The 43,758-nt window shown below is 72.2% G+C and carries 45 protein-coding genes and 3 pseudogenes; 17 read left to right on the top strand and 31 right to left on the bottom strand.

What is annotated here, in order from left to right:
* The first annotated feature begins 110 nt into the window (after window positions 1–110).
* Entirely contained in the window at window positions 111–920 is an 810-nt protein-coding gene (locus FRZ03_RS22780; protein ID WP_261399303.1) for a hypothetical protein, read from the top strand.
* A gap of 6 nt (window positions 921–926) precedes the next feature.
* On the opposite strand, the gene FRZ03_RS22775 is transcribed toward FRZ03_RS22780, so the two are convergent.
* The 10 genes and pseudogenes from FRZ03_RS22775 to FRZ03_RS22730 all read right to left on the bottom strand — a co-directional run bounded on the left by FRZ03_RS22775 (window position 927) and on the right by FRZ03_RS22730 (window position 8,498).
* Window positions 927–1,574 carry a TetR/AcrR family transcriptional regulator gene (locus FRZ03_RS22775; protein WP_146466994.1) on the bottom strand — a complete coding sequence of 216 codons (648 nt, stop codon included), beginning with the start codon at window positions 1,572–1,574 and terminating at the stop codon, window positions 927–929.
* A 93-nt stretch (window positions 1,575–1,667) separates the two neighbouring features.
* Window positions 1,668–1,967, bottom strand: coding sequence for a DUF4229 domain-containing protein (locus tag FRZ03_RS22770; protein WP_146466993.1), 300 nt, complete (start codon window positions 1,965–1,967; stop codon window positions 1,668–1,670).
* A 75-nt stretch (window positions 1,968–2,042) separates the two neighbouring features.
* On the bottom strand, window positions 2,043–2,567 hold the full coding sequence (locus tag FRZ03_RS22765; protein ID WP_146466992.1) for a GNAT family N-acetyltransferase: 525 nt from the start codon (window positions 2,565–2,567) through the stop codon (window positions 2,043–2,045).
* A gap of 16 nt (window positions 2,568–2,583) precedes the next feature.
* Window positions 2,584–3,147: pseudogene (locus tag FRZ03_RS22760) on the bottom strand (UdgX family uracil-DNA binding protein); the annotation flags it as partial.
* 38 nt (window positions 3,148–3,185) lie between these two features.
* Window positions 3,186–4,325 (bottom strand): annotated as a pseudogene (gene mqnE, locus FRZ03_RS22755) (aminofutalosine synthase MqnE); the annotation flags it as partial.
* A 38-nt stretch (window positions 4,326–4,363) separates the two neighbouring features.
* Window positions 4,364–4,819, bottom strand: a complete 456-nt coding sequence (locus tag FRZ03_RS22750; RefSeq protein WP_070025304.1) for an Lrp/AsnC family transcriptional regulator — start codon at window positions 4,817–4,819, stop codon at window positions 4,364–4,366.
* A gap of 50 nt (window positions 4,820–4,869) precedes the next feature.
* Window positions 4,870–5,520: a UbiX family flavin prenyltransferase gene (locus tag FRZ03_RS22745; RefSeq protein WP_146466990.1), complete on the bottom strand. Its 651-nt coding sequence runs from the start codon at window positions 5,518–5,520 to the stop codon at window positions 4,870–4,872.
* Window positions 5,521–5,616: 96 nt separating this feature from the next.
* Window positions 5,617–6,498, bottom strand: coding sequence for a menaquinone biosynthesis prenyltransferase MqnP (gene mqnP, locus FRZ03_RS22740; RefSeq protein ID WP_146467012.1), 882 nt, complete (start codon window positions 6,496–6,498; stop codon window positions 5,617–5,619).
* A 14-nt stretch (window positions 6,499–6,512) separates the two neighbouring features.
* The gene (locus FRZ03_RS22735; protein WP_146466989.1) at window positions 6,513–7,964 is read right to left on the bottom strand and encodes a menaquinone biosynthesis decarboxylase; all 1,452 of its coding nucleotides are present in this window, start codon (window positions 7,962–7,964) and stop codon (window positions 6,513–6,515) included.
* Window positions 7,965–8,072: 108 nt separating this feature from the next.
* The gene (locus FRZ03_RS22730) at window positions 8,073–8,498 is read right to left on the bottom strand and encodes a ricin-type beta-trefoil lectin domain protein (protein ID WP_146466988.1); all 426 of its coding nucleotides are present in this window, start codon (window positions 8,496–8,498) and stop codon (window positions 8,073–8,075) included.
* On the opposite strand from FRZ03_RS22730, the gene FRZ03_RS22725 reads away from it, so the two are divergent.
* From FRZ03_RS22725 to FRZ03_RS22710, 4 genes are all read left to right on the top strand, one after another.
* Entirely contained in the window at window positions 8,424–8,684 is a 261-nt protein-coding gene (locus tag FRZ03_RS22725) for a hypothetical protein (protein WP_398660917.1), read from the top strand. The two genes, FRZ03_RS22730 and FRZ03_RS22725, sit on opposite strands and share 75 nt — an antisense overlap.
* A gap of 164 nt (window positions 8,685–8,848) precedes the next feature.
* Window positions 8,849–10,255 (top strand): condensation domain-containing protein, encoded by a 1,407-nt coding sequence (locus tag FRZ03_RS22720; protein WP_146466987.1) that lies wholly within the window; start codon window positions 8,849–8,851, stop codon window positions 10,253–10,255.
* An 86-nt stretch (window positions 10,256–10,341) separates the two neighbouring features.
* Window positions 10,342–12,426 carry a hypothetical protein gene (locus FRZ03_RS22715; protein ID WP_146466986.1) on the top strand — a complete coding sequence of 695 codons (2,085 nt, stop codon included), beginning with the start codon at window positions 10,342–10,344 and terminating at the stop codon, window positions 12,424–12,426.
* Complete coding sequence (locus tag FRZ03_RS22710; RefSeq protein ID WP_146466985.1) at window positions 12,426–13,973, top strand: ABC transporter substrate-binding protein; 1,548 nt, start codon at window positions 12,426–12,428, stop codon at window positions 13,971–13,973. The genes FRZ03_RS22715 and FRZ03_RS22710 overlap by 1 nt, the downstream gene beginning before the upstream one ends.
* A gap of 1 nt (window position 13,974) precedes the next feature.
* Here FRZ03_RS22710 and FRZ03_RS22705 read toward each other — a convergent pair whose 3' ends face one another.
* The 10 genes from FRZ03_RS22705 to hemL all read right to left on the bottom strand — a co-directional run bounded on the left by FRZ03_RS22705 (window position 13,975) and on the right by hemL (window position 24,069).
* The gene (locus tag FRZ03_RS22705) at window positions 13,975–15,033 is read right to left on the bottom strand and encodes a CU044_5270 family protein (RefSeq protein WP_146466984.1); all 1,059 of its coding nucleotides are present in this window, start codon (window positions 15,031–15,033) and stop codon (window positions 13,975–13,977) included.
* Window positions 15,030–15,680 carry an RNA polymerase sigma factor gene (locus FRZ03_RS22700; protein ID WP_146466983.1) on the bottom strand — a complete coding sequence of 217 codons (651 nt, stop codon included), beginning with the start codon at window positions 15,678–15,680 and terminating at the stop codon, window positions 15,030–15,032. The genes FRZ03_RS22705 and FRZ03_RS22700 overlap by 4 nt, the downstream gene beginning before the upstream one ends.
* Before the next feature lie 67 nt (window positions 15,681–15,747).
* The gene (locus tag FRZ03_RS22695; RefSeq protein ID WP_146466982.1) at window positions 15,748–16,155 is read right to left on the bottom strand and encodes an SRPBCC family protein; all 408 of its coding nucleotides are present in this window, start codon (window positions 16,153–16,155) and stop codon (window positions 15,748–15,750) included.
* A gap of 25 nt (window positions 16,156–16,180) precedes the next feature.
* Window positions 16,181–17,281, bottom strand: a complete 1,101-nt coding sequence (gene ccsB / locus FRZ03_RS22690; RefSeq protein ID WP_146466981.1) for a c-type cytochrome biogenesis protein CcsB — start codon at window positions 17,279–17,281, stop codon at window positions 16,181–16,183.
* Window positions 17,278–18,984: a cytochrome c biogenesis protein ResB gene (gene resB, locus FRZ03_RS22685; protein WP_146466980.1), complete on the bottom strand. Its 1,707-nt coding sequence runs from the start codon at window positions 18,982–18,984 to the stop codon at window positions 17,278–17,280. The genes ccsB and resB overlap by 4 nt, the downstream gene beginning before the upstream one ends.
* A gap of 3 nt (window positions 18,985–18,987) precedes the next feature.
* Window positions 18,988–19,752 carry a cytochrome c biogenesis CcdA family protein gene (locus FRZ03_RS22680; protein WP_146467011.1) on the bottom strand — a complete coding sequence of 255 codons (765 nt, stop codon included), beginning with the start codon at window positions 19,750–19,752 and terminating at the stop codon, window positions 18,988–18,990.
* Between the two features lie 19 nt (window positions 19,753–19,771).
* Entirely contained in the window at window positions 19,772–20,362 is a 591-nt protein-coding gene (locus FRZ03_RS22675; RefSeq protein WP_186785565.1) for a TlpA family protein disulfide reductase, read from the bottom strand.
* A gap of 141 nt (window positions 20,363–20,503) precedes the next feature.
* Window positions 20,504–21,754 carry a polysaccharide deacetylase family protein gene (locus tag FRZ03_RS22670; RefSeq protein ID WP_146466979.1) on the bottom strand — a complete coding sequence of 417 codons (1,251 nt, stop codon included), beginning with the start codon at window positions 21,752–21,754 and terminating at the stop codon, window positions 20,504–20,506.
* 285 nt (window positions 21,755–22,039) lie between these two features.
* Complete coding sequence (locus tag FRZ03_RS22665; RefSeq protein WP_146467009.1) at window positions 22,040–22,699, bottom strand: histidine phosphatase family protein; 660 nt, start codon at window positions 22,697–22,699, stop codon at window positions 22,040–22,042.
* A gap of 53 nt (window positions 22,700–22,752) precedes the next feature.
* Window positions 22,753–24,069: a glutamate-1-semialdehyde 2,1-aminomutase gene (gene hemL / locus FRZ03_RS22660; RefSeq protein WP_146467008.1), complete on the bottom strand. Its 1,317-nt coding sequence runs from the start codon at window positions 24,067–24,069 to the stop codon at window positions 22,753–22,755.
* Window positions 24,070–25,060: 991 nt separating this feature from the next.
* On the opposite strand from hemL, the gene FRZ03_RS22650 reads away from it, so the two are divergent.
* Window positions 25,061–25,498, top strand: a complete 438-nt coding sequence (locus FRZ03_RS22650; protein WP_146466978.1) for a hypothetical protein — start codon at window positions 25,061–25,063, stop codon at window positions 25,496–25,498.
* 129 nt (window positions 25,499–25,627) lie between these two features.
* Window positions 25,628–26,242, top strand: a complete 615-nt coding sequence (locus FRZ03_RS22645) for a hypothetical protein (protein ID WP_146466977.1) — start codon at window positions 25,628–25,630, stop codon at window positions 26,240–26,242.
* A 35-nt stretch (window positions 26,243–26,277) separates the two neighbouring features.
* Here FRZ03_RS22645 and FRZ03_RS22640 read toward each other — a convergent pair whose 3' ends face one another.
* On the bottom strand, window positions 26,278–26,502 hold the full coding sequence (locus FRZ03_RS22640) for a tautomerase family protein (RefSeq protein ID WP_070025290.1): 225 nt from the start codon (window positions 26,500–26,502) through the stop codon (window positions 26,278–26,280).
* A 40-nt stretch (window positions 26,503–26,542) separates the two neighbouring features.
* Window positions 26,543–27,325: an SDR family oxidoreductase gene (locus tag FRZ03_RS22635; RefSeq protein ID WP_146466976.1), complete on the bottom strand. Its 783-nt coding sequence runs from the start codon at window positions 27,323–27,325 to the stop codon at window positions 26,543–26,545.
* A gap of 158 nt (window positions 27,326–27,483) precedes the next feature.
* Between FRZ03_RS22635 and FRZ03_RS22630 the strand changes: the two genes are divergently transcribed.
* From FRZ03_RS22630 to FRZ03_RS22620, 3 genes are all read left to right on the top strand, one after another.
* Window positions 27,484–28,389: an MmyB family transcriptional regulator gene (locus FRZ03_RS22630; RefSeq protein ID WP_146466975.1), complete on the top strand. Its 906-nt coding sequence runs from the start codon at window positions 27,484–27,486 to the stop codon at window positions 28,387–28,389.
* 481 nt (window positions 28,390–28,870) lie between these two features.
* Window positions 28,871–29,533, top strand: a complete 663-nt coding sequence (locus FRZ03_RS22625; RefSeq protein ID WP_146466974.1) for a response regulator transcription factor — start codon at window positions 28,871–28,873, stop codon at window positions 29,531–29,533.
* Window positions 29,530–30,915: a sensor histidine kinase gene (locus FRZ03_RS22620; protein WP_146466973.1), complete on the top strand. Its 1,386-nt coding sequence runs from the start codon at window positions 29,530–29,532 to the stop codon at window positions 30,913–30,915. The genes FRZ03_RS22625 and FRZ03_RS22620 overlap by 4 nt, the downstream gene beginning before the upstream one ends.
* 230 nt (window positions 30,916–31,145) lie before the next feature.
* Here the strand turns inward: FRZ03_RS22620 and FRZ03_RS22615 are convergent, their stop codons facing one another.
* Window positions 31,146–31,679 (bottom strand): AhpC/TSA family protein, encoded by a 534-nt coding sequence (locus FRZ03_RS22615; RefSeq protein ID WP_398660907.1) that lies wholly within the window; start codon window positions 31,677–31,679, stop codon window positions 31,146–31,148.
* Here FRZ03_RS22615 and FRZ03_RS22610 point away from each other — a divergent pair.
* Window positions 31,678–32,289, top strand: coding sequence for a TetR/AcrR family transcriptional regulator (locus tag FRZ03_RS22610; RefSeq protein WP_146466972.1), 612 nt, complete (start codon window positions 31,678–31,680; stop codon window positions 32,287–32,289). The two genes, FRZ03_RS22615 and FRZ03_RS22610, sit on opposite strands and share 2 nt — an antisense overlap.
* A gap of 182 nt (window positions 32,290–32,471) precedes the next feature.
* Here the strand turns inward: FRZ03_RS22610 and FRZ03_RS22605 are convergent, their stop codons facing one another.
* On the bottom strand, window positions 32,472–33,302 hold the full coding sequence (locus FRZ03_RS22605) for a M55 family metallopeptidase (RefSeq protein WP_146466971.1): 831 nt from the start codon (window positions 33,300–33,302) through the stop codon (window positions 32,472–32,474).
* A 99-nt stretch (window positions 33,303–33,401) separates the two neighbouring features.
* Between FRZ03_RS22605 and FRZ03_RS22600 the strand changes: the two genes are divergently transcribed.
* Both FRZ03_RS22600 and FRZ03_RS22595 read left to right on the top strand, forming a co-directional pair.
* A complete protein-coding gene (locus FRZ03_RS22600) occupies window positions 33,402–33,677 on the top strand; it encodes a hypothetical protein (protein ID WP_146466970.1) in 276 nt (91 codons plus the stop codon).
* 142 nt (window positions 33,678–33,819) lie between these two features.
* Window positions 33,820–35,634 (top strand): phosphatidylglycerol lysyltransferase domain-containing protein, encoded by a 1,815-nt coding sequence (locus FRZ03_RS22595; protein WP_146466969.1) that lies wholly within the window; start codon window positions 33,820–33,822, stop codon window positions 35,632–35,634.
* Window positions 35,635–35,676: 42 nt separating this feature from the next.
* Here the strand turns inward: FRZ03_RS22595 and FRZ03_RS22590 are convergent, their stop codons facing one another.
* From FRZ03_RS22590 to FRZ03_RS22575, 4 genes are all read right to left on the bottom strand, one after another.
* Complete coding sequence (locus FRZ03_RS22590; protein ID WP_146467007.1) at window positions 35,677–37,071, bottom strand: sensor histidine kinase; 1,395 nt, start codon at window positions 37,069–37,071, stop codon at window positions 35,677–35,679.
* Window positions 37,072–37,089: 18 nt separating this feature from the next.
* Window positions 37,090–37,806, bottom strand: coding sequence for a response regulator transcription factor (locus FRZ03_RS22585; protein ID WP_146467006.1), 717 nt, complete (start codon window positions 37,804–37,806; stop codon window positions 37,090–37,092).
* Between the two features lie 256 nt (window positions 37,807–38,062).
* Window positions 38,063–38,641: an FMN reductase gene (locus FRZ03_RS22580; RefSeq protein WP_146466968.1), complete on the bottom strand. Its 579-nt coding sequence runs from the start codon at window positions 38,639–38,641 to the stop codon at window positions 38,063–38,065.
* A complete protein-coding gene (locus tag FRZ03_RS22575; protein ID WP_146466967.1) occupies window positions 38,638–39,756 on the bottom strand; it encodes an LLM class flavin-dependent oxidoreductase in 1,119 nt (372 codons plus the stop codon). Before FRZ03_RS22575 ends, FRZ03_RS22580 begins: the two co-directional genes overlap by 4 nt.
* A gap of 100 nt (window positions 39,757–39,856) precedes the next feature.
* Between FRZ03_RS22575 and FRZ03_RS22570 the strand changes: the two genes are divergently transcribed.
* Genes FRZ03_RS22570 through FRZ03_RS22560 form a run of 3 tightly spaced genes read left to right on the top strand, consistent with a single transcriptional unit; the run spans window position 39,857 to window position 41,210 of the window.
* Complete coding sequence (locus FRZ03_RS22570; RefSeq protein ID WP_070025277.1) at window positions 39,857–40,195, top strand: YnfA family protein; 339 nt, start codon at window positions 39,857–39,859, stop codon at window positions 40,193–40,195.
* Window positions 40,196–40,245: 50 nt separating this feature from the next.
* Window positions 40,246–41,022: an SDR family NAD(P)-dependent oxidoreductase gene (locus FRZ03_RS22565; protein ID WP_146466966.1), complete on the top strand. Its 777-nt coding sequence runs from the start codon at window positions 40,246–40,248 to the stop codon at window positions 41,020–41,022.
* A complete protein-coding gene (locus FRZ03_RS22560; RefSeq protein ID WP_146466965.1) occupies window positions 41,022–41,210 on the top strand; it encodes a hypothetical protein in 189 nt (62 codons plus the stop codon). Before FRZ03_RS22565 ends, FRZ03_RS22560 begins: the two co-directional genes overlap by 1 nt.
* Here the strand turns inward: FRZ03_RS22560 and FRZ03_RS22555 are convergent, their stop codons facing one another.
* The 3 genes from FRZ03_RS22555 to FRZ03_RS22545 all read right to left on the bottom strand — a co-directional run bounded on the left by FRZ03_RS22555 (window position 41,211) and on the right by FRZ03_RS22545 (window position 43,093).
* Window positions 41,211–41,531, bottom strand: a complete 321-nt coding sequence (locus FRZ03_RS22555; protein ID WP_222443401.1) for a hypothetical protein — start codon at window positions 41,529–41,531, stop codon at window positions 41,211–41,213. It abuts the gene before it with no gap.
* Window positions 41,519–41,809: a hypothetical protein gene (locus FRZ03_RS22550; RefSeq protein WP_222443400.1), complete on the bottom strand. Its 291-nt coding sequence runs from the start codon at window positions 41,807–41,809 to the stop codon at window positions 41,519–41,521. Before FRZ03_RS22550 ends, FRZ03_RS22555 begins: the two co-directional genes overlap by 13 nt.
* A gap of 90 nt (window positions 41,810–41,899) precedes the next feature.
* Window positions 41,900–43,093 carry an RtcB family protein gene (locus tag FRZ03_RS22545; protein ID WP_146466964.1) on the bottom strand — a complete coding sequence of 398 codons (1,194 nt, stop codon included), beginning with the start codon at window positions 43,091–43,093 and terminating at the stop codon, window positions 41,900–41,902.
* Between the two features lie 228 nt (window positions 43,094–43,321).
* Between FRZ03_RS22545 and FRZ03_RS22540 the strand changes: the two are divergent.
* Window positions 43,322–43,758: pseudogene (locus tag FRZ03_RS22540) on the top strand (DUF3558 domain-containing protein); the annotation flags it as partial.

Below are 43,758 nucleotides of genomic sequence, written 5' to 3'. Positions count from 1 at the left end.
GGTCTTTCGCGGGGCCGCTCCCGGCCCGCAGCCCTGTATCGCCCTCGCGACACAGGCGCGTACCGGGGGGGCGAGCGCTCTTGGCGACAGGTGGGAGACGTCGAGCGGCCGTGGCCGCGTTGTTCTGTGCCGTGGGCATGCTGCTGCTCGGCGCGTGCGGGACACGGGTGGCCGGGCAGCCGCCCTCACCGGGGACGGCCACCCCGATCCCGTGGACCACGATGCAGCCCTCCGCGGTCACCGGGGTCCGGGTCGGTGCGGACGGCCGCACACTGCTCCTGGACACACGGGTGCCCAGCGGCGCGGACGCGTGCGTGCGCGGGCTGAAGGCGGTGCTCACCGACCCGATGACGGATCTCGTGCGGGTGCAGCTCACCTTCGTCTCGCCGTCCGGGGACCGGGCGTCCGGGTGCACCGAGGAACGCGGGAGCACGGCGAAGGTCAGGCTGCCCGAACCGCTGGGCGACCGGGACGTGATCGTCGACAACTCCACGCGCTTCACCGCGCGGGGCGCCCGGCCGCCCGCGCTGCGGCAGTGCGGGGAACTGGGCTGCACACCGCCGGCCACCGGCTGCACCGCCGCCTCCTACGACCAGGCGTCGCGGGCGGCCGACGTGCCCCTGCACACGTACCGGGAGGCACAGAGGTGCGACGGAAAATGGCTGGTACTCGACCTCTCCTGGCGCACCGGACCGATCTGCGGCGACCCGGACGACCCCGCCTGCACCTCCCGGCAGGGCGACCGCTGGTTCTTCCGGGCGCGGAAGGCCGGCTGGCAGCCGATCACCCGGACCGCGGCCGGCGGCTGCCGGGACGTCAGGCGCGCGGAGCCCGCCTTCCCGGCCGCCCTGTGCGCGTCACTGGAACCGCTGTCCCCCGCGCTGCTCCCGTCGCACTCCCCGGCGCCCGGGGCGCGTTGACCCGGCTCAGGCGGGGTCCGGCGCGGTCCAGTGGTTGCCGGTCATGAGGTTGCCCAGGCCCGACCAGGCGAAGTTCATCAGGGTGGTGGCGGCGTGGGCGGCGGTGACGCCGTCGGTGGTGTTGGCCCAGTCGGCCAGGGTCTCCGCGGAGCCGATCAGGGCCGTGGCGAGGCCGGCGACCTCATGGGCGGGCAGGTCGCAGGCGGGGTGGGACTCGCGTGCGGCGGACGCGATCAGACGGGTGACGAAGGCGGCCATCTCCGCGCGCATCGCGTCGGCCTCGGCGGCGAACTTCGGGCCGTGGGTGCGGGCCTGGAGGTGGAGGACGGTCCAGCCGTCGGGGTGCTCGGCGGTGTAGGTGAAGAACGCCTGGACGCCGTCCCAGAGTTGGCGTTCCGCGGGCAGGTCCGGACGCACGGCCGCGCGTACCGCACGGGTGAGGGCGGCGGCCTCGCGGCGGATGCAGGCGGTGAAGAGGTCGTCCTTGGAGTTGAGGTACAGATAGACCAACGGCTTGGAGACGCCCGCCAGTTCGGCGATGTCGTCCATCGACGCGGCCGTGTAGCCGTGCCGGCCGATGATCTCCACCGCGGCGTCGAGCATCTGCCGCTCGCGCTCCGCCCTCGGCATCCGTTTGCTCTTGACGGCACCCATGAGGGCAAGCGTAAGGGGCCCGTGACGAGCCCAGGTGATCTTCTGCGATCCCGGTCCGGGCGGACCGGTCGCCGCGGCCGGCCGGGACCGGCGCTACGACACCTGGCTCTGGGCGCGCGCGGCGTCGTCGGCGATGTCCTCCTGGGTGCGGCTCGCCTCCAGGTTCGCCTTCATCCGGTCGACCCGGCCCACGATGTGCAGCGAGGCCCGGTCCCGCTCCCTTCGCAGCGCCACCCAGCTGATCGGCGCCGAGACGACCAGGGCGAGCAGCAGGATCCACAGGCCGTTGGAGCTGCCGAGGCCGCGCGGGAAGATGCCGGCGTAGACGGCTCCCCAGACGACCAGGAGGCAGCCCACGAAGATACCGAGGCGCATCAGCGTGTAGCGGAGCATCTCAATCCACTCGTCCGAATCCAAAAGGGGTCATCGCCCAGTGAAGCACGTCTCGCGGGCGATCATGCAGCGGGGTCAGCCGAGCGGCAGCACCATGATGATCTCGTCGCGGTCGTCGCCCGGCGCGACCCGTACGGCGCCGGGAATCCGGCCGGCCTCCCGGTAGCCGAGACCGGCGTAGAACCGCTCCAGTCCGTGGCCGCCGCGGCAGGACAGCCGGATCACCTCGATGCCGTCCGTGGCGCGGGCCGCGGCTTCGGCGGCGGCCATCAGGGCGCGGCCGTGGCCCTTGCCCTGGTGCTTGGGGTGCACCATCACCGAGTACAGCCCCAGCGTGTGGGCCGACAGGGGGTCGGCGGAGCGGGCGAGGAAGGCGACGGCGGCCAGGTCGCCGTGCGCGTCGTGGCCCGCGAGGAGGCGGGTGCGGCCCTCGGTCATCTGCACGAAGTGGCGCACCAGCTCCGGGCGGACCTGCTCCCGGGCGACCGGCGGGACGAAGCCGACGGCGCCGCCCGCGTTGGAGACGTCCGTCCACAGGTCGAGGACCTGGTCACGGAGGGCGGGGGTGATGGGGGGTTCCAGCGTGAAGGTAAGGGCCACGGGAGGATCGTATCCCTTACCCGAGGGCGCGCGCGGCCACTTTCAGATCGGCGAGGAAGCCCTGGTACGCCGTGTCACGGTCCTCGGCGCGCAGCACGGAGGAGGGATGGACGGTGGGGACCAGCCGCTCGCGGTGGCCGTGGATCTCCTCCTCCATGACGGTGCCGCGGACCTGGCCGACCCGGAAGGAGGAGCCGAGGAGGGCCTTGCCGGCGGTCGCGCCCAGCACGACGATCAGCTCGGGCTCGACCAGCGCCAGCTCCCTTTCCAGCCAAGGGGAGCAGGCCGTCATCTCCCTGAGGGTGGGGGCACGGTGGATCCTGCGCTTGCGGGGCTCGGTCCGCGTGAACTTGAAGTGCTTGACCGCGTTGGTGACGTACGCGTCCGCGGGGTCCAGACCGGCCTCCTTGAGCGCCCGGTCCAGGAGGTGGCCCGCGGGGCCGACGAACGGCTTGCCCTTGCGGTCCTCCTGGTCGCCGGGCTGCTCCCCGACGAGCATCAGCCGGGCGTCCGCGTTCCCCTCGCCGAACACCGTCCGGGTCGCGTGCAGGTGCAGCGGGCAACCACGGCAGTCGGCCGCCCCCGAAGACGCCTACACCGCCGTCCCCTTCCTGCCCGATCGCGGCGGGACGGGTCCGCGGGGTCGTACTCGCGGATGATCTCGTAGCGCGTGTTGCGTTCCACGGGGCGGAAGCCCGCGTCGCGGATCAGGTCCAGGAGGTCCTCGCGGGTCAGCTTGTTCGGCGTGCCGTAGTTGTCCGCGTCGTGGGTGATCTTGTACTCGACGACCGAGCCGTCCATGTCGTCCGCGCCGTGCTGGAGGGCCAGCTGCGCGGTCTGGACGCCGTGCATGACCCAGAAGACCTTGACGTGCGGGACGTTGTCGAACAGCAGCCGGGAGACCGCGAAGGTCTTCAGCGCCTCCGCGCCCGTCGCCATCGTCGTCCGCGCCTGGAGGCGGTTGCGGACCTTGCCGTCCTTCATGTCCACGAAGTCGTGCTGGTAGCGCAGCGGGATGAAGACCTGGAAGCCACCCGTCTCGTCCTGGAGCTCACGCAGCCGCAGGACGTGGTCGACGCGGTGGCGCGGCTCCTCGATGTGGCCGTAGAGCATGGTGGCCGGGGTCTTCAGACCCTTCTCGTGCGCCAGCCGGTGGATGCGGGACCAGTCCTCCCAGTGGGTCTTGTGGTCCACGATGTGCTGACGGACCTCCCAGTCGAAGATCTCCGCACCGCCGCCGGTGAGGGACTCCAGACCCGCGTCGATCAGCTCGTCCAGGATCTCCGACGCCGACAGACCGGAGATCGTCTCGAAGTGGTGGATCTCGGTCGCCGTGAACGCCTTCAGCGAGACGTTCGGCAGGGCCGCCTTCAGCTCGCGCAGCGACCGCGGGTAGTACCGCCACGGCAGGTTCGGGTGCAGCCCGTTGACGATGTGCAGCTCGGTGAGGTTCTCCGACTCCATCGCCTTCGCGAGCTTGACGGCCTCCTCGATGCGCATCGTGTACGCGTCCTTCTCCCCCGGCTTGCGCTGGAAGGAGCAGTACGCGCAGGAGGCCGTGCACACGTTCGTCATGTTCAGGTGCCGGTTGACGTTGAAGTGCACGACGTCGCCGTTCTTGCGCGTCCGCACCTCGTGCGCCAGGCCGCCGAGCCAGGCCAGATCGTCCGACTCGTACAGCGCGATGCCGTCCTCGCGGGTCAGCCGCTCACCGGAACGGACCTTCTCCTCCAGCTCGCGCTTGAGCCCGACGTCCATGCCAACACCTTTCTACGACAGTCCGGCCTACGGTATCCCTAGACCTCTTCCGGCAGCTCCCCGACCCGGTTCTCCCACTTGGTGGAGAGCACGATCGTGGTACGGGTCCGGGACACGCCCTTGGTGCCGCTGAGCCGGCGGATGATCCGCTCCAGGCCGTCCACGTCGGTCGCCCGCGCCTTGAGCATGAAGGAGTCGTCGCCGGCGATGAACCAGCAGTCCTCGATCTCCTTGAGGTCCCGCAGCCGCTGCGCCACGTCCTCGTGATCGGCGGCGTCGGAGAGCGAGATGCCGATCAGGGCGGTGACGCCGAGGCCGAGGGAGGCCGAGTCGACCGTGGCACGGTAACCGGTGATGACCCCGGCCGCCTCCAGCCGGTTGATGCGGTCGGTGACGCTGGGGCCCGACAGCCCGACGAGGCGTCCCAGCTCCGCGTATGAGGCCCGGCCGTTCTCCCTCAGGGCCTGGATGAGCTGCCTGTCCACCGCGTCCATGCGATCGAAGCCTTCCGCTGAAGAGTTCTCGAGTGATGAGGGATAGAGCGCTACTGCTGGGTCGTACCGCCGCCCAGCTCGCCGCGCCAGCGCCGGTACAGGCCGTGTTCGACACCCGCCGCGTCCAGCACCCGCCCGGCGACGAAGTCCACCAGATCCTGGATGTGGGTGGCGCCCGCGTAGAAGGCGGGCGAGGCGGGGACGACCGAGGCGCCGGCGTCGTCCAGGGCGACGAGGTGCCGCAGGGTCTGGCCGTTCAGCGGGGTCTCCCGAACGGCGACGACCAGGGTCCGGCGTTCCTTCAGCATGACGCTCGCGGTGCGCTGGAGCAGGTCCTTGGACAGCCCGAGCGCGACGCCGGCCACACAGGCGGTGGAGGCGGGCACGATCAGCATGCCCTTCGCCGGATACGAGCCGGAGGACGGCCCCGCCGCGAGGTCGCCCGCGTTCCAGTACCGCACCCCGGTGAGGTCCACATCGAAGGTCCCGGGCTTGCCGTCGGCGCCCCGGGCCAGCCATTCCCGCAGGTCGTCCTGCCAGTGGGCGTCCCGGAACGAGATCCCCGTCTCGTCCAGCAGCGTCAGCCGGGAGGCCCGGCTGACCACCAGGTCCACCGCCTCCCCCGCCCCCAGCAGCGCCCGCAGCACGGCAGCCGCATAGGGAGTCCCGGAAGCTCCGGACACCCCCACGATCCAAGGCACGCGCCGCGTTTCTCCTGCGTTCACACCTTGAGCGTACCGGCGCGCCCACCCGGGCTCAGGCCGGGTGGGGGCAAGACCCGGGCGCGGGCGCCGGGTTCAGACGGACAGACCCCGGACCAGCAGGTCCAGCAGAGCGCACACGAACAGGGCGATCCCGATGAAACCGTTGACGCTGAAGAACGCCCGGTTGAGGCGGGAGAGGTCGTTGGGGCGGACGATGGAGTGCTCGTAGAGGAAGGCACCGGCGACGATCACCAGGCCCAGCCAGAAGAACGGGCCGGCGTGGGTGGCGAGGGCGTACCAGACGAAGAGCGCGGTGGTGATCGTGTGGCAGACGCGGGCGCCCCGGATCGCGGCCGGGACACCGAAGCGGGCCGGCACCGACTTCACGCCGATGGCGCGGTCCGTCTCCACGTCCTGGCAGGCGTAGATCAGGTCGAAGCCGCCGATCCAGATGCCGACCGCGAGGCCGAGGACCACCGCGTCCCAGGACCAGGTGCCGGAGATGGCCAGCCAGCCGCCGATCGGGCCCATGGCCTGGGCCAGGCCCAGGATGGCCTGCGGGAAGTTGGTGAAGCGCTTCCCGTAGGGGTAGACCACCATCGGGATCACCGCGACCGGGGCGAGCGCCAGGCACAGCGGGTTCAGCAGCGCCGCCGCGCCCAGGAAGATCACCAGGGCGACCAGCGCGCCCGTCCAGGCGTGCCGCACCGACATCGCGCCCGTCACCAGCTCGCGGTGGGCGGTACGCGGATTGCGGGCGTCGATCTCGCGGTCGATGATCCGGTTGACGGCCATCGCGAACGTGCGCAGACCGACCATGCACACCGTGACCAGCAGCAACCGGCCCCAGTGGATGTTCTCGTCCCACTCGTACATCGCCGTCAGCGAGGCGATGTACGCGAAGGGCAGCGCGAAGACCGAGTGCTCGATCATCACCAGGCGCAGGAACGCCTTGGTGCGCCCCGGCCGGGGCATGGCGGCGGCCGTGCTCACAGGCCGTACTCCTTCCAGCGGCGGTCCACCAGGGCCGCCGTATCCGGGTCCGACAGGACCATGTCCGGCCACCCGCCGTCGCGCGTGTAGCCCTCCTCCGGCCACTTCCTCGTGGCGTCGATCCCGGCCTTGCCGCCCCAGAACTGCTGGTAGGAGGCGTGGTCGAGATGGTCGACGGGGCCTTCCACGACCGTGAGGTCACGGGCGTAGTCGGTGTTGCCGAGGGCGCGCCAGGCGACCTCGTGCAGATCGTGGACGTCGCAGTCGGCGTCCACGACCACGATCAGCTTGGTGAGGGACATCATGTGGGCCCCCCAGATCGCGTGCATCACCTTCTGCGCGTGCTTCGGGTACTTCTTGTCGATCGAGACGATCGCGCAGTTGTGGAAGCCGCCGGCCTCGGGCAGGTGGTAGTCCACGATGTCCGGGACGATGATCTTCAGCAGCGGCAGGAAGAAGCGTTCCGTGGCGCGGCCGAGGGGACCGTCCTCGGTCGGGGGCCGGCCGACCACGATCGACTGGAGCAGCGGGCGCCTGCGCATCGTCACGCAGTCGATCTTCAGCGCGGGGAAGGGCTCCTGCGGGGTGTAGAAGCCGGTGTGGTCGCCGAAGGGGCCCTCGGGCAGCATCTCGCCCGGCTCCAGCCAGCCCTCCAGGACGACCTCGGCCTGGGCCGGGACCTGGAGCGGCACGGTCTTGCAGTCGACCATCTCGATCCGCTTGCCCGCGAGGAACCCGGCGAACAGGTACTCGTCGATGTCGCCGGGGAGCGGGGCGGTGGAGGCGTACGTGACGGCCGGGGGGCAGCCGAAGGCGATGGCGACCGGCAGGCGCTCGCCCCGGCGCGCGGCCACCTGGTAGTGATTGCGGCTGTCCTTGTGGATCTGCCAGTGCATGCCGATGGTGCGCCGGTCGTGGCGCTGGAGGCGGTACAGGCCCAGGTTGCGGATGCCGGTCTCGGGGTCCTTGGTGTGGGTCAGGCCCAGGTTGAAGAAGGAGCCGCCGTCCTTGGGCCAGGTGAACAGGGCGGGGAGGCGGTCGAGGTCGACGTCGTCGCCGCGCAGGACGACCTCCTGCACGGGCGCTTCCTTGATCTTCCGGGGCGGCACGTGCGCCATCGCGCCGAGCTTGCCGAACGCCTCGCGGACGCCGACGAAGCCGTGCGGCAGCTCGGGCCGCAGCAGCCCGCCGATCTTCTCGGAGATCTCGCCGAAGGACTTCAGGCCCAGCGCCTTCAGCAGCCGGCGGTCGGTGCCGAAGACGTTCATGGCCAGCGGCATCGCCGAGCCCTTGACGTTCTCGAAGAGCAGCGCCGGTCCGCCGGCCTTCTGCACCCGGTCGACGATCTCCCCGACTTCCAGGTAGGGGTCGACCTCGGCCTTGATGCGCTTGAGGTCTCCCTCGCGCTCCAGGGCCCGGAGCAGGGAGCGAAGATCGTCGTAAGCCATGCGTCCCAGTATCGGCCACCCGCCCCCCGGGCCCGGCAACCGGGCCCGGCCGAGCCGTTCCGGGGCGCTCGGCGGCGCCCTTCGGCCGGTGCCGCGGGGCGGGTCTCCTCAGGTCCTCGCCCAGTTCTGCGCGGCCGTGCCCGGCCGGCAGGTCTGCGTGGAGACGTTGCCGCCGAAGGAGAGGGCGAGGCAGCCGCCGTCGAAGGCCGTGCTCAGGGTGTTGCCGGAGCCGGTGTGCCACAGGATGGCGGAGCTGATGCTGCCGCAGTCGGCGACGGCGGCGTTCTGGCCCTTCATGCTGGAGCTGAGGCAGGCGCCCGTGGAGACGTTGACGATCTTCACCGTGCCGCCGGACGCGCTGCGGAAGGTCCAGCGGGCGGCGGAGTCGGAGCAGCCGCCGAAGCCGACGGCGCCGTAGACCTGGGTGAGGCACTTGCCGCGTCCGCGGACCGGCGGGGCATGGCCGACGGACAGCGGCTGCGCGACGCCCAGGAGGCGCGGGTCTCGCCGCTCGGGCAGTGGCTCGAGGGCCATGTCGAACGGGGCGAACTCGCGCCGCTGCCCGCGCCGTTGATCGAGTCCCTGATCCTCGGACCGGTGGTCGCGGTGGCCCGGCGGTGGCTGTCGGGGGTCGGTGACGTCGATCTCGACCGGGCCGCGGTGCTGCTGCCCGAGCGGATCTGGCGGTCGGTCGCGGCGGACACCGCGGGGGACGGCTGAGAAGCGGCGGCACGAGGGTCACCGTCGGTTAATCACTTCCCCGTTCGGCCTGCCACCCGATCCGTTGAAATGCCACCGTCGGGCATGTCCCGGCCGCGTCCCGCGTCATTGCCTTGACGGGGGGCCCGCATCCAGCAGGGGCCCCCTTCTGCGATGGGAGACGCGTGCGAATCACTGACATCCAGCGCTGCGGGGTACGGCCGGGACGGCTCGTCGAGTGGACGCTGAGCCCGGCCACCGTCGCGGCGGCGACGCGGCTGCCGGAGGACTCCCGGCCGCCGGCCTACATCCAGGAGTCGCACATCCGGACCGCCAGGTGCGTCCGGGAGGACGGCCTGTTCGTGCCGACCTGGCTGGGCACCGCGTTCGACCTGCCGGGCCCGGTCGACCTCGACGCCCTGCAAGCGGCGCTGCGCTCCTGGACACTGCGCCACGAGACGCTGCGCAGCGGTTTCCGCTGGGTGGGTGAGGAGCTGCGCCGGTTCACCCTCGATCCCGCCGATGTGCGGCTGAGCCGGGCGGACGTGGGCGAGTTCACCGACGCCGACCGGCTCGTGCGCCATCTCCAGGACCGGTTCGACGCCGTCGCGGACGCCCTGCGCTGGCCGAACCTCATCTACACGGCCGTCGTGCGCGAGGACTCCGCCAGCGTGTACATGGCCTTCGACCACAGCAACGTGGACGCCTACTCGCTGACCCGGATCGCCGCCGAGGTGAGCGAGCTGTACGAAGCCGTCCGCGGCGGCCGCGCCGAGGAGCCCCGCACCCCCGCCGCCAGTTACGTGGACTTCTGCGAGCTGGAGCGGACGGACGCGGACCGGCTCGACGGCGGGCACGACATCGTGGCGCGCTGGCGGGAGTTCATCCGGCGCGGCGGCGGCACCCTGCCGGGCTTCCCGGTGGACCTCGGTCTTTCGCCCGGCGATCCGCTGCCCCGGCAGGCGATGCTCTGCGAACCGCTCGCGGACGCGGACGCGGCGGCCGCCTTCGAAACGTACTGCCGGCCGTACGGCGGGGCCCTGGTCGGGGTGCTGGCGGCGACCGCGCTGATCGTGCAGGAGCTGGGCGGGCAGTCGGTCTACCGCACGGTGGTGCCCTTCCACACCCGGGTGCGCTCGCGCTGGACCGACTCGGTGGGCTGGTACGTGGGCGGTGCCCCGATCGAGGTGCCGGTCGGCGGCGCCCGGGGCCTGCCGGACGCGCTGCGGGCCGTACGGGCGGAGCTGGGTGCCAACCGGACGCTGGCCCGGATGCCGCTGGCCCGGGTGCTGGCGCTGCTCGGCGCGGACTTCCGGCCGACCTCGCCGGACCTGTACTCGATCGTCTCCTACGTGGACACCCGGTCGGCGCCCGGCGCCGAGCGGTGGCGGGAGATGCGGGCGCACGCGCTGCTGCGGGTGTCGTACGGCGACCAGGTGTGCGTCTGGGTGAACCGGCAGCACGAGGGACTGTGGCTGGCCAGCCGCTACCCGGACACCGACGTGGCCGCGAAGAACATGCGGCTCTACGTCGAGCGGCTGCGGGACCACATCGCCTCGGCGGGCCACGGGCGCCTGTCGGCGGTGTCGTGAGCGCACATCGTTACGCAATCGGACAACACTGGCCCTGGCGTCAACCAACTGCCCCTTTTTACACTGCCGTTGAGGGGGGAGATGCTGTGCACACACGGTTGCACGGGCGGGGGGCCCTGTTCGACGCGGAGCCGGCCGGCCTCGCGCCGCGCCTGGTGGGCCTGGCCCCCGGGCACCACCGCGCCCATGCTCTGGAGCACCCGGAAGAGCCGCCCTTCGTGGTGCTCACCGGCGCCCGGGGGCTGGGCAAGAGCGCGGTGCTCGGCGAGCTGCGGGAGGCCTACCAGGGGCACACGCCGGTCGCGTTGATCGACTGCGCGGCGCGCCAGTTCGCGGAGCCGCCCGCGGGCCGGTCGCCCGAGTCCTGGTCGCCGTCGGCCCTCGCGCTGCTGGTGATCGCCGAGCAGCTGGCCGAGCCGGTGACCGGCGCCGGGCGGATCGCCTTCCCGCGGCTGATGTCGGGCCTGGTCGCGGTGGCCGCCGGCGGCTGGGGCGACGCCGACTCGGAGCGCATCCGCCGGGAGGTCGAACGCATCCTGCTGCTGAACGAGCGGGGCGGGCGGTTCGGCTCGCTCGCCGGGCGCTGGGCGGCCAAGGTCGCGGCGAAGGTGGTCGCGGCCGCCACCGGCGGGAACGCGTTCGTCTCGGGCGCGGTCGAGGCCACCCTGGAGTCGGTCGCCGAGGGGTTCACCGGCCACCGGCAGCAGAAGGCGTCCCAGTGGTACCGCTCGTACCCGAACGCGGGCGGCAGCGCCCAGCGCGGGCTGATCCTGCTGTCCCAGCACTTCCAGGACGGCGGCGGCTCGCGCGAGCACGCGGAGCGGTACCTGGTACGGGCCCTGCTCGCCGACCTCACCGAGGCGTACACGGGGTTCATGGCGAAGATGCAGCGCCTCGGCCGGCCCCTGGTGCTGCTCGACAACGCCCAGTCGTCACCGGGCCCCGAGCTGACCGCGGCCGTGCTGCGCGACCGCTCCGAGGGCATCCGCGACCGCGTCGCCTTCGTGGCCGCCCGGCGCGGCGAGGGACGCGAGGAGCTGCCCAACGCGACGCGGCGGCAGCTGGCCGAGGTCGCCCGGCGCACCGAGTGGGCGCCGGACTCGGCGCCGTCCTCGCGCGCCCTGCTGGTCGCGCTGTCCCCGCTGAGCGCCGACGACACGCTGCACATCGTCGGCGCGCTGTCCTCGGACACCGCCGTACCGTCCCACCTCCCGGCCGCCGCCCACCGGCTGACCGGCGGGAACCCGCTGGGCGTGGTGCTGCTCGCCGAGTCGGCCGCGCAGCACCTGCCGGGGGTGACCTCGCTGGGCGAGCTGCTCACCGCGGAGTTCAGGCCGGCCGAGGACCGGCGGGGGCTGCCCGCCCACCAGGCGCTGCTGGACCGGCTGGTGCCGGCCGAGTACCTGGAGGAGCTGACCGTGCTGGCCGCCGCCCACGACCACGACTCGGCGTGCGCCCTGGCCGCGGCGCTGCTGCCGGACACCTTCGGGCCCGCGGACGTCCGCGCCCTCCAGAGACTGCTCGCCGACGAGGGACTGCCCCTCGTACCGGGCCAGTTCGTCGGTGACGCATTCGTGCGGGCGCTGCTGCTGCTGCGGCTGCACCTGCGCGACGCGGACCACGCGTCCTGGCGCCGCGCGCACGAGACCCTGATCGACCACTACACGGAGCCGGAGCGGGCGCCGTACCGGCTGCACCACGAACTCGCGCTCGGGAACACCGAGTCGGCGGTGGCGCGGCTGCGGGACGACTTCGCCACCGCCGACCCCCGGGCATGGCTGCGCACCCTGCGCTTCATCGCGTCCGCGCCCTACTTCCACGCCCACGACGACGAGGGCCGGGACTTCAGCGGGCGCGGCAACCGGCGGGCCGTGGTCGCGCTCGGGGTCACGGACTCCGCGTACGCGGTGCCGCAGGACGTGGACGCCGTACTGCACTTACGGGTGCGGCGGCTGCTGCACGCGGTGTGGGAGCTGACCGACCCGCTGGTGCTGCCCGATCCGAAGGTGTGCGACCGGCTCCGCTTCGAGCTGGAGCAACTGTCCAATCTGCGCCCCGCGGCGGGCGCGCTGCTGTGGCGGGCCTCCCGGGACTGGCCGGCCGCCGCGCTGGCCGGGCGCCCGCTGGAAGGCCCGGAGGACTCTGGGGACGACGGGCGTGGGGAGGCCTGATGGCGGTCGGGGGCATGGGGAGCTGGGTACGCGAGCACGTGTGGGAGATCCCGCTGCGCCGGTATCTGTCCCTGGGGCTCGCGGTGGTGCTGGTGGCCGGCGGGGTCTTCGGGGTGCGCACCCTGATGCGGGAGGTCCGGCAGTGCGCGCCGGGGGTGTCGCGCCCGGCGGGCGGCACGGAGTGCCTGGGCGTGGCGACCGGGCCGTACGACTTCAAGCAGGACCGGTTCAGCAAGGTGGTGGAGTCGATCCGCAAGGAGAACGACTCGCTCACCGGGCAGAAGTCGGACCCCTATGTGACGGTGGCCCTGATGCTGCCGTTCAGCTCGCAGGAGACGACCGATCTGAACGACGTGGAGCACCAGCTCCAGGGCGCCTATCTCGCGCAGTACTGGGCCAACCACAATCGTGAGGACCAGTCCCCGAAGATCCGGCTGGTGCTGGCGAACTCGGGCACCGGCAAGGACACCTGGAAGACGGCGGTCCACCAGCTGGAAGGCATGACCGGGGGCAAGGACCGGCTGCGGGCGGTGGTCGGCATAGGGCAGAGCACCGACCCCAACGAGGCCGCCGTCAGGGAGCTGACCGAGCACCGGATCGCGGTGGTCGGCTCCTCCATCACCGCCGACACGCTCGCCAACGGGCAGCCCGGCAAGCCCAACCCGTTCCCCGGTCTCGCCCGGGTGGCGCCGACCAACGCCGACGAGGCCCGCGCGCTCGCCTACTACGCCAAGGCGAACCCGAACGGGAACAAGGCCATCCTGGTGTACGCCGACCCGGGCGACCCGTACACGAACTCGCTCAAGCAGTCGTTCGGGACGCTGCTGAAGGGCTCGCCGTACACATCGGTCCTGGAGCAGCCCTTCACCCCGTCCGAGTCCTCGACCGACTTCCGGGACATCAAGCACACCGTGTGCGACACGCCCCCGGACACCCACACGATCCTGTTCGCGGGCCGGCACGCCGATCTCCAGCAGTTCGTCAACGTGCTGGGCGGCCGCGGCTGCAAGGAGCACTCCTTCCAGATCCTCACCGGCGACGAGGCCTCCTACCTCACCTACGACAAGGACCTGGACCAGGAGGCCCTCCAGCAGAACCTCACCGTGCTCTACACCTCCCTCGCCCACCCCGACGCCTGGGTGGACGACCCGCCGAAGACCGGCGGGTCCACGGACGACTACTACGTCCTCAAAGGGCTGCTCAACGACGACAAGCGGGGGCCGATCGGCTCGGTCGCGCTCGACGACGGCCAGCTGATCATCGGCTACGACGCGGTGCGGCTCGCGGTGGAAGGCATCCGGCGGGCGGTGGTGCCCCAGGGCGAGGACATCCCCGCCCTCAACAGCGTCGGAAACGTCTGGCCGCGTGTCGTCGGCTCGCTGCGGGTGCCCGGCGCGAGCGGCTGGATCTGCCTGGACAGGCACGGCAACCCCTACGACAAGGCCGTCCCGATCGTGAAGCTGACCAAGGGCGGGGCCCAGTTCGTCCAGCTGGCCTGGCCGAAGGGGAAGGCGCTGGACAAGAGCGGCTGCCTGAAGCCCGCGTGAGTCAGGACGCCCTGCCGGACGCCGCGGGCCGCACCTTCTGCGCGTCCACCACCGCCCGGCCCAGGATCGCGGTGCGCTCGGTGACCGTGCCCGGCTCGGCGTCGCCGGCCGCGGTGATCTGCACGCCGCGGCTGCCGAGGTAGGCGTAGGTGTTCCGGTCGAAGATCCACTCGATGCGTTCGCCGGTCGCCGGGTCCAGGCGGGCCAGCGCGATCCCGTCGCGCCCGGCGGCGTCCTGGGAGTGCGGGACCACCACGACGCCGGGAATCCTGGCCGCGGCCCGGTAGAGGGCCGCGGCGATCCGGGCCGGCACCACCTGCTCGCCGACGATGTCGCCGATGGTGGTGAACGCCTGCTGGTTCCGGTCGCTCTCGCCGCTCGCGCGGGCGTAGATCTTCTTCAGCAGCGCGTCGGGGTCGGTGGGCAGTGCCTTGGTCTCGTCGTAGGAGTTGCGGGTGATGTCGCTGTCCAGGGTGATGCCCCCCTCGGGCTGGTAGCCGGGCTCGTCCAGCCAGCCCTTGTGCCCGTCGGGCGAGAGCCAGACCTCGCGGGTGTGCAGGGGCTGCACCAAGGTGCGGGAGGTGTCGGTGTCCGCGTTGACGTACGTGGTCGTGTACGACACCTCGCTCTTGACGTAGATGAACTGGTCCGGGCGGGGCGTCGGCAGGGCGCCGCGGCCGGCCGCGTCGGCGATGTGCTCGACCGTGGAGGCCAGCGCGACGTTCGAGCCCGGCTGGATCGCCACGACGGGGGCCGCGACCGGGGTGGGCTCCGTCGCGCCCGGACCGCCGGTGGCGCTCAGGGCGACGACGGCCACCCCGGCCAGGGCCAGTGCGGCGGGGACGCCGATCAGCAGCGGCCGGCGCAGGCGCCCGCGGGCCGGTCGGGGTTCGGCGGGCGGCTCGCCGGCGGTGGTGACCTGGGGGTGCTGGATCTGGGCCATGAAGGCGTCCTCGAGTTGGCGGTGGCGGTCGCGCGGCAGCTCCGGGTCGCCGGGCGCCGGCAGCAGGCGGGCCAGTTCCGCGGGGTCCGGTTCCCCGAACCTCGGTGTCCGCTTCATCGGTCCGTCTCCTCTCCCGACCGGGCCGCGGTGGTGCGGCCGCCCTGTTGTTGTCCGCTGCCGCCGACGGGTTCCATCCGCTCGTACGGTCCGCCGCGGCCGGTGGCCAGTTCCTCGGCGGCGAGCCTGCGCAGCCGGGTGCGGGTGCGCGACAGCCGCGAGCGCACCGTGCCCACGGGCACCCCGAGGGCCTGGGCCGCCTCGGCGTAGCTCAGCCCGGACCACACGCACAGCGTGAACACCTCACGCTCGCCCCGGCGCAGCCGGGCCAGCGCCCGGCCGGCCGCGGCCAGTTCCTCGGCGTCCGCCATGCGGCCGACCAGTTCCTCGACGAAGTCCGGCACGGTGTCCTTGGCCGGCAGCCGGGTCAGCGCGGCCGAGTGGCGCCGGGCGGCCCGCGCGGTGTTGCGCAGCACGTTGACGGCGATCCCCATCACCCAGGGCCGCGGTGTCCCGCCCTCGTCCCGCAGCTTGGCGCGCAGCCGCCAGGCCTCCAGGAACGTGAGCGACACGACGTCCTCGGCCGTCGCCCAGTCCCCGGACACCCGTACCGCGTGCCGGAAGACGAGCTGCGCATGGGCGCGGAACAGCTCCCGGAACGCCTCTGGATCGCCCGCTCGGATGCGGGCGTGAAGTGAATAGTCCACGCCGCCAGTTGTCCGCGGCAGGCACCGCGTTCCGGTGTCCTGCGTCACACCGCCGGACCGGGGGATTTCAGGCCCCGGAGCCCGCCCCCAGCACGGCGATCAGTTGTTCGAATTTACGGCGCCAGTCCATGTCCGTCGGGCCCTCGCCCTGGAACTCGTGCGTGAAGCGCAGCACGCTCTCCGCCGTCCCGTCCCGCTCCAGGTGGAACCGGAGCCGGCCGCCCTCGACCGTGTACTCCGCCACCCGGTCCACGTCCCAGGCGGTGATCCGGCCGGCGCCCAGGCCGCGCAGCGAGACCGCGCCGTCCAGACGGGGTTCGAGAACGCCGACGGCGGTGCACCACGCCCCGATCCCCTCGGGGGTGGCCACCGCCGTCCAGACGTCTTCCATGGGCCTCGGGAGCCGCACCAGGAAGTGGAGTATGTGCGTGTTCCCGTGGGTCTGACTGGTGCCCTGTGCGATGGAACCGCTCATGACTCCAGTGTGGGCGACCCCTGGCTCACACGCCCGCGTAGGAGTGCTTGCCGGTGACGAAGATGTTCACGCCGTAGAAGTTGAACAGCCAGCAGGCGAAGGCGATCATCGCCAGGTAGGCGGCCTTGCGGCCCTTCCAGCCGGCCGTGGCCCGCGCGTGCAGGTAGCAGGCGTAGGCGACCCAGGTGATGAACGACCAGGTCTCCTTGGGGTCCCAGTTCCAGTAGCGGCCCCAGGCGTCGCCCGCCCAGATCGCGCCCGCGATGATCGTGAACGTCCACAGCGGGAAGACGGCCGCGTTCACCCGGTAGGCGAACTTGTCCAGGGTGGCGGAGGCGGGCAGCCGCTCCAGCACCGAGGTGGCGAAGGAGCCGGGCTTCAGGCCGGCCTCCAGCTTGTTCTCGTACGAGTCCTTGAACAGGTACAGGATCGTGGCGACCGCGCCGACGTAGAACACGGCGCCGCAGAAGATCGCGGTGGAGACGTGGATGTACAGCCAGTACGAGTGCAGGGCCGGGACCAGCTGGTCGCTGGCCGTGTAGAGCACGGTGACGGCGAGGCCGAGGAGCAGCAGGACCGTGGTGGTCAGGAACAGGCCCAGCCAGCGCACGTTCTTCCTCAGCGCCAGCAGCACCAGGTACACGCCGACGGCGACCGCGGTGAAGGTGATGCTGAACTCGTACATGTTGCCCCACGGCGCCCGCCGCACCGAGGCGGCACGGGCCACCACGCCCGCCAGGTGCACCACGAAGGCCAGCACGGTCAGCGAGACGGCGATCCGGCCGTACAGGTCGCCCTGGACGGTTCCGCCGTGCGCGCCGGGCCCGTCCGGCACGTCCCGGGAGCCGGCCGCGGCCCGGACGACGACCTGGGGGCGCTCCAGCACGGCGGTGCCGCCGGCCTTCTTCACGGTGACCGCTGGACGGCTCGCCGTCCGGGCGTCGTCCGCGGTGAGCGCGTTGGCCGTGCGGCCCACCTTGCTGCGGCTGCCGAAGATCCATTCGGCGATGTAGGCGAGGAAGGCCAGGGTGTACACGGTCATCGCGGAGTAGATGAGCGTGTTGCTCATGCTGGCGAGATGCTCGTTGGTCCCGGCGGCCAGCTCTGTTACGGCGGCGAGAGTCACTTCTCAGCCCCTTCGGCAGGTACGACGTGAGGGTCGGGGATGGGGGAAGAGTCGTCGTCGGGGTCGGGTGCCCCCGGCGCCTGGTCGTAGAGGATTCCGGCGAGGTCGCCCAGCTCCTCCGGGAGCTTCGCGGACTCGCTGCGGCCGAGCCCGGCCATCTCGACGACCGTCACGCCGTCGGCCCCGCGCACCGTCCGGACCCAGACCCGGCGGCGCTGGATGAACAGGGACCCGGCCAGGCCGAAGATCGCGGCGATCGCGCCGCCCAGCGCCCAGCCGCTGCCCGGCTCCTGGACGATCTCGAAGCCGGCCCACTGCTTGATCTCCTTGTCGAAGGTGATCGAGCCGGCGCCGTTCGGCAGCTGCATGCTGTCGCCGGGCCGCAGCAGCTTCTTCAGCAGCTGGCCCTTGTCGTCCTTGAACGCCTTCATGTGCGTGGTGTCGAGCTGGTACACGCTCTGCGGGATGCCCGCGTCCACCCCGAGGTCGCCGTGGTAGGCGTTGACCGCGAGCAGCGGGTTCACCAGCGCCGGGAACTGGGACATCATCGTGCCTGCCTTCGGGTCGAAGGTCGGCACGAAGAACGCCTGGAAGCCGAGCTGCTCCTTCAGGCCCTTCGGGCTGGTGTAGCCGTCCATCACCTTCACCACGCCGTTGGAGGTGACGTTGCCGTCGAGCGGCAGCAGCGGCACGGCGTCGCGGTAGACGACCTTGCCCTTGCCGTCGCGGACGGTGATCACGGGGGCGTAGCCGTGGCTGACGAGGTAGACCTTGGACGCGCCGATGTGCAGCGGCTGGTTGACCTTGATGGTCTTGGCCTTGCGGGTGCCGTCCGTACCCGTGCTGTACTCGATCTTCGCCTGGTAGGTGCGCGGTGTGCCCTTGTTGGGCCCGCTGGTCTCGTAGGTGCCGGTGAACTTCTTCAGGTCGAAGCTGAACGGCACCAGTTCGTCCGGCTGGAACATGCTGCCCGACTTGAAGTCGTCGTACATCGGCAGCGCGTTGGAGAAGCCGTCGCCCTCCACCATCAGTTTGGTGCCGTCCGACTTGTACATCTGGCCCCAGGCGAAGGCGACCAGCAGCACGATCAGCGCGATGTGGAAGATCAGGTTGCCCACTTCGCGCAGATAGCCCTTCTCCGCGGCGACCGCGTCACCCTCGGCATGGGCACGGAAGCGGCGCCGCTTCAGCAGCTTCAGCGCGGCCTCGCGCACCTCCTCCGGCTCGGCCGTCGTGCGCCAGGTGGTGTACGCGGGCAGCCGGTCCAGCCGCTTGGGCGCGCCCGGCGGCCGGCCGCGCAGCTGGCCGGTGAACTGCCAGGCGCGCGGCACGATGCAGCCGATGAGGGAGATGAACAGCAGGATGTAGATCGCCGAGAACCACACCGAGCTGTAGACGTGGAACAGCCCGAGCTTGTCGTAGACCGGCGCGAGCGTCTTGTGCGCGGCCCGGAAGTCGTCGACCTTGTTGAGGTCGGCACCGGTCTGCGGGATCAGCGAGCCGGGGATCGCGGCGAGCGAGAGCAGCAGGAGCAGCAGCAGCGCGACCCGCATGGAGGTCAGCTGCCGCCAGAACCAGCGGATCCAGCCGATGACGCCCATGGCGGGCACACCGGAGAGCTGCTCCTCGCGCGGGGCGGTGGACAGCTGGGACCCGGCGGCGCCGAGCTCCTCCTGGCCCTTGTCGGTTTCGGTCTTGCTCATCGATCAGATCCCCACAGTGAAGCCGTTGGACCAGGTCTGCATCTGCTGCACCAGGCTGTCCCACGCACCGGTCAGCAGCAGCACACCGGTCACGATCATCATCGTGCCGCCGATGCGCATCACCCACACGTAGTGGCGTTTGACCCAGCCGAAGGCGCCGAGGGCCTTGCGGAAGGCCACGGCCGCCAGCACGAAGGGCACGCCGAGGCCCAGGCAGTAGGCGACCATCAGGGTCGCCCCGCGCCCGGCGCTCGACTCCTGCATCGCGAGGATGTTCACCGAGGCGAGGGTCGGGCCGATGCAGGGCGTCCAGCCGATCCCGAACAGGGCACCGACTATCGGCGCGCCCACCAGCCCGGCCGTCGGCCGCTTGTGGAGGCGGAACTCGCGCTGGGTGAACCAGGGCATCAGCCCCATGAAGAACGCGCCCATGAGGATCATGACCACGCCGAGCACCTTGGACAGCGTCTCCTTGTGCTCCTGGAGTGTCCAGCCGAAGGAGCCGAACAGCGCGCCGCCGGAGACGAACACGGCGCTGAAGCCCAGCACGAACAGGGCCGCGCCGGCCACCATGCGCCCGCGCCGGGCCTCGGCCAGGTCGGTGCCGGCGACCCCGGTGACATAGGAGAGGTAGCCGGGCACCAGCGGCAGGACACAGGGCGAGAAGAAGGAGACGAGGCCGCCGAGCAGGGCGAGCGGCAGCGCGACCAGCAGGGCCCCGTGGAGCACCGTCTGGTTCTGCGCGGCCAGCGTCACCGGGCCGGCCAGCGTCACAGTGGGACCCACGTCACTTCTCCGCGACGACCGGCTTGAGCATCTTCAGCAGCGCGGTGTCGTCCAGCGGCTCCAGCGCCCGCGCGGCGACCTTGCCGTGCCGGTCGATGACGAGCGTGGAGGGGATCATCTGCGGGTTCAGGGTGCCCTTCTTGAAGCGCAGCATGAGCCTGCCCGTGGGGTCGTACAGGCTCGGGTAGCCGATCCCGTGCGCCTGCTCGAAGGCGACCGCGGGGGTGGTGCTGGTGTCGCGGGTGTTGATCCCGACGAACTGCACGCCCTTGCCCTCGTACTGCTTCGACACCTTGGCGAAGTACTGGGCCTCCTCGCGGCACGGACCGCACCACGAACCCCAGACGTTGACGACGACGACCTTGCCCTTGTAGTCGGCGACGTTCAGGACCTTGCCGTCGATGGTCTTGCCGGAGAGGTCGGGGGCCGCGGCGCGCTTGCCCACCGGCGCGGTGTCGATGCCGTTGTTGCCGGTGACGAAGTTGGTGTTGCCGCCGCCGCCCGAGGTGCCGCCCTTGCCGCACGCGGACAGGGACAGGGCCGCGGTGACGGCCACAACGCTGAGCAGGACGGCGCGGCTACGGGTACTCATGTGAAAAGTTTCGCATGTCGTTCCCGGGGTTCTCGCGCACCCCCCTGCGGGGCGGAAAACCGCATTTCACAGCGATTTACACGGGACATTTCAGACAAGGGAGTCAGACGCGGTAGCCGGCGAGGGAGCCGGGACGGACGGTCAGGCGAGGAACGTCTTCCAGCCGCCGGCGGGCTGCTGACCCACCTCCAGCGTGCGCAGCTTGGCCAGCACCTCGGGCTTCTGCACGTCGACCCAGTCCACGAACTGCTTGAAGGAGACCAGCCGTACGTCGGCGCCCTTGTCCCGCTCGGCCGCGATGTGCTTGAACGCCTCCTCGACGGAGTCCATGTAGATGCCGCCGTTCCACTGCTCGAAGTGGTTGCCGATGAAGAACGGCGCCCGGTTCGTCTCGTACGCCCGCTGGAAGCCGGCGATGTACGCCTGCGCGGACTGCTTGCGCCAGCCCGGGTAGTTGTAGGCGGGCGCCTTGGTGGAGTTCACGGACTGGTTGGCGAGCATGTTGTAGTCCATGGACAGCACCTCGAAGGAGTGCCCGGGGAACGGCACCTGCTGCAACGGCAGGTCCCAGATCCCCGACCGCTTCACCGGCCACACCTGACGGCCGCCCGGGGAGGAGGCGTCGTAGCGCCAGCCCAGCTCGCGGGCGGTGGGCAGCAGGTTGTCCTGGCCCAGCAGACAGGGGGTGCGGCCGCCGGCCAGCTCCTTGTCGTAGTCGAAGGGGAGCGCGGGCAGGTCGTGCCAGCCGGTGTTGGTCCTCCACTCCTTGACGAAGGACTTCGCCTGGTCGATCTCGCTCTTCCACTGCTGTGGCGTCCACCACTTCACCGAGCCGTGCGTCTCACCGCAGAAGTGCCCGTTGAAGTGGGTGCCTATCTCGTGGCCCTCCAGCCAGGCCCGGCGGACGTTGGTGAGCGTGGCCTTGATGTGCTCGTCGGTGAGGTAGCCGATGTCGGAGGCGCCGCGCGGGTTGTTCGGCGGCAGGTACATCCGCTTCTTCGACTCGGGCAGCAGGTACAGGCCCGAGAGGAAGAAGGTCATGTGCGCGCCGTGCTCCTTGGCGAGGTCCAGGAAGCGCGGGAAGAGGCCGTTGCCGACCTCGCCCGCGCCGTCCCAGGAGAAGACGACGAACTGGGGCGGGGTCTGGCCCGGCTCCAGCGGTTCGGGCTTCGCGGGCTGCCCCGGCTGCTTGCCGGTGAACGCGGTGGAGCCGTCGCCGATCGGCTGGGCCGGCCGCTCCCCGCCGCCCTGCACCTGGCGGGAACCGCCCGCGTGTCCGCCGCCGTCCGAGGACTTGAGGCTCCCGCAGCCGGTGAGCGTGGCGGCGGCGGCCGCACCCGCGCCGAGGCCGAGCATTCCCCTGCGGGTGAGTGTCCGGGAGACGGTACGCATGAAAGATCCCCGATTCGTCGCGCGTGATGGTGGTCACCCAGTCAGAGGGCGCGACGATCGGGGAGGTTCCGCGAACTTATATGTTTTTAGCAATACTCCCGGCAAATACATCCAAAGTGTCCTGGGAGTGTCCTCGGAGTGCCCCGGGACTGTTCCAGGAGTGCCCCGGGGGCGTCCGGGGACCGCCTTGGACGGTCCCCGGGGCACTCCTTGGACGGTCGGATTCCTTGGACGACCCGTCAGATGACGGACCCCGGAACCGCTGCCGGCCGTTCCATGCCGTGGTCAGGCGCCGAACGCCTTCCCCTGCGCGGCGCCCTTGCCCTGCTGCGGCTTGGCGCCGGCCCGCAGATGGGCCGGGACGAGATCGATCGCGGGCTCGCTGTAGCCGACGGACACGATCTTGTCGCCGAGGTAGGTGAACGTGGTCAGGGAGGCGAGGGTGCACTGCCGCTTGCGCGGGTCGTGCCACAGCCGCCGCCGCTCGACGTACGACCGCACGATCCACACCGGCAGCTGATGGCTGACCAGCACCGCCTCGTGCCCGCGCGCCTTGTCCTTGGCCGCGTTCAGCGCGCCCATCATCCGCACGACCTGGTCCACGTACGGCTCACCCCAGGACGGCCGGAACGGGTTGACCAGGTGCTTCCAGTTGCCGGGCCGCTGAAGCGCGCCGTCGCCGACGCCGAAGGTCTTGCCCTGGAACACGTTCTCGGCCTCGATGAGCCGCTCGTCGGTGTCCAGGTCGAGGCCGTGCGCCTTGGCGATCGGGGTGGCGGTCTCCTGCGCCCGCTCCAGCGGGGAGGCGCAGACGTACGTGATGTCGCGCGGGGCCAGGTGCTCGGCGACCCGGTCGGCCATCCGCCGCCCCAGCTCGGAGAGGTGGTAGCCGGGCAGCCGCCCGTAGAGCACCCCGTCCGGGTTCTCCACCTCGCCGTGCCGCATGAGGTGGACGACGGTCACGTCCTTGTCGCTGTTGCCGACACTGTTTCCGATGGTCACGCGGTGGCCTCCGCAGCCGCCCGGGCCGCCGCCGGAAGGGCGTCGGCGATCTTCTGCACGGCCCGCTCGTCGTGGGCCGTGGACACGAACCAGGACTCGAAGGCCGACGGCGGCAGGTAGACGCCGTTCGACAGCATCGAGTGGAAGAACGCGGTGAAGCGGTGCGTCTCCTGCCGCTTGGCGTCCTCGTAGTTGCGCACCCGACGGTCGGTGAAGAACACCGTGAACATGTTGGAGGCGTTCTGCACCCGGTGCGCCACGCCCTCCTTGTTCAGCGCCTCGGTGACCAGGGACCGGATCTGCGCGGAGGTGGCGTTGACGGTGTCGTACGCCGCCTCGTCGAGCAGCCGGAGCTGGGCGAGCCCGGCGGCGGTGGCGACGGGGTTGCCGGACAGCGTGCCGGCCTGGTAGACGGGCCCGGCGGGCGCGAGGTAGGCCATGACGTCGGCCCGGCCGCCGAACGCGGCGGCGGGGAACCCGCCGCCCATCACCTTCCCGAAGGTCATCAGGTCGGGCTTGACCCCGTCGACGCCGTACCAGCCGGCGCGGCTGGTGCGGAACCCGGTCATGACCTCGTCGGAGATGTAGAGGGCGCCGTTCTTGTGGCAGGCGTCCTTGAGGCCCTGGTTGAAACCGGGGTCCGGCGGCACGACGCCCATGTTGCCGGGCGAGGCCTCGGTGATCACACAGGCGATCTCGCCCGGGTGCCGGTGGAAGGCCTCCTGCACCGCTTCGAGGTCGTTGTACGGCAGCACGATGGTGTCGCCTGCCTGGGCGCCGGTCACACCGGGCGTGTCGGGCAGCGCGAACGTGGCCACACCGGAGCCGGCGGCGGCGAGCAGCGCGTCGACGTGCCCGTGGTAGCAGCCGGCGAACTTGATCACCTTGGACCGCCCGGTGAACCCGCGGGCGAGCCGGATGGCGGACATGGTCGCCTCGGTGCCGCTGCTCACCAGCCGGACCTGCTCCACCGGCTCGATCCGGGCGACGATCTCCTCGGCGAGCGCCACCTCGCCCTCGCCGGGCGTGCCGAAGGACGTGCCGCGGGTCACGGCCTCCTGGACGGCGGCGATGACCGCGGGGTGCGAGTGCCCGAGGATCATCGGACCCCAGGAGCACACCAGGTCGACGTACTCCCGTCCGTCGGCGTCGGTGAGGTAGGGGCCGTTGCCGGACACCATGAAGCGGGGCGTGCCGCCGACGGCGCCGAAGGCGCGCACCGGGGAGTTCACGCCCCCCGGCGTGACCACCGAGGCACGGTCGAAGAGCGCCTGGGAGGCGGGCGCTTCATAGGGATAGGGCGTTTCGCTCAGGGCACTCATGATGTGCGGCTTCTCCGACTTCTCGGACTCCGGTTGCGGGGTGACCTCCTCAGGGTAGGCCGCCGGACCGGTGCGACGGCGGCCCGCCCGCCGTTCCGCGCCGCTCCGGTCCGCCATCTGCGAGACTGAGACCTGACACACACAGCTCCTGCGGGCACGTAAGGATCAGGGACCGGGCAGATCCCCGTGGACTGTTGTTCCACCGCACGTTTCGGCGGGCGGCCGTGGGGGAGGTCACTGACACGATGATCGGGTTGCGCGGCGGGGGCCACGCGTCCTAGAAAAGCAGTCGGGTGGAGATATGCATCGCGGTGGCGGACTGGGCGAGGGGACCGATGACCTGGGTCCTCGACGTGCCCGGCGGGGAAGGCACCGGCGCGAAGCGGAGGACACGACCGAGGCACGTCACACCCCGGGCCCAGCGGCCGAACCGGAGCGGTACGACCGGGGGACCGACCGGTACGACCGACAGCCCGAGCGCACGCGTGAACAGCAGCCGGAACGACCGCGGGACGTTCCACTGGACCGGACACGGGACTTCCCACGGGACGTTCCGCTCGGCCGGCCGCAGGATCTTCCGCCGGACCCGGCGCGGGACCGGGCGTTCGGCCCTCCCCTGGACCGACCGCGGGACCTTCCGCTCGACCGGGCACGGGACCTTCCGCCTGGCCGGCCGCAGGAATTTCCGGCGGACCGCCCGCTGGACCCGGCGCGGGACCGGGCGTTCGACCTTCCCCTGGACCGGACGCTGGACCTTCCGCTCGGCCGGCCGCAGGACCTTCCGCCGGACCGGACGCTGGACCTGGACCGGACCTTCGGCCGGGACCGTGCGGGGGGCCCGGACCGCCCCTCGGACCCTGCTTCGGGGCGCGCGGGCAGGCGCCGGAAGGACCGCCGGGCCAACCGGCCCGACAGGGCCGAGCGGGCTGAACGTACGGACCAGGCCGACCGCCTCCGGGCGGGGAGCGGGAATGGTGGTCGAGTGGGGGTGACCTACAAGTACTTCGGCGCGCCCGACGGCGCGACGGCGGCCCGTGTCCCCATCTCGATGCGCCCCGAGGAACTCGGCGGCGACGAGCTGGGCATGAACGGCATGTTCACCAGGATCAAGCCGGAGACCATGGCGGCGATGGTCCTGACCGGCATCGAGGGCGTCCCCCTGCACAAGGTCCCGCCCCTGGAACTGGTCGTCCTGCACCCCGACTACGCGGTCGTGAAACTCCCCATGACCGTGGTCGACCCCCTGCGCGGCATCGGCGAGGAGGCCGTCGGCGCCGCGGCCTTCATCTGGTCCACGGTCCCGGACCGGGGCGGCCCCCGGGACGCCTTCAACGTGTACCAACTGCTGCACGAATGGCAGGACTTCAGCCACCGGCTGCATGAGGCGGGGCATCAGGCGTATTGCCTGGTGTGGCCCTGACGGAGAAGCGCCACTCGGTGTTGACCGAGGTGGCGCTCGTCAGCAGAGGAAGAGACTCCGTGCCGAGGCAGCCGCAGCCCGGCGCCCTGAGGGCGGGGAACCAGACACCGACTCCCCCTGGACGCACCCGTGATCGACCCGGAGGACCGCGAGCATCAGGCAGCCGTTGTCCGTCTGATGCTCCCCTACCTCAACGGGCGATTCGCCGCGGGTTTCCGTCTGCTCGGAGTGCTGCCCGGCCCCGGATCCGTACGCATCGCGCTTCACGCCGACGACGGCACCGGGTACCTGTACGAGATCGGCGACGACGACGTGGCCCCCGGCTGGGTTCCGCTGCTGTTGCGCAACGCCCTGGCCCGGCCGGCCGTCCCGACGGGCCGCCTCGTCATGGGCATGCACTTCGTCCCCCTGCGACAGGACGAGGTGGCCTGGAGCCTGGAGGAGCCGGCCGTCGACCAGGTGCTGCGCACGCTACGGGCGTTGAGCGACCCGGGTGACGAGGAGATGCCGTTCCTCGTCGGGTTCCTGCTGCGCGGCACCACCCGGCTCCGGCTGTACGTGCAGCGGCAGGAACGGCCCGGCGTCGTCGGGGTGGACGTCCGTCTCGACAACGCCGGTCCGGCGGTGCTGGGCTCGGTGATGTCGCTGCTGGAGGAACGGCGGTACCGGCGCCCGGCCGGTGACGACCCGCACTGCGCGTACGTCCTCGACCTGACCGCCTGGGGCGAGGCCGGCGGCTCGTAGCCCAGCCGGGCCCGTTCCGCCGGTGCCCGGGACGGTCAGGCGTCCTCGGTCGGCGTCGCCTCGCCGAGCATCGCCAGGGTCAGCACATCGCCGCCGATCCCCCAGCCGCCGTCGGTGACCTCTTCGACCAGGACCATGGTGTTGGCGCGGGCGCGCTCGCCGTAGAGCTCGACGTACAGCTCGGTGGTGCGGGTGACGATCAGTTCCTTCTGCTTCGGGGTGAGGGTCTTCTCGGGGACCTTGAAGTTGGCGAAGGGCATGGCTCGTTGTTCTTTCTCTCGGTGTGTCGATGGGTGCGGGTCAGATGATGCCGCCGTTGGCGCGGACGACCTGCCCGTTGATCCAGTGGCCGGCCGGGGAGGCCAGGAAGGCGACGACCTCGGCGATGTCGGCCGTGGTGCCGAGCCGTTCCAGCGGGGCCCGGGCGGCCAGGCGGGCGACGGTCTCCTCGTCCTTGCCGTCCAGGAACCCGTCCGTGGCCGTGGGCCCGGGGGCGACGGCGTTGGCGGTGACGTCCCGGCCGCGCAGTTCCCGGGCCAGGATCGGGGTCAGCGCCTCGACCGCGCCCTTGCTCGCGGCGTACGCGCCGTAGGTCGGGAAGGCCAGCCCCACCACGGACGTGGAGAACGTCAGGATCGCCCCGCCGGCGCGTACCCGGCGGGCGGCCTGCCGGGCGACGACGAAGGTGCCGCGGATGTTGGTGCGGTGCAGGTCGTCCAGGGCCGCGAGGTCCATCTCCGCGATCGGCGCCATGCGCACCCGGCCGGCCGCGTGCACGACGACGTCGATGCCGCCGAACTCCGCTTCCGCCGCGTCAAACAGGGCCGCGACGGCGTCTTCGTCGGCGACGTCGGCGCGCACCGCGATCGCCCGGCCGCCGGCGGCGACCGCCTCCCGCACGGCGGCCTCCGCCTCGTCCTTGTTGCCGGCGTAGCCGACCACGAGGGCGTAGCCGTCGGCGGCCAGCCGGCCGACGGTCCGGCGGCCGATGCCGCGCGAGCCGCCGGTGACGATCGCGACCCGGGGTGCGGCGGCGGACGGGCCCGGGGTGGCGGTCGCGTCGGGTGAGGTGGGGATGGGCATTGCCGCCTCCTGGGGTGGTCGGGGGTCGGGCCGCGGCCTCGCCGTCGCCCTGCTGCCTCCTCCACGATCGGCCGGTCCCCCGCCCCCTGCCAGGGCTGCGTCTACCCAGGGGATGCCACCCCCTGGTTACGCCCTGACGCGCGAGCGACCATGGAGGGGTGAACCTTCCCGAACTCGGCGCCTTCCTCAGGTCACGCCGCGACCGCGTCCGCCCCGCCGACGTCGGTCTCCCCCAGGGCCCGCGCCGTCGCGTCCCCGGGCTGCGCCGCGAGGAAGTGGCCCAGCTGGCGGGGCTGTCGGCCGACTACTACACCGAGCTGGAACGCGGCAGCGCCAAGCACGGCGCGCAGCCCTCGGCCCAGACCCTGGCGGCCCTCGCCCGAGCCCTGCGGCTGAACGGCGACGAGCGCGACCACCTGTTCCACCTGGCCGACCGGCCGGTCCCCCGGTCGGCGACCGGTCGGTCGGCGCATGTGCAGCCCGCGCTCCTCGGACTGCTGGACCGGCTGTCCAACACCCCCGCGCGCGTCATCACCGACCTGCACGAGACCCTGGTGGAGAACGAGCCGGCCAGGGCCCTGCTCGGGGAGTCCCCGGCATGGCGCGGCCCGGCAGCGAGCTACGTCTACCGCTGGTTCACCGATCCGCGGGCGCGCGAGATCCACCCGCCCGAGGACCACCCGCGCCACTCCCGGGTGTTCGTGGCCGACCTCCAGGCAGCGGCGGCCCGGCGCGGCCGGGACGCGGAGGTCGCGGAGCTGGTCGCCACGCTGCGCCGTCGCAGCCGGGAGTTCGCGGCCCTCTGGGACACCCACGACGTCGCGGTGCGCCGCATGGACCACAAGCGGATCGTCCACCCCCTGCTCGGCGTCATCGAACTCGACTGCCACAACCTCCTCAGCGAGGACGGGCGCCAGCGCCTGCTGTGGTTCACCGCGCCGCCCGGCAGCCGGGGGGCCGAGCAGCTGGAGCTGCTGTCGGTCATCGGCACCCAGGACCTGGGGGTCGGCGGGGGCACGGCGCCGCAGGGGTTCACCACCCGGGAATCCGGGGCGCAGCGCTGACCCGTGCCGCCGGGCGCACGAGAGACCACGGGCATCATGAGCCGGGACCGCCGGGGGGCTGCGCCGACCCGTGCCACCGGACGCACGAGGGATCACCGACCGCATGAGCCGCGGCTGCCCGGCCACACGAGCCGGGACTGCCGGGGAGCGGCCCTGACCCCGGGCCGCCCGCGCACGCGGGACCACCGGCGGCATCGCCGCAACTGCCCGCCCGCATGGGCCGCGGCTGCCCGGCCGTATAACCGCGACTGCCCGGCCGTATGAGCCGGGGCCGCCGGCCGCGCTCCCGCCGGGGAACGACACCGGCGCACTGTCGTCTACAGTTTCGTAGACGGTCTACGGGGCTGTAGACGCTCGCTGTCGGCCGTCCCCACGTAAGCGCGGTCCGCGGCGCAGGCGCCCACGCCCGAGCGACGGTGCCGACGGCCGCCGACCGGACCGTCCGTCGCCCGCACCCTCGCCGGTAGGCCGCTGGAGAATCATGCGCCCCAGGATCCTTGTCGTCGAAGACGATCACGCCCTGCGGGACGTGCTGCGCCGAGGGCTGTACGACGAGGACTTCGAGCCGGTCCCGGCCGCCGACGGCGCTACCGCCCTGCGGCTGGCCACGACCGACATCGCGGCGGCCGTCCTGGACGTCGGCCTGCCCGACGCGGACGGCCGGGACGTGTGCCAGGCGATGCGTGCCAACGGCTTTTCCGCCCCCGTGATCTTCCTGACCGCCCGGCACCACCTCACCGACCGCCTCTCCGGCTTCTCCGCGGGCGGCGACGACTACCTGCCCAAGCCGTTCCACCTGGCGGAACTGGCCGCGCGACTGCGTGCGGCCCTCAGACGGACCGCCCCGGCGTCGGTGGTCACGGCCGGGGACCTGGTCCTGGACGCGGTGGACCACAGCATGACCGTGCACGGCGCCCGTGCCGCGCTGTCTCCGACCGAGTTCCGGCTGCTGGCCACCCTCGCCGCCGCCGGCGGGTCCCTGGTGCGCCGCCGCGATCTGGTGCGCGCCGGCTGGCCCGAGGGCGCCCAGGTCAGCGACAACACCCTGGACCAGTACCTGAGCCGGCTGCGCCGCAAGCTGCGGGAGACCGGCAGCCGTCTGTCGATCGGTACGGCGCGCGGGATCGGACACCGCCTGTCATGAACCGCGCCCTCCTGCTCTGCCGCCGCCTGGCCCCCCGCACGATGCGCGGCCGGCTCTCGCTCGTCGCGCTGACCACCGCCGCCCTGCTGATGACGGTCCTGACCGTGGTGTTCAACGCCGTCATGGACCGGCACCTGCAGCACCAGGCCGACGACGAACTGCGCGACCGCGCGGCGGCGGTGGCCACGACCGTCGACACGCGCGGCTCCCGGGTGCGGGTCCTGGGGACCGCCGACGACCGCCTCCTCGACACCAACGTGTGGATCTACGCCGGGCACCTCCTGCTGGAGAAGCCGCCGTCCGCCACGCCCGGCAGCCCGCCGGCCCGGGTCGCCGCCCGGCTGGCCGCAGAGCCCGGGCCCGCGTGCGCGACCGCGCGGTCCCACGGTCACTCGCCCGTCCGGGTCTGCTCGCTGCCCGTGCCCGGCCGGGGTGCCGCCGCCACCGTCGTCACCGCGCTGGACCTCGCCCCGTACCGCGGCTCGGCCGACACCCTGCTGCTGGGATCGCTCGTCCTCGACGCCGTGATGCTCGGCTGCACCTATCTGCTCACCCGGCTGTCCGTCGGCCGCGCGCTGCGCCCGGTGCGGACGATGACCGACCAGGCGACCCAGTGGAGCGCCATAGGTTCCGGCGAACGCTTCGGCGCCGAGCACCACCCGGCGGAACTCGCCCGCCTGGGAGCCTCGCTGGACCAGCTCCTGGACCGCATCCGCACCGTGCTGCGCCACGAGCGGCAGCTGACGGGAGAGCTGTCCCACGAACTGCGCACGCCCCTGACCCGGATCGTCATGGAACTCGACTGGTGGCGGGCCCGCCCCCGCACGGACGCCGAGACCCGCGCCACGCAGGAAGTGATCTCCGAGGCCGCCCGGTCCATGCGCACCATCTGCGACACCCTGCTGAACGACGCCCGCGAGAACGCGCTGAGCCCGGCGACGGCCCCCGGAACGACCGATGTCGTGCCCGTCCTGAGCCGCCTGACCCGGCGCCTGGGCACACCGGCGGGGGTGAGGACGTCGGTGGAGGCGGAGGAACCGGTCCTGGAGGCCGGGGTCGCCCCCGCGCTCCTCGAACGCATCCTCAGCCCCCTGCTCACCAACGCCGCCCGCTACGCCCGCTTCCGCGTGACCGTGTCCGCGCGGCGCGCCCCCGGGGCCGTCGGGATAGACGTCGTGGACGACGGCCCCGGCGTGCCGGAGGCGTTCGTGGCCGAGCTGTTCCAGCCCGGCCGCCGTGCCGACGCCGACGACGGACACGACGGCGCCGGCCTGGGACTGCCGCTGGCGCGGCGGCTGGCCCGCGCCGTCGGCGGGGAGGTGTCCTACGACCCCGGACACGCGCCCGGGGCGAAGTTCACGGTCAGCCTGCCCGCCGGGTGAGCGCGGCCGGCGGGCAGGCTGCGGACGGCGCCCGCCGCAGACCGGCCCCAGGCCGGGTCCGCGGACGCCCCCTCCGGCACGGTGACGTCCTTGCGCGTCACGGCCAGGGCCCGGCTCGGCGACGGGACGGGCGCCGTCCGCCGTCCTCGTACACGGGGGTCGCGGTGGCTCACGGCCGCGAGTGCCTCAGCGCGCGAGGCGCGCGGCCGCCGCTCCCGCGGTGACCCACCTCAGGAACGCCCCGGTGGCCTCCGCGGCCCCGGTTGGGCCGAACGGGTGAAAAGCGCGGACGCCTCCGCCGCCCGTGCCAGCACCTCGTCCACCGACCACTGGTCGTACGCGTGCTCGCCGTACCGCACCGCCAGCACCCGCCCCTCGCCGTCGATCAGGAAGTCCGCGGGCAGGCCCAGCCGACCCCCGTGCGGCTGGGCCGCCGGCGCGTGTTCGCGGCGGCGGGCGATCGTCCATGTGCTGCGCAGCACCGCCCGCAGGACCGGTCCCCACGCGCGCGGGTTCAGCAGGGCGCGCGGCGCCGACTCGACGCCGAACTCGACGTAGAGCCGCCGGTCCGGGTCGGCCACGACGGGGAAGGGCAACTCGGCGGTGTGCTCGCGCAGTTCGGCGGCCGGGGAGTGGAAGACGACCACCTCCTGGAGGCCGGCCGGCCCCCGGGCGTGGAAACGGGCATCGACATCTGCCTTCCTTGTAGGCGTACGTCGTACACCTACGAGGGTAGGCGTATGCCGTACGCTGTCAAGCGTCATGCCGCGCCCCCGTTCCCTCAGCCCCGACCGGCTGGCCGCCGCCGCGCTCGCCGTCCTCGACCGCGACGGCCTGGCCGCGCTGTCCATGCGCGCGGTCGCCGCGGAACTCGGCATGAGCACGATGGCGCTCTACCGGTATGTGCGCGACCGCGAGGAACTGGAGCTGCTCGTCGTGGAGTTGGTGCTCGCGGGGGTGGACACCGCGCCACCGCCCGCCGGGCTGCCCTGGCGCGAGCGGATCGAGGTCCTGGTGCGGCGGATGCGCGACACGCTGAGCGCGCACCCCTCGGTGGTGCCGCTGACCGTGTCCCACCGGCACCACTCGCTCGGGGTGCTCCGCTGGTCGGAGACGGTGCTCACGGTGCTCGCCGGCGCGGGGTTCGAGGGCGGGCGCCGGGTCGTCGCCCTGCGCGCCCTGATCGCCTACGTCAACGGCGCCCTGCAACTGGAGCACCTGGGCGCCCTGTCCGGCGCGGGCACCGCCGCCATCTCGGACCTGCCCGCCGACGAGTTCCCGCTCATGGCCGCCACCGCCCGCGACGCCCGGCGGGTCGACGCCGAGCGGGAGTTCTTCGGCGGCCTCGCGGTACTGCTGCGGGGGCTGGAGTGAAGCGCCCCCGCGGGGACGCCCAGGGTCTTTCGTTCGGATCAGGCCGGATCAGGGAGCGGGGTCCGGTGCCGTGCATCGCAAGCCGGAGGAGGGCGCCACGGCGGAGGTCATGGCAGCCGACGACAATGCGGCGAGGCGCAGTGCCAGGCCCCACGAGTCCGGCATGATCCGAACAAGAGGACTCAGCAATACGGCGCCTGGTTGGTCAGGGACGACGCCACCCGCATCCACACGCCGAACTGGCGGTAGAGCGCGGGGAGCGGGCCGCTCGCCCGGACGGTGCGGCCGTCCTGCGCCGTGACGCCGGGCAGGCCGAGCAGAGTCGCGGGGACGGCGGCGGACTGCCAGCGGACGGTGAGGACGGACTCGCCGGCGGCCGGGGCCGGGCGGGCCGGGACCGTGGCGAGGGCGTCCGCGACCGCGTCCTCGATCGCCTTGCGGGCCTCCGCCTCCGGCCGCAGCTCGGCCGCGAACCGGCCGTGGGCGTACTTCACCGGGACGGTGACCACCGACGCGTCCCACTCCGCCATCTCGGCGCACGCCGCGTCGTCGCCGGTGAGCGCCACCACCGGCACGCCCAGCGCCGCAGCCGTGGCGTGGGCGAGGCCGATCTCGCCGACCGGGCGGCCGTCCAGCCAGATGTCCTCGATCTCGTGCCCCATGAAGCTGTGGCTGAGCACGCCCGGGGCGCCGGCCCTGGAGTGATAGCCGACACACACCATCGCGTCGTACTCCCCGGTCAGCCCCTCCAGCATGAACATCTGCTTGGGCCTGCCGCGCACCAGCCGGACGGCCGGGAGGAGGGCCTCGGGGAGGAGGTTGCGCATCGGGCCGTGGGCGTCGTTGACGAGGATGTCGCCCGCGCCGGCCGCCAGCGCGCCGCGCACCGCCGCGTTCACGTCCTCCGCCATCATGGAGCGGCCGCGCTCGTAGTCCCGGCCGCCCGGCTGGACGTCGTCGGCGTCGACGAGGCCGGTGACGCCCTCCATGTCCGCACTCACATACACGCGCATGGCGTCGACCCTACTGGACCCTACGTATTGTAGGTTCCCAACCGGCCAAGGCCACACGGTCGTTCAACCATCCGTTCCACCACGTTCAACGGGGGAGCCATGCAGGACACGGAGACGGCGCCCGGCGCGGAGATCGGCGCGCGCGGTCTCGCGCCGACCCTGACCGTGCTCGTCGTCAGTCTCGTCATCGCCGCCGTCGGGGTGTACGAGCTGTGCGGCTTCGGCCTGCACAGCCTCGACCGGCGCCCGCACCTGTTCAGCGACGGACTCGCCACCGGCGGGGTGATCGTCGCGGCGGTGGCGGCCGGGGCCGCGGTGGGCAACCTGGCCTGGACCCTGACCTCCGCCCGGCGCGGCGCGGAACGGGCCGGATGACGAGATGTGCGAATGGCCGGAAAGGGCCGGGTAAGAACCCAGCCCGGTACGCTCCTTTCCCGTACGCCGACCGGCGGCGCTTGGCCCTATGAGCTGTAGGGTCCGCGTAGAACCGTCCCCCTCCCCAAGGTGACCAGTCACCATGCCCGCTCCGCAGTCGACCCTGCTCTCCCCGCACGCCCCCGACCGGACCGGCTCGCGCCGGACGCTCCCGTCGCTCACCCCGGGCCCCCGGCTGCGCGCCGCGGCGGCCTCGGCCACGGTCTGGTACCTGCGGCTGATCGCCGTGCTCAACGTCCTCGCGGTGCTGTCCCTGCCGTTCCGCGAGGAGGTCCACGAGCACAACACCAGCAAGCTCTTCAGCCAGCAGCCGCACCAGCACGTCGGCGCCTTCTTCACGCCGTACCTGGCCACCGCGGGCCTGGTCTCCGCCGCGCTCGCGATCTTCCTGACGCTGGTGATGCGGCGGCGCAAGCGGGCCGCGTGGCTGACCAATCTGCTGCTCGCCGGCCCGCTCTTCCTGGTCTACGTCCTCGGGCTCACCCAGGACCGGTACGCCGACCACGTCTTCAACTGGGTCTCCGCCGCCCTGACCGGCCTGTTCGTGGCCGCCCTGCTGATCGGCCGGCGTGAGTTCAACGCCGTCGGTGACCCCTCCAACCCCAAGCTGGCGCTGGCCGTCGGCGCGGGCGGGCTGCTGGTCACGGGCGGTCTCGGCACCCTGCTGGTGCACGCCACCAACAAGCTGCCCGGCGCCGGACTCACCGACGAGATCGCCTACACCTATCTGCGCGGCATCAGCGTCGGCGTCTTCGCCGACCGCATCGAGCACGTGCACGCCCCCCGCTGGACCGACATCACGATCAACGCCCTGCTCGCCGCGGCCTTCTGCCTGGTGCTGTACGCCTGCTTCCGCTCCCCGCGCGGCAAGCAGCTGCTCACCGCCGCCGACGAGGAGAAACTGCGCGCGCTGCTCGACAAGCACGGTGCCCGCGACTCCCTCGGCTACTTCGCACTGCGCCGCGACAAGGCGGCGGTCTTCTCACCCAGCGGCAAGGCGGCGATCACCTACCGCGTCGTCGGGGCGGTCTCCCTCGCCTCCGGTGACCCGATCGGCGACCCCGAGGCCTGGCCCGGCGCCATCGACGCCTGGCTCGCCGAGGCCCGCCGGCACGCGTGGGTCCCGGCGGTCATGGGCGCGAGCGAGGAGGCCGGCACCGTCTACGCCCGGCACGGGCTCGACGCCCTCGAACTCGGGGACGAGGCCATCGTGGACATCGCCGACTTCACCCTGGAGGGGCGCGCGATGCGCGTCGTCCGCCAGGCCCACAACCGGGTCAAGCGGGCCGGCTACACCGTGCGCGTGCGCCGCCACGAGGACATCCCGGCCGAGGAGATGGCCGTCCTCGTCGACCGCGCCGACCGGTGGCGCGACGGCGCGACCGAGCGCGGCTTCTCCATGGCCCTGGGCCGCCTCGGCGACCCGGCGGACGGCCGCTGCGTGATGCTGGAGTGCCGGGACGCCGACGGCGAGCCCCGCGCCCTGCTCAGCTTCGTGCCCTGGGGCGAGCACGGCCTCTCCCTGGACCTGATGCGCCGCGACCGCGACTGCGAGAACGGCCTGATGGAGTACATGGTCGTCGAGCTGCTGCTGGGCGCGAAGGAGCTGGGCGTGGAACGGGTGTCGCTGAACTTCGCGATGTTCCGCTCGGTCTTCGAGCGCGGTGCCCGCCTCGGCGCGGGCCCGGTGCTGCGGCTGTGGCGCTCGATCCTCACCTTCTTCTCACGCTGGTGGCAGATCGAGTCCCTGTACCGGGCGAACGCGAAGTACCGGCCGGTGTGGGAGCCCCGTTTCCTGCTGTTCGCCAAGTCCAGCGACATTCCCCGGATCGGGCTGGCCAGCGCCCGGGCGGAGGGGTTCCTCACCCTGCCGGTGATCGGCGAGCGGTCCTCGTAGCCTCCCGGTGGGGGCGGCCGTCCGCCTCCCCGGTGGAGCCGGTCAGCCCCCGCCCACCGTGAAGCCGATCACCGCGCCGCCGCCCTCCCGCCGGTAGGCGAACGGCGCGCCGCCGTGCGCCATCGCGACCTCCCGGACGATGGACAGACCGAGGCCGGAGCCCGGCAGGGAGCGCGCGTCGGCGGCCCGGTAGAAGCGGTCGAAGATCCGGATCAGATCGCCCTCGGCGATCCCGGGCCCCCGGTCCAGCACCTCGACCCGTACCGTCCCCGACCGCGCCGGGCCCGTCACCTGGACCTCGATCGGCGCCTTGCCCGAGCGGTCGAACTTGGCCGCGTTCTCGACCAGGTTGGAGATGGCCCGTTGCAGCATCCCGGGCCGGCCGTCGGTCGTGGTGTCCCCGGCGGCCCGCAGCACGATCTCCCGCCCGGTGCGCCGGGACGCCAGCCCCACCACGTCCTCCGCGATGTCGGCGAGGTCCACCCGCTGCGGCGGCTCGGTGTCGGACTGCCCCGCGGCGAGGTCCACCAACTCGTTCACCAGGTCGGTGAGCTCGCGCGCCTCCTGGGTGAGGTCGGCGACGAGGTCGTCCCGGGTGTCCGGCGGCAGCTCGTCGATGCGCCGCAGCAGCGAGATGTTGGTGCGCAGCGAGGTGAGCGGCGTGCGCAGCTCGTGGCCCGCGTCCTGGACCAGCCGCCGCTGGTCCTCCTCCGACTGCGCGAGCCGCCCCAGCATCCGGTCGAAGGCGCGTCCGAGCCGCCCCACCTCGTCCAGCCCCGCCACCGGCACCTCGATGCCGAGGCGCCGGGTGCGGGCGACGTCCTCGGCGGCGGAGGTGAGCATCACCAGGCGCCGGGTGATCCGGCGGGCCAGCCACCAGCCGAACAGGCCGGCGGCCACCACCACGGCGGCCGTCAGGATCAGCGTCCGCTGCTGGAGGGTGCGCAGCAGGTCCTCGGTGTCGCTGAACTCCTGCGCGACCTGGACCGCGCCCCGTCCGCGGCCGAGCGAGACGGTGGCGATGCGGAACAGGTCGTCGCCGACCCGTACGTCCTTGTGCTCGGCCACCTTGCCGGCCGTGCGCGCGGTCGCCATCGACCGGTCGCGGGCGGTGACCGGCAGCACCGGGCTGCCGTGGTCCGTGATCTGCCCCTGCGCGCCGAGCACCTGGACGTCGGTGCGGGCGGGGCGGACCAGGTCGTGTCCGGGCCGGGAGGAGGAGAAGTCCTCGGGGACCATCGTGTGCTGGCGCACCTCGTCCCGTACGTCCTGGACGACCTGGCTGAACACCGACTGCTGGTCGACGCGGACCAGCCGGGCCGCGGAGCCGTACGACACGATGCCGACGAGGATGGTGACGGCGGCGGTGACGGCGGCGAAGGAGACGGCGAAGGTGGTGCGCAGGGAGACCAGCTTGGGCCGGCGCCAGGCCGACATCCGGCGCAGGCGGCCCACTCAGTCCTCCCGCAGCACGTAACCCACGCCGCGCACCGTGTGGATCAGCTGGGGGGCGCCGGGCTCGTCCAGCTTGCGGCGCAGATAGCCGACGTAGACGGCGAGGTTCTTGGAGCCGGGGCCGAAGTCGTAGCCCCAGATGCGGTCGTAGATGGTGGAGTGGTCGAGCACGATGCCGGCGTTGCGGACCAGCAGTTCCAGCAGTTCGAACTCGGTGCGGGTCAGCTCCAGCTCCCGCTTGCCGCGCCAGGCGCGGCGGGCCTGGAGGTCCATGCGCAGGCCGGCGGCCTCGACCTGCCGGTCGGAGAGCTGGGGCTCGCTCCGGCCGGCGCCGTCGCCGCCGCTCGCCCCGGCGGGCACCGGGCTGGTGCGGCGCAGCAGGGCGCGCAGCCGGGCGAAGACCTCCTCGACGTCGAAGGGCTTGACCACGTAGTCGTCGGCGCCGGCGTCCAGGCCCGCGATGCGGTCGGCGGTCTCGACGAGGGCGGTGAGCATGAGGATGGGCGTACGGTCGCCCTCCGCGCGCAGCACGCGGCAGACCTGGAGGCCGTCGATGCCGGGCATCATCACGTCGAGCACGAGGACGTCCGGCGGGGTCTTGTGGGCCTGCGCGAGCGCCTCGACGCCGTCCGCCACCGCCGTGACCGCGTACCCTTCCAGGGTCAGCGCACGCTCCAGGGCATGGCGAATGGCACGGTCGTCTTCGGCGAGCAGCACAGTCTGGGGCACGTACCCAGTTTGCCAAGGTCTCCACGGGTTCGGCCGGGACGGATGGGCCTGCGATCACCCTTTTTACCGCCCTCTAACCGTCAGACGCGCAACCGCCTCGCGTCCCCTACCGTCTTCTCACCCCCGCCGGAAGAAGCCGGAACCGGCCCGCGCTCCGAGGCGACGGGACGCCCCCGCGCCACGCCGCCCGCCCGCCCACCGAGTCGGTGTGCGGGCGGGCGGACGGGCGGCAGCGCGCCGGGGCCTACGGCTTCAGCGCCGCCAGTTGCTCGGCGAAGGGCACCACGCCGGGCTCCGTCCGCCGTTCGGCCTTCGGCATCAGGGAGGCCAGTTCCTGCCCGGCCCGCTCGATCCGCTCCGCGAGCCCTTCCGCGCCCCAGTCCTCGGAGGCGGCGTAGACCCCGGTGGGGACGACGACGGCCTTCAGGTAGGAGAAGAGCGGACGCAGCGCGTGGTCGAGGACCAGCGAGTGCCGTGCCGTACCGCCGGTCGCGGCGATCAGCACCGGCTTGCCCGTCAGCGCGTCCTTGTCCAGCACGTCGAAGAACGACTTGAACAGCCCGCTGTACGACGCGCTGAACACCGGCGTGACGACGATCAGTCCGTCGGCCCCGGTCACCGCGTCCTGCGCCGCGGCCAGCGCCCCGCCCGGGAACCCGTTGGTGAGGTGGTGCGCGATCTCCACCGCGAGGTCGCGCACCTCGATCACCTGCACGTCCACCTCCGCGTCGGCCCGCCGGACGACGGCGGCGGCCAGCCGGTCGGCGAGCAGCCGGGTGGAGGACGGGACGCTCAGTCCCGCCGATACGACGACGAGCTTCATACGGTGCTCTCCTCCTTCGTGTCCGTGCCCCGCGCGGCCTGCGCGTTCTTCGCGGCCACCAGCGACCGGTGGTCCGGGGCGTCCGGCACCTGCGCCGGGCGGTTCTTCGCGAACTCCTCGCGCAGCACCGGCACCACCTCCTCGCCCAGGAGGTCGAGCTGCTCCAGGACGGTCTTCAGCGGCAGCCCCGCGTGGTCCATCAGGAACAGCTGGCGCTGGTAGTCACCCGCGTACTCGCGGAACGACAGGGTCCGCTCGATCACCTGCTGCGGCGAACCCACCGTCAGCGGGGTCTGCGCGGTGAACTCCTCCAGCGAGGGACCGTGCCCGTACACCGGCGCGTTGTCGAAGTACGGCCGGAACTCACGCACCGCGTCCTGCGAGTTCCTCCGCATGAACACCTGACCGCCCAGCCCGACGATCGCCTGCTCCGGCGTGCCGTGCCCGTAATGGGCGTACCGGTTGCGGTACAGCTCGATCATCCGCCGGGTGTGGCCCATGGGCCAGAAGATGTTGTTGTGGAAGAAGCCGTCGCCGTAGTACGCCGCCTGCTCCGCGATCTCCGGCGACCGGATCGAACCGTGCCACACGAACGGCGCCACCCCGTCCAGCGGCCTGGGCGTCGAGGTGAAGCCCTGCAGCGGCGTGCGGAACTTGCCCTCCCAGTCCACGACGTCCTCACGCCACAGCCGCCGCAGCAGCGCGTAGTTCTCCACCGCCAGATCGATGCCCTCGCGGATGTCCTTGCCGAACCACGGATACACCGGGCCCGTGTTGCCACGTCCCATCATCAGGTCCACCCGCCCGTCCGCCAGGTGCTGGAGCATCGCGAAATCCTCCGCGATCTTCACCGGGTCGTTCGTGGTGATCAGCGTCGTCGAGGTGGACAGGACCAGGTTCTGCGTGCGCGCGGCTATGTACCCGAGCATCGTGGTCGGCGACGACGGCACGAACGGCGGATTGTGGTGCTCACCCGTCGCGAACACGTCCAGGCCGACCTCCTCCGCCTTCAACGCGATGGCGACCATGGCCTTGATCCGCTCACGCTCGGACGGCGTACGCCCCGTGGTCGGGTCCGGCGTGACGTCACCGACCGTGAAGATCCCGAACTGCATGGTCGCTCACCTTCCCAAGTTGTTTACAATTCAACTATACCCCGCCAACAGAGCCCCACCTCCGGATATTCCGGAACACCCGCCGTGCGAAGCTGCCCCCATGCCGATCCTCCGTTCCGCCGCCCTCTTCGTCGTCGCCGCGCTGTTCGAGATCGGCGGTGCCTGGCTGGTCTGGCAGGGCGTACGGGAGCACCGGGGCTGGCTGTGGGCGGCCGGCGGGGTGCTCGCGCTCGGCGCGTACGGCTTCGTCGCCACCTTCCAGCCGGACGCCCACTTCGGCCGCATCCTGGCCGCGTACGGCGGCATCTTCGTGGCGGGCTCGCTGCTGTGGGGCGCGGTCGCCGACGGTTACCGGCCCGACCGCTGGGACATCACCGGTGCGCTGGTCTGCCTCGCCGGCATGGCCCTGATCATGTGGGCGCCGAGGAACGGCGGCTGACCCTCGCCTACATTGGACGCACGTCCGCCGACCCACCCGAGGAGCAGCCCATGGCCACGTCCGCCCCGTCCGCCGCCTCCCGCATCGCCGTCGTCACCGGTGCGAGCAGCGGTATCGGCGCCGCGACGGCCCGGCAGCTCGCCGCGGCCGGCTACCGCGTGGTGCTCACCGCCCGCCGCAAGGACCGGATCGAGGCGCTGGCCGAGGAGATCAACGCGGCCGGCCACGCGGCGACGGCGTACCCGCTGGACGTGACGGACCGCGCGGCCGTGGACGAGTTCGCCACGGCCTTCAAGACCATCGGCGTCCTGGTGAACAACGCGGGCGGCGCGCTCGGCGCCGACCCGGTGGCCACCGGCGACCCGGCCGACTGGCGCGCGATGTACGAGACGAACGTCATCGGCACCCTGAACCTCACCCAGGCCCTGCTGCCCAAGCTGGAGGCGAGCGGCGACGGGGTCGTCGTGGTGGTCTCCTCCACCGCGGGCCACGCCACCTACGAGGGCGGCGCCGGCTACGTCGCCGCCAAGCACGGCGCCCACGTCCTCGCCGAGACGCTCCGCCTGGAGATCGTCGGCAGCCCGGTGCGCGTCGTGGAGATCGCGCCCGGCATGGTCCGGACCGAGGAGTTCGCCCTCACCCGCTTCGGCGGCGACGCGGAGAAGGCGGCGAAGGTCTACGCGGGCGTGGCCGAGCCGCTGACCGCCGAGGACGTGGCCGAGACGATCACCTGGGCGGTGACCCGGCCCAGCCACGTCAACATCGACCTCCTGGTCGTACGCCCCCGCGCCCAGGCCTCCAACACCAAGGTGCACCGGGAGCACTGATGGCCGAAGAACCCGCCGGCACCGGGGACGCGCCCGCGTCCCTCTCCCCCTCCGAGGCCTACGACAAGCGCCGCCTCGCCCAGGAGAAGAGGGACGAGCGCAAGGTCTGGTACTTCCTGGCCTACTTCCTCTTCGGCATCCACCTCGTGGCGTTCGTCATGATCTACGCGGTGCGCCACGCCAAGTGATCAGCGGCCGGCGGGGGCCCGGCAGGCCGGGTCGTCCACGATCACCGCGTGCGCGGGCAGGATCTTGACGTCGTCCTTGTCCTCGACCTTGACGAACTTGGTGGTGGCGTAGCCCCGCTTGCCCTCGCCGACGCACTTGGTGGCGAGGTTCCCGAAGCCGTCGGGGAAGTTGTAGACCTCGGCGGGCGAGTCCTCCCCGGCCCGGCCCGACACCGGCGCGTCCGCCTTGCCCCGCTCCTCGTAGTGCTGCCGGGAGCAGCCGCCGAGCAGCAGCACCGCGCCGAGCGCGGTCACGGCGAGGCCCGCGCTCAGCCGGCGCACGCCTTGTCCTCCACGATCTGCACGTTCGACGGCGCGTTGGCGTTGGTGGTCACATACGCGCGGTACCCGTGCCCGACGCACTTGGTGGCCAGGTTCCCGAAGCCGTCGGGGAAGTTGTAGACCTGGGCGGGCGTGTTGTCCCCCGCCCTGCCCTGTACGGGCGCGTCGCCCTTGCCGCGCTGGTCGTCGTAGTGCTGCGAGCAGCCCGCCAGCAGGGCCGCCACGGCCGCCACCAGGCCCGCGGCCCGGACCGCCCCTCGTGTGCGCGCTCGGTTCATCGGCCTTCCTCCTCCGGAGAGTTGACGCGTGCACCATGAGGACAGCGGGGCGGACCGCCACGGTTCCGCCCCGCCCGTACCGAGGGCTCCTCAGCCCTTCACGCAGACGACCTGCTTCAGCTTGGCCACGACCTCCACCAGGTCCCGCTGCTGCTCGATGACCTGGTCGATGGACTTGTAGGCGCCCGGGATCTCGTCCACGACGCCGGAGTCCTTGCGGCACTCCACGCCCCGCGTCTGCTCCTCCAGGTCCCTGGCGGTGTACTTCCGCTTGGCCGCGTTCCGGCTCATGCGCCGGCCCGCGCCGTGCGAGGCCGAGTTGAAGGAGTCGTCGTTGCCCAGACCCTTCACGATGTACGACCCCGTGCCCATGGAGCCCGGGATGATCCCGAACTCCCCGGACCCGGCCCGGATCGCGCCCTTGCGGGTCACCAGCAGGTCCATCCCCTCGTACCGCTCCTGCGCCACGTAGTTGTGGTGGCAGGAGATCTCCGGCTCGAAGAGGGGCTTGGCCTTCTTGAACTCCTTGCGGATCACGTCCTTCAGGAGCGCCATCATCAGGGTGCGGTTGTACTTGGCGTACTCCTGCGCCCAGAACAGGTCGTTGCGGTAGGCCGCCATCTGCGGGGTGTCCGCGACGAAGACGGCGAGGTCGCGGTCGACCAGGCCCTGGTTGTGCGGGAGTTTCTGGGCCACGCCGATGTGGTGCTCGGCCAGTTCCTTGCCGATGTTGCGGGAACCGGAGTGCAGCATCAGCCAGACCGCGCCCGCGGTGTCGGTGCAGACCTCGATGAAGTGGTTGCCGCCACCGAGCGTGCCCATCTGCCTGACCGCGCGCTCCTGCCGGAACCGGACCGCGTCGGCCACCCCGTCGAACCGCCCCCAGAACTCGTCCCACCCGCTGGTGGCGAGGCCGTGGAAGCCGCCGGGCTCCACCGGGTCGTCGTGCATCCCGCGCCCGACCGGAATGGCCTGCTCGATCCTCGTCCGCAGCCGGGACAGGTCGCCCGGCAGGTCGTTCGCGGTCAGCGACGTCTTCACCGCCGACATCCCGCAGCCGATGTCCACCCCGACCGCGGCCGGGCAGACGGCGTCCCGCATCGCGATCACCGAGCCGACCGTCGCGCCCTTGCCGTAGTGCACGTCCGGCATGACCGCGAGGCCCTTGATCCACGGCAGGGTGGCGACGTTCTGCAGTTGGCGCAGGGCGACGTCCTCGACCGTCGCCGGGTCCGTCCACATCCGGATGGGCACCCGCGCGCCCGGTATCTCCACGTACGGCATGACTTCCTCGTTCCCCCGGAAACGACAACAAAAGGCTTAGAAGCACCAAAAAGGAAAAGCGGCGCCAGAAGCACTGAGAGCGGACTTCGAACCGGCGTTCACGGCGGCGCGTGCGATACACATTGTCTCCAGGCCGGACCCCGCCGCGGCAAGCGAATAACCAGCGGGGACACTGGTGCGACCATCGAGCGCATCCGTCGGAGCGCAGCCGTCGAGAGGAGCCCGCCCGTGCAGCGGAAGGCGTATGTAACCGGCACCGCCGCCCTCCTCGCGGCGCTGCTGACCGGGTGCACGGGCGGCTCCGGCGGCTCCGGAGCCGCGGACGACGCCAACCCCGGCGACGCCGGCACCGCCACGGCCGCCGCCCAGCCCGGCAGGTACCGCACCCTGCCCGAGCCCTGCGGCGCGGTCGGCCACGACACCCTCGACTCCCTGCTGCCCGGCATCAGGCAGATCGCCGACCCCGCCCAGCGGGACAAGGCCTACCAGGGCGAGGCCGAGCTGACCTACGACACCGACCGCAAGGTCGGCTGCCGCTGGAAGGTCCCCTCCGCCGACGCCACCGACCGGCTCTCCGTCGACCTCGAACGCGTGGTGTCGTACGACAACACGGTCAGCGACGACGACCAGGCCGGCAAGCTCTACCAGCAGGAGGAGGCGGGCGC

Source organism: Streptomyces misionensis, assembly GCF_007896895.1.
GTDB lineage: Bacteria > Actinomycetota > Actinomycetes > Streptomycetales > Streptomycetaceae > Streptomyces > Streptomyces misionensis_A.
Note: the sequence above shows the minus strand (reverse complement) of the source record. Positions and strands in the feature narration are given on the sequence as shown.

Excerpts from the sequence above, each read along its gene's own strand:
- FRZ03_RS22575 (WP_146466967.1), bottom strand. The coding sequence starts at position 39,756 with ATGCAGTTCGGGATCTTCACGGTCGGTGACGTCACGCCGGACCCGACC.
- FRZ03_RS22565 (WP_146466966.1), top strand. The coding sequence starts at position 40,246 with ATGGCCACGTCCGCCCCGTCCGCCGCCTCCCGCATCGCCGTCGTCACC.
- FRZ03_RS22670 (WP_146466979.1), bottom strand. The coding sequence starts at position 21,754 with ATGCGTACCGTCTCCCGGACACTCACCCGCAGGGGAATGCTCGGCCTC.
- FRZ03_RS22675 (WP_186785565.1), bottom strand. The coding sequence starts at position 20,362 with ATGAGTACCCGTAGCCGCGCCGTCCTGCTCAGCGTTGTGGCCGTCACC.
- FRZ03_RS22635 (WP_146466976.1), bottom strand. The coding sequence starts at position 27,325 with ATGCCCATCCCCACCTCACCCGACGCGACCGCCACCCCGGGCCCGTCC.
- FRZ03_RS22770 (WP_146466993.1), bottom strand. The coding sequence starts at position 1,967 with ATGCTCCGCTACACGCTGATGCGCCTCGGTATCTTCGTGGGCTGCCTC.
- FRZ03_RS22620 (WP_146466973.1), top strand. The coding sequence starts at position 29,530 with ATGAACCGCGCCCTCCTGCTCTGCCGCCGCCTGGCCCCCCGCACGATG.
- FRZ03_RS22665 (WP_146467009.1), bottom strand. The coding sequence starts at position 22,699 with ATGCGGCACGGCGAGGTGGAGAACCCGGACGGGGTGCTCTACGGGCGG.
- FRZ03_RS22590 (WP_146467007.1), bottom strand. The coding sequence starts at position 37,071 with ATGTCGGCCTGGCGCCGGCCCAAGCTGGTCTCCCTGCGCACCACCTTC.
- FRZ03_RS22730 (WP_146466988.1), bottom strand. The coding sequence starts at position 8,498 with ATGGCCCTCGAGCCACTGCCCGAGCGGCGAGACCCGCGCCTCCTGGGC.
- FRZ03_RS22625 (WP_146466974.1), top strand. The coding sequence starts at position 28,871 with ATGCGCCCCAGGATCCTTGTCGTCGAAGACGATCACGCCCTGCGGGAC.
- FRZ03_RS22580 (WP_146466968.1), bottom strand. The coding sequence starts at position 38,641 with ATGAAGCTCGTCGTCGTATCGGCGGGACTGAGCGTCCCGTCCTCCACC.
- FRZ03_RS22595 (WP_146466969.1), top strand. The coding sequence starts at position 33,820 with ATGCCCGCTCCGCAGTCGACCCTGCTCTCCCCGCACGCCCCCGACCGG.
- FRZ03_RS22610 (WP_146466972.1), top strand. The coding sequence starts at position 31,678 with ATGCCGCGCCCCCGTTCCCTCAGCCCCGACCGGCTGGCCGCCGCCGCG.
- mqnP (WP_146467012.1), bottom strand. The coding sequence starts at position 6,498 with ATGCCCCGGCCGGGGCGCACCAAGGCGTTCCTGCGCCTGGTGATGATC.
- FRZ03_RS22640 (WP_070025290.1), bottom strand. The coding sequence starts at position 26,502 with ATGCCCTTCGCCAACTTCAAGGTCCCCGAGAAGACCCTCACCCCGAAG.
- FRZ03_RS22615 (WP_398660907.1), bottom strand. The coding sequence starts at position 31,679 with ATGACGCTTGACAGCGTACGGCATACGCCTACCCTCGTAGGTGTACGA.
- FRZ03_RS22695 (WP_146466982.1), bottom strand. The coding sequence starts at position 16,155 with ATGAGCGGTTCCATCGCACAGGGCACCAGTCAGACCCACGGGAACACG.
- FRZ03_RS22550 (WP_222443400.1), bottom strand. The coding sequence starts at position 41,809 with ATGAACCGAGCGCGCACACGAGGGGCGGTCCGGGCCGCGGGCCTGGTG.
- FRZ03_RS22750 (WP_070025304.1), bottom strand. The coding sequence starts at position 4,819 with ATGGACGCGGTGGACAGGCAGCTCATCCAGGCCCTGAGGGAGAACGGC.
- FRZ03_RS22735 (WP_146466989.1), bottom strand. The coding sequence starts at position 7,964 with ATGGCTTACGACGATCTTCGCTCCCTGCTCCGGGCCCTGGAGCGCGAG.
- FRZ03_RS22570 (WP_070025277.1), top strand. The coding sequence starts at position 39,857 with ATGCCGATCCTCCGTTCCGCCGCCCTCTTCGTCGTCGCCGCGCTGTTC.
- FRZ03_RS22705 (WP_146466984.1), bottom strand. The coding sequence starts at position 15,033 with ATGAAGCGGACACCGAGGTTCGGGGAACCGGACCCCGCGGAACTGGCC.
- FRZ03_RS22560 (WP_146466965.1), top strand. The coding sequence starts at position 41,022 with ATGGCCGAAGAACCCGCCGGCACCGGGGACGCGCCCGCGTCCCTCTCC.
- FRZ03_RS22775 (WP_146466994.1), bottom strand. The coding sequence starts at position 1,574 with ATGGGTGCCGTCAAGAGCAAACGGATGCCGAGGGCGGAGCGCGAGCGG.
- resB (WP_146466980.1), bottom strand. The coding sequence starts at position 18,984 with ATGAGCAAGACCGAAACCGACAAGGGCCAGGAGGAGCTCGGCGCCGCC.
- FRZ03_RS22725 (WP_398660917.1), top strand. The coding sequence starts at position 8,424 with ATGGCCGACGGACAGCGGCTGCGCGACGCCCAGGAGGCGCGGGTCTCG.
- FRZ03_RS22600 (WP_146466970.1), top strand. The coding sequence starts at position 33,402 with ATGCAGGACACGGAGACGGCGCCCGGCGCGGAGATCGGCGCGCGCGGT.
- FRZ03_RS22605 (WP_146466971.1), bottom strand. The coding sequence starts at position 33,302 with ATGCGCGTGTATGTGAGTGCGGACATGGAGGGCGTCACCGGCCTCGTC.
- FRZ03_RS22545 (WP_146466964.1), bottom strand. The coding sequence starts at position 43,093 with ATGCCGTACGTGGAGATACCGGGCGCGCGGGTGCCCATCCGGATGTGG.
- FRZ03_RS22710 (WP_146466985.1), top strand. The coding sequence starts at position 12,426 with ATGGCGGTCGGGGGCATGGGGAGCTGGGTACGCGAGCACGTGTGGGAG.